This is a genomic window from Kitasatospora sp. NPDC036934, assembly GCF_055608425.1.
In genome coordinates, this window is sequence record NZ_JBVJQR010000004.1 from 170,633 (window position 1) to 227,504 (window position 56,872).

The 56,872-nt window shown below is 70.2% G+C and carries 49 protein-coding genes, 3 tRNA genes and 1 pseudogene (2 of these 53 cut by a window edge); 27 read left to right on the forward strand and 26 right to left on the reverse strand.

What is annotated here, in order from left to right:
- On the forward strand, positions 1-369 hold the 3' portion of the coding sequence (locus ACZ7BZ_RS08175; RefSeq protein ID WP_470357653.1) for a hypothetical protein. Its footprint begins 105 nt before the window's first position; the window shows 369 of its 474 coding nt (coding positions 106-474); the start codon falls outside the window, past its left edge; it ends in the stop codon at positions 367-369.
- Positions 369-680 (forward strand): transcriptional regulator, encoded by a 312-nt coding sequence (locus ACZ7BZ_RS08180; RefSeq protein WP_380455412.1) that lies wholly within the window; start codon positions 369-371, stop codon positions 678-680. Before ACZ7BZ_RS08175 ends, ACZ7BZ_RS08180 begins: the two co-directional genes overlap by 1 nt.
- Positions 681-693: 13 nt before the next feature.
- Here ACZ7BZ_RS08180 and ACZ7BZ_RS08185 read toward each other — a convergent pair whose 3' ends face one another.
- Positions 694-1,689 carry a hypothetical protein gene (locus tag ACZ7BZ_RS08185; protein WP_470357654.1) on the reverse strand — a complete coding sequence of 332 codons (996 nt, stop codon included), beginning with the start codon at positions 1,687-1,689 and terminating at the stop codon, positions 694-696.
- Positions 1,690-1,798: 109 nt separating this feature from the next.
- Between ACZ7BZ_RS08185 and ACZ7BZ_RS08190 the strand changes: the two genes are divergently transcribed.
- The gene (locus tag ACZ7BZ_RS08190; RefSeq protein ID WP_470357655.1) at positions 1,799-3,064 is read left to right on the forward strand and encodes an ADP-ribosylglycohydrolase family protein; all 1,266 of its coding nucleotides are present in this window, start codon (positions 1,799-1,801) and stop codon (positions 3,062-3,064) included.
- Here the strand turns inward: ACZ7BZ_RS08190 and ACZ7BZ_RS08195 are convergent.
- A complete protein-coding gene (locus tag ACZ7BZ_RS08195) occupies positions 3,054-3,785 on the reverse strand; it encodes a GNAT family N-acetyltransferase (RefSeq protein ID WP_470357656.1) in 732 nt (243 codons plus the stop codon). The two genes, ACZ7BZ_RS08190 and ACZ7BZ_RS08195, sit on opposite strands and share 11 nt — an antisense overlap.
- Positions 3,786-4,460: 675 nt before the next feature.
- Between ACZ7BZ_RS08195 and ACZ7BZ_RS08200 the strand changes: the two genes are divergently transcribed.
- The 5 genes from ACZ7BZ_RS08200 (at position 4,461) to ACZ7BZ_RS08220 (ending at position 11,506) form a co-directional block, all read left to right on the forward strand.
- Entirely contained in the window at positions 4,461-5,405 is a 945-nt protein-coding gene (locus tag ACZ7BZ_RS08200) for a PAC2 family protein (protein WP_470357657.1), read from the forward strand.
- A 181-nt stretch (positions 5,406-5,586) separates the two neighbouring features.
- Positions 5,587-6,612: an SGNH/GDSL hydrolase family protein gene (locus ACZ7BZ_RS08205; RefSeq protein ID WP_470357658.1), complete on the forward strand. Its 1,026-nt coding sequence runs from the start codon at positions 5,587-5,589 to the stop codon at positions 6,610-6,612.
- A 244-nt stretch (positions 6,613-6,856) separates the two neighbouring features.
- Positions 6,857-8,167, forward strand: coding sequence for a deoxyguanosinetriphosphate triphosphohydrolase (locus ACZ7BZ_RS08210; RefSeq protein ID WP_470357659.1), 1,311 nt, complete (start codon positions 6,857-6,859; stop codon positions 8,165-8,167).
- A 56-nt stretch (positions 8,168-8,223) separates the two neighbouring features.
- Positions 8,224-10,140 (forward strand): DNA primase, encoded by a 1,917-nt coding sequence (dnaG, locus tag ACZ7BZ_RS08215; RefSeq protein WP_470357660.1) that lies wholly within the window; start codon positions 8,224-8,226, stop codon positions 10,138-10,140.
- 163 nt (positions 10,141-10,303) lie between these two features.
- Positions 10,304-11,506, forward strand: coding sequence for an RNA polymerase sigma factor (locus ACZ7BZ_RS08220; RefSeq protein ID WP_470357661.1), 1,203 nt, complete (start codon positions 10,304-10,306; stop codon positions 11,504-11,506).
- Positions 11,507-11,559: 53 nt separating this feature from the next.
- Here ACZ7BZ_RS08220 and ACZ7BZ_RS08225 read toward each other — a convergent pair whose 3' ends face one another.
- From ACZ7BZ_RS08225 to ACZ7BZ_RS08240, 4 genes are all read right to left on the reverse strand, one after another.
- Positions 11,560-12,726, reverse strand: coding sequence for a helix-turn-helix domain-containing protein (locus tag ACZ7BZ_RS08225; RefSeq protein WP_470357662.1), 1,167 nt, complete (start codon positions 12,724-12,726; stop codon positions 11,560-11,562).
- A 436-nt stretch (positions 12,727-13,162) separates the two neighbouring features.
- Positions 13,163-14,566, reverse strand: a complete 1,404-nt coding sequence (locus tag ACZ7BZ_RS08230) for a glutamate decarboxylase (protein WP_470357663.1) — start codon at positions 14,564-14,566, stop codon at positions 13,163-13,165.
- 130 nt (positions 14,567-14,696) lie between these two features.
- A complete protein-coding gene (locus ACZ7BZ_RS08235) occupies positions 14,697-16,133 on the reverse strand; it encodes an FGGY family carbohydrate kinase (RefSeq protein ID WP_470357664.1) in 1,437 nt (478 codons plus the stop codon).
- Positions 16,134-16,264: 131 nt separating this feature from the next.
- Positions 16,265-16,558, reverse strand: coding sequence for a hypothetical protein (locus tag ACZ7BZ_RS08240; RefSeq protein ID WP_350511030.1), 294 nt, complete (start codon positions 16,556-16,558; stop codon positions 16,265-16,267).
- A gap of 245 nt (positions 16,559-16,803) precedes the next feature.
- On the opposite strand from ACZ7BZ_RS08240, the gene ACZ7BZ_RS08245 reads away from it, so the two are divergent.
- Both ACZ7BZ_RS08245 and ACZ7BZ_RS08250 read left to right on the forward strand, forming a co-directional pair.
- A tRNA-Asn gene (locus tag ACZ7BZ_RS08245) sits at positions 16,804-16,876 on the forward strand.
- A gap of 62 nt (positions 16,877-16,938) precedes the next feature.
- Positions 16,939-17,011 (forward strand) — tRNA-Asn (locus tag ACZ7BZ_RS08250).
- Between the two features lie 118 nt (positions 17,012-17,129).
- Here the strand turns inward: ACZ7BZ_RS08250 and ACZ7BZ_RS08255 are convergent.
- The gene (locus ACZ7BZ_RS08255; protein ID WP_470357665.1) at positions 17,130-17,879 is read right to left on the reverse strand and encodes a trypsin-like serine peptidase; all 750 of its coding nucleotides are present in this window, start codon (positions 17,877-17,879) and stop codon (positions 17,130-17,132) included.
- 131 nt (positions 17,880-18,010) lie between these two features.
- A complete protein-coding gene (locus tag ACZ7BZ_RS08260) occupies positions 18,011-18,859 on the reverse strand; it encodes a trypsin-like serine peptidase (RefSeq protein WP_470357666.1) in 849 nt (282 codons plus the stop codon).
- Between the two features lie 191 nt (positions 18,860-19,050).
- Here ACZ7BZ_RS08260 and ACZ7BZ_RS08265 point away from each other — a divergent pair.
- Positions 19,051-19,124: transfer RNA gene (locus ACZ7BZ_RS08265), tRNA-Ile, on the forward strand.
- A 489-nt stretch (positions 19,125-19,613) separates the two neighbouring features.
- Here ACZ7BZ_RS08265 and ACZ7BZ_RS08270 read toward each other — a convergent pair.
- On the reverse strand, positions 19,614-20,819 hold the full coding sequence (locus tag ACZ7BZ_RS08270) for a trypsin-like serine protease (RefSeq protein WP_470357667.1): 1,206 nt from the start codon (positions 20,817-20,819) through the stop codon (positions 19,614-19,616).
- 497 nt (positions 20,820-21,316) lie between these two features.
- Between ACZ7BZ_RS08270 and ACZ7BZ_RS08275 the strand changes: the two genes are divergently transcribed.
- A complete protein-coding gene (locus tag ACZ7BZ_RS08275) occupies positions 21,317-22,102 on the forward strand; it encodes a hypothetical protein (RefSeq protein WP_470357668.1) in 786 nt (261 codons plus the stop codon).
- 710 nt (positions 22,103-22,812) lie between these two features.
- Positions 22,813-23,154, forward strand: coding sequence for a hypothetical protein (locus ACZ7BZ_RS08280; protein WP_470357669.1), 342 nt, complete (start codon positions 22,813-22,815; stop codon positions 23,152-23,154).
- Positions 23,155-23,405: 251 nt separating this feature from the next.
- Here ACZ7BZ_RS08280 and ACZ7BZ_RS08285 read toward each other — a convergent pair whose 3' ends face one another.
- The 9 genes and pseudogenes from ACZ7BZ_RS08285 to ACZ7BZ_RS08325 form a co-directional block, all read right to left on the reverse strand.
- Positions 23,406-23,795 carry a hypothetical protein gene (locus ACZ7BZ_RS08285; RefSeq protein ID WP_470357670.1) on the reverse strand — a complete coding sequence of 130 codons (390 nt, stop codon included), beginning with the start codon at positions 23,793-23,795 and terminating at the stop codon, positions 23,406-23,408.
- A pseudogene (locus tag ACZ7BZ_RS08290) lies at positions 23,792-25,043 on the reverse strand (IS256 family transposase). Before ACZ7BZ_RS08290 ends, ACZ7BZ_RS08285 begins: the two are co-directional and overlap by 4 nt.
- Before the next feature lie 349 nt (positions 25,044-25,392).
- The gene (locus ACZ7BZ_RS08295) at positions 25,393-25,746 is read right to left on the reverse strand and encodes a hypothetical protein (protein WP_470357671.1); all 354 of its coding nucleotides are present in this window, start codon (positions 25,744-25,746) and stop codon (positions 25,393-25,395) included.
- Positions 25,743-26,060: a hypothetical protein gene (locus ACZ7BZ_RS08300; protein WP_470357672.1), complete on the reverse strand. Its 318-nt coding sequence runs from the start codon at positions 26,058-26,060 to the stop codon at positions 25,743-25,745. Before ACZ7BZ_RS08300 ends, ACZ7BZ_RS08295 begins: the two co-directional genes overlap by 4 nt.
- A gap of 168 nt (positions 26,061-26,228) precedes the next feature.
- Complete coding sequence (locus ACZ7BZ_RS08305; protein ID WP_470357673.1) at positions 26,229-26,480, reverse strand: DUF7848 domain-containing protein; 252 nt, start codon at positions 26,478-26,480, stop codon at positions 26,229-26,231.
- The gene (locus tag ACZ7BZ_RS08310) at positions 26,480-26,866 is read right to left on the reverse strand and encodes a hypothetical protein (protein ID WP_470357799.1); all 387 of its coding nucleotides are present in this window, start codon (positions 26,864-26,866) and stop codon (positions 26,480-26,482) included. The genes ACZ7BZ_RS08305 and ACZ7BZ_RS08310 overlap by 1 nt, the downstream gene beginning before the upstream one ends.
- 158 nt (positions 26,867-27,024) lie before the next feature.
- Positions 27,025-27,618: a hypothetical protein gene (locus tag ACZ7BZ_RS08315; RefSeq protein WP_470357674.1), complete on the reverse strand. Its 594-nt coding sequence runs from the start codon at positions 27,616-27,618 to the stop codon at positions 27,025-27,027.
- Positions 27,619-27,642: 24 nt separating this feature from the next.
- Positions 27,643-28,272, reverse strand: a complete 630-nt coding sequence (locus tag ACZ7BZ_RS08320; protein ID WP_470357675.1) for a helix-turn-helix domain-containing protein — start codon at positions 28,270-28,272, stop codon at positions 27,643-27,645.
- Positions 28,273-28,948: 676 nt separating this feature from the next.
- On the reverse strand, positions 28,949-29,587 hold the full coding sequence (locus ACZ7BZ_RS08325) for a GntR family transcriptional regulator (protein ID WP_470357676.1): 639 nt from the start codon (positions 29,585-29,587) through the stop codon (positions 28,949-28,951).
- Between the two features lie 176 nt (positions 29,588-29,763).
- Here ACZ7BZ_RS08325 and ACZ7BZ_RS08330 point away from each other — a divergent pair, with 176 nt between their 5' ends.
- The 7 genes from ACZ7BZ_RS08330 (at position 29,764) to ACZ7BZ_RS08360 (ending at position 35,567) form a co-directional block, all read left to right on the forward strand.
- Entirely contained in the window at positions 29,764-30,096 is a 333-nt protein-coding gene (locus ACZ7BZ_RS08330) for an SCO3933 family regulatory protein (protein WP_470357677.1), read from the forward strand.
- Entirely contained in the window at positions 30,093-30,284 is a 192-nt protein-coding gene (locus ACZ7BZ_RS08335) for a hypothetical protein (protein ID WP_470357678.1), read from the forward strand. The genes ACZ7BZ_RS08330 and ACZ7BZ_RS08335 overlap by 4 nt, the downstream gene beginning before the upstream one ends.
- A gap of 70 nt (positions 30,285-30,354) precedes the next feature.
- A complete protein-coding gene (locus ACZ7BZ_RS08340) occupies positions 30,355-31,695 on the forward strand; it encodes an FtsK/SpoIIIE domain-containing protein (RefSeq protein ID WP_470357679.1) in 1,341 nt (446 codons plus the stop codon).
- Between the two features lie 40 nt (positions 31,696-31,735).
- A complete protein-coding gene (locus ACZ7BZ_RS08345) occupies positions 31,736-32,479 on the forward strand; it encodes a DUF2637 domain-containing protein (protein ID WP_470357680.1) in 744 nt (247 codons plus the stop codon).
- A 141-nt stretch (positions 32,480-32,620) separates the two neighbouring features.
- Positions 32,621-34,078, forward strand: a complete 1,458-nt coding sequence (locus ACZ7BZ_RS08350; RefSeq protein ID WP_470357681.1) for a replication initiator — start codon at positions 32,621-32,623, stop codon at positions 34,076-34,078.
- Positions 34,075-34,269, forward strand: coding sequence for a helix-turn-helix domain-containing protein (locus tag ACZ7BZ_RS08355; protein WP_470357682.1), 195 nt, complete (start codon positions 34,075-34,077; stop codon positions 34,267-34,269). Before ACZ7BZ_RS08350 ends, ACZ7BZ_RS08355 begins: the two co-directional genes overlap by 4 nt.
- Positions 34,269-35,567, forward strand: a complete 1,299-nt coding sequence (locus ACZ7BZ_RS08360; protein ID WP_470357683.1) for a tyrosine-type recombinase/integrase — start codon at positions 34,269-34,271, stop codon at positions 35,565-35,567. Before ACZ7BZ_RS08355 ends, ACZ7BZ_RS08360 begins: the two co-directional genes overlap by 1 nt.
- A 137-nt stretch (positions 35,568-35,704) precedes the next feature.
- On the opposite strand, the gene ACZ7BZ_RS08365 is transcribed toward ACZ7BZ_RS08360, so the two are convergent.
- A complete protein-coding gene (locus ACZ7BZ_RS08365) occupies positions 35,705-36,094 on the reverse strand; it encodes a hypothetical protein (RefSeq protein WP_470357684.1) in 390 nt (129 codons plus the stop codon).
- Positions 36,095-36,155: 61 nt separating this feature from the next.
- Positions 36,156-43,202, reverse strand: coding sequence for an RHS repeat-associated core domain-containing protein (locus ACZ7BZ_RS08370; RefSeq protein WP_470357685.1), 7,047 nt, complete (start codon positions 43,200-43,202; stop codon positions 36,156-36,158).
- Positions 43,203-43,689: 487 nt separating this feature from the next.
- Here ACZ7BZ_RS08370 and ACZ7BZ_RS08375 point away from each other — a divergent pair, with 487 nt between their 5' ends.
- Positions 43,690-47,379, forward strand: a complete 3,690-nt coding sequence (locus ACZ7BZ_RS08375; protein ID WP_470357686.1) for a ricin-type beta-trefoil lectin domain protein — start codon at positions 43,690-43,692, stop codon at positions 47,377-47,379.
- A gap of 861 nt (positions 47,380-48,240) precedes the next feature.
- Here ACZ7BZ_RS08375 and ACZ7BZ_RS08380 read toward each other — a convergent pair.
- From ACZ7BZ_RS08380 to ACZ7BZ_RS08400, 5 genes are all read right to left on the reverse strand, one after another.
- A complete protein-coding gene (locus ACZ7BZ_RS08380) occupies positions 48,241-48,645 on the reverse strand; it encodes a hypothetical protein (protein WP_470357687.1) in 405 nt (134 codons plus the stop codon).
- Between the two features lie 66 nt (positions 48,646-48,711).
- Positions 48,712-48,876, reverse strand: coding sequence for a hypothetical protein (locus ACZ7BZ_RS08385; protein WP_470357688.1), 165 nt, complete (start codon positions 48,874-48,876; stop codon positions 48,712-48,714).
- Between the two features lie 17 nt (positions 48,877-48,893).
- Complete coding sequence (locus tag ACZ7BZ_RS08390) at positions 48,894-49,448, reverse strand: L-type lectin family protein (RefSeq protein WP_470357689.1); 555 nt, start codon at positions 49,446-49,448, stop codon at positions 48,894-48,896.
- Between the two features lie 54 nt (positions 49,449-49,502).
- Positions 49,503-50,033 carry an AidA/PixA family protein gene (locus ACZ7BZ_RS08395; RefSeq protein WP_470357690.1) on the reverse strand — a complete coding sequence of 177 codons (531 nt, stop codon included), beginning with the start codon at positions 50,031-50,033 and terminating at the stop codon, positions 49,503-49,505.
- Positions 50,034-50,106: 73 nt separating this feature from the next.
- Positions 50,107-50,616, reverse strand: a complete 510-nt coding sequence (locus ACZ7BZ_RS08400) for an AidA/PixA family protein (protein ID WP_470357691.1) — start codon at positions 50,614-50,616, stop codon at positions 50,107-50,109.
- A 106-nt stretch (positions 50,617-50,722) separates the two neighbouring features.
- Here ACZ7BZ_RS08400 and ACZ7BZ_RS08405 point away from each other — a divergent pair, with 106 nt between their 5' ends.
- The 6 genes from ACZ7BZ_RS08405 (at position 50,723) to ACZ7BZ_RS08430 (ending at position 55,795) form a co-directional block, all read left to right on the forward strand.
- A complete protein-coding gene (locus ACZ7BZ_RS08405; RefSeq protein WP_470357692.1) occupies positions 50,723-51,289 on the forward strand; it encodes a transposase in 567 nt (188 codons plus the stop codon).
- 141 nt (positions 51,290-51,430) lie between these two features.
- Positions 51,431-52,858, forward strand: coding sequence for a glycoside hydrolase family 18 protein (locus ACZ7BZ_RS08410; RefSeq protein WP_470357693.1), 1,428 nt, complete (start codon positions 51,431-51,433; stop codon positions 52,856-52,858).
- A 113-nt stretch (positions 52,859-52,971) separates the two neighbouring features.
- Positions 52,972-53,919 carry an SPFH domain-containing protein gene (locus ACZ7BZ_RS08415; protein WP_470357694.1) on the forward strand — a complete coding sequence of 316 codons (948 nt, stop codon included), beginning with the start codon at positions 52,972-52,974 and terminating at the stop codon, positions 53,917-53,919.
- A gap of 11 nt (positions 53,920-53,930) precedes the next feature.
- Entirely contained in the window at positions 53,931-54,158 is a 228-nt protein-coding gene (locus ACZ7BZ_RS08420; RefSeq protein ID WP_470357695.1) for a type II toxin-antitoxin system antitoxin, read from the forward strand.
- 51 nt (positions 54,159-54,209) lie between these two features.
- Complete coding sequence (locus ACZ7BZ_RS08425; protein ID WP_470357696.1) at positions 54,210-54,839, forward strand: GOLPH3/VPS74 family protein; 630 nt, start codon at positions 54,210-54,212, stop codon at positions 54,837-54,839.
- A gap of 47 nt (positions 54,840-54,886) precedes the next feature.
- Positions 54,887-55,795 (forward strand): 1-aminocyclopropane-1-carboxylate deaminase/D-cysteine desulfhydrase, encoded by a 909-nt coding sequence (locus tag ACZ7BZ_RS08430; protein WP_470357697.1) that lies wholly within the window; start codon positions 54,887-54,889, stop codon positions 55,793-55,795.
- 46 nt (positions 55,796-55,841) lie between these two features.
- On the opposite strand, the gene ACZ7BZ_RS08435 is transcribed toward ACZ7BZ_RS08430, so the two are convergent.
- Positions 55,842-56,872, reverse strand: partial view of an LCP family protein gene (locus ACZ7BZ_RS08435; protein WP_470357698.1) — the 3' portion only. It continues 481 nt past the right edge of the window; 1,031 of the gene's 1,512 nt are visible here — the last part of the coding sequence; the start codon falls outside the window, past its right edge; it ends in the stop codon at positions 55,842-55,844.

The following is a 56,872-nucleotide window of genomic DNA, read 5'->3' on the forward strand; positions in this document are numbered from 1 at the left end:
GGGCCGGCCTTCGCCTTCGCCTTCACCGCGTACGGCCTCGGGATCGGCCAGGCCGTCGCCACCGGGCAGTACGCCCTGATCGGCGCCTTCGCCGGTGGCTTCGCCGCCCTGACCGGTGGGCTCGCCCGGGTCGCCGTGCGCAGCGACGGCATCGTCCGCCGGGGAGTGCCGGACGGCATCCGCGGCCCGGTCGCGCTGGCGGTCCTCGCGGTCTGCGCCGTGTCGGCGGCCGGGATGCTGCTCGCCTGGCAGGCCGGCGGCGGCCCGCGCTGGATCGCCGGGGTCGCCGGGCTCGCCGCGGGCCTGACCTTCTGGGCGGGCATTCACTGGCTCAACCGCAGGGTCCGGCGCTCGCACGAGGCCGGCTGATGCCCGGCGCGCTCGACCCGCTGCTCCAGCACGCCACCCGGCTCACCGTGCTCGCCTTCCTCGGCGCCTGCCACGAGGCCGAGTTCGCCGCGGTCCGGGATCACTGCGAGGTCTCCGACTCCGTGCTCAGCAAGGCCGCCACCGCCCTGGAGGACGCCGGCTACCTGGTGGTCAAGAAGGGCTACGTCGGCAAGCGCCCGCGCACCTGGCTCGCCGCCACCCGCGAGGGCCGCGCCGCCCTCGCCGCTCACCTCGCCGAACTCCAGCGCCTGGTGGCCGCCGCCGAGGCCGCCGGCGCCCAACACGCCTGAGGGGCGGGTGGGTTCACCGGGCACGGCGCCAACTGACCCGGCTGTGCGGGCCGTGCGGGCCGGTGGTGACCAGGGCGGTCAGCTCGTGCAGGACCGGGGCGGGGTCGCGGCGCAGCTGGACGGGGGTGGTGCGGACCACCGGGAGGCCGGCGGCGGTGAGGCGGTTGGTGCGGGCCGGGCCGCGCTCGTGGTCGGCCGGCCGCAGGTGGTAGGCGCGGGAGTCGATCTCCAGGGCGACGCAGGCGTGCGGCCAGTAGGCGTCCGGCACCGCGAGGAAGCGGCCGTCCAGGAACAGCACCGGGTTCCAGAGCGGCTCCGGCAAGCCCGCGTGGGCGAGCACCTCGCGGGCCTCGCCCTCCACCACCGACCGCACCCCGGCGGTCAGGTCCTCCACCACCAGGGCCACCCGCGGCAGTGCCAGTGCCCCCGGCCCGGCGAGCAACTGGTCTAGCAGTTCGCCGAGTTCGCAGTGCCGCCGCTGGACGGCCTCGGCGCACAGCGCCCGGAACCGGCGCTGCCCGGTCTCCCGCGACGCGATGTCCGCCAGCGCCCGCGCAACGGAGGCGCTCCACAGCCCGTCGTCCCGTTCGAAGCCGCCCGGCATCGCCCCGGAGGCCCGGTGGATCCGGACGAACTCCCTGTCTCTGATGCGACGCTGATGTGGGATCAGGACATCGACCTCGGCCAGGTCTGCCGGGTGCCCGGCACTCGGCAGCCCGGCGTCCGCCAGCACCGCGAGCCCGGTCAGCAGCACCTCCCCGGGTCGTGGCGGCTGTCCCTTCGGACTCGCGTACGCCAGTGCTGCCCTTAGTTTCTGATGGTTCGTCAATCGCCCGTTCTGCAGGCAGATCACCCGCGGCAGCACCTGCTGCCAGGGCCCGCCCGGCCGCAGTCGGTGGGCGATCGTGCCGGAGGGCACGCCGAGCCGGCGCAGCTGCGCCCGGGTGGCGATGTGCTGCTGGTCGGCGCCGAGCAGGGCGACGGGGTCGAGCGGATGTGCGCGGGTCATACCCGGGTGCTGCCCGCCCGGATCGGAGGTATGCGAAACGTCCCTCGTCAGGGGCTTCCTCGCAACGGTGTTGACGAAACGCCGGTCGAGCCGCTGTGCTGGGAGGCCCATGATGATCGAACCAAACGGCCCCGCGCTCGACGCGCTCAACGGCCTCTCCGTCGGCGACGCCCTCGGCGCCCAGTTCTTCGTCCCGGAAACCGCCCGGGCCCACTTCGCCTCCCGCACCGAACCGCCCGGCCCCTGGCCCTGGACCGACGACACCGAGATGGCCTGCTCGGTGTACGCCGCCCAGCGCGAACGCGGCACGATCGACACCTTCGACCTCACCCACGCCTTCGCCCGCCGCCACGACTTCGACCGTGGCTACGGTCCGGCCGCCAACCGGATGCTCCGGCTGATCCGGGAGGGCGGCGACGCCGAGGCCCTGGCCGCCGAACTCTTCGACGGCCAGGGTTCGTACGGCAACGGCGCCGCGATGCGGGTCGCCCCGCTGGGGGCGGCGTACGCGGGCGACCTGTCCGCCGTCATCCAGCTGGCCGCGCGCACGGCCGTGATCACCCACACCCACCCGCAGGCCGTGGACGGCGCGATCGCCGTCGCCGTGGCGGCGGCCCTGGCGGTCCGGGCCCGGACCGGGGGCACGACGCCGGAGACCTTCCTGCGCGAGGTGGCCTTCCGCACCCCGCTGGGCGTCGTTCGCGACGGCCTGAATGAGGCCGTCGGCCTGCTCGCCGAGCAGGACCGCGTGCTCGCGGCGAGTGTGCTCGGCAACGGCAGCCGGACCTCGGCCGCCGACACCGTCCCGTACGCGCTCTGGTGCGCCGCCAGCCATCTGACCGACTACCCGGCCGCGGTCCGGGCGGCGATCGCGGCCGGCGGCGACATGGACACCGTCGCCGCGATCGCCGGGGGAGTGGTGGCCGCCCACACCGGTACCCACGGCATCCCGGCCGCCTGGCTGGCCGCCCGGGAACCGCTGCCCGGCTGGGCGTTCCCGGCGCCCGGGGCGGTCACCGGCGGCCGGGGCCGAGCGGAGATCCTGGTCCCGCGCCCGCACCCGGTCCCCGAGGTGGAGTGGACCGACGAGCAGTGGCAGCGCATCCGGGCCGGGAGGCACACGGAGGCCCTGGACGGCCGTTGGGCGGTCCACACCCACCAGGGCTCGCTCAGGATCTGTCGCCCGAACGACGGCCATCCGGTCTGGGAGGTGGCGGTCGCCCCGGTCCGCAACGGCTGGCGGCCGGTCTCCGCGATCGCCGAGACGAGCCACGACCGTTGGCCGGTGCGGCCGCAGGAGCCGCACGGTCTGGCGGTCCTCAGCTGGATCCTGGAGACCGCCGCTACCGGCGAACGGCTCCCCTTCAGGCCGTGATCATCAGCTGCCCGCTGCCGCCGCCCGGTCTAAGGCACTCCTGGTTGATCGCCGGATCAGGGGCGCTCGGCGAGGTGGCGGCGGCGATCCGCAGCTCGATGATGTCCCGGACCGCCGGCCATTCGGAGTCCAGGATCGAGTAGAACGCGGTCGAGCGCACCACCCCGTCCAGCCCGCGCGAGTGGGCCCGGCGGACGCCCTCGGAGGTCGCGCCGAGCCGTTCGATCGCGGCCCGCGAGCGCAGGTTGCGGGCGTCCGCGCGCAGCGAGATCCGCTGCACGCCCCAGGTCTCGAAGGCGTGCCGGAGCATCAGCAGCTTGGCCTCGGTGTTGATGCCGGTGCCCTGGGCGCGCGGGGAGAGCCAGGTGTTGCCGATCTCGGCGGCGTCCGGGACGGCCGTCGCCGGATCGCCGAACGGCACGCCGGGCGCCGGCGGCCACACCATGGGGCCCTGCCAGTAGTCGAGTTCCAGGAAACGGGTGGAGCCGACCACCCGGCCGTCGGCGACGTTCACCGTCGCGAACGGCACCGACCGGCCCGCGGCCTGGTCCGCGAGGGCGCGCGCGATGTAGTCGCGGGCCGCTTCCAGGCCGTGCGGGACGGGGGTGAAGGCGTAGGTCGTTCGGTCCTCGGCGCCGGCCGCGGCGATGGCCTCGGCGTGGTGGGCGGCGAGGGGCTCCAACCGAACGGTGCGGCCGGTGAGGAAGACAGGTGCTGGCACGGAACCTTGGTCCTTCATCGGTCGTAGGGCGCAGTCCGCGCCGGGGTGCGGCACGCGCTGCGGTGGACTGGGGTCGCCCCGGCCCGGTTTCCGCTTCCGGGTACCCGTGCGCGCCGGAGGATTCCGGTCGGGTGGGGCGGGAGCGGCGGCCCGGAACGGGCGGCGAGGTGTGCCGGAACGGACACGGATCCTCGGACCGGTCCGGCGGGAAGGGCGAGCGGACAGTGTGCGTCCGCGAAATGGCCGAAGAGGAGACGAGAGCGCGAAGGGAAGCAGGCGGCCAGGTGAAGGCAAGATGCGTCGTGGGTGTCTGCCCGAGCAGCGATCCGGGTCGTGATCGACGGCGTTACGGACGACGTGACGACGACGCGACGATGCGAGGCAGCGAGAGGACGATACCCGCCAGAACGCGGTGCGTCACTTCGCGGCACGCGAATGGCGGCGCGGACCGCCACCGCGCTCCCCGGAGCAGCCTGTTGAACACCCGTGACCAGGGCTTTTCCCCTCGGATGCGATCATGGTCCGGAGCGGTCGACGACGGTCTCCGGCCGCGTCCCCGGGCGGGTCGCCGGACGGGCGGTCGGCCGGAACGGGAATTCCGGCGCGGCCCGGCACGCTGGAGAGGACGAGAGGCCGGTCGGGTCGGGACGAGCAGAGAACGGGGTTGGGTGCGCGGTGCGAGACTTCCAGGCGCTGTACGAGCTGGATGAGCGGGGCGTGGCCGCGTTGGCCGCGGCCAACGCGGAGCTGCGTGACACCGGCGCCGGCCTGGTGCTGCTCCAGCACTTCGAGGGCTTCATGGACGCCGGCGAGGCCGGCGGCCAGGTGGTGGCCCACCTGCTGGAGACGGGCTCGCCCCAGGTGGTGGCCCGCTTCGACCACGACCGCCTGGTCGACTACCGGGCCCGCCGCCCCGCGATGGTCTTCGACCACGACCACTGGTCGTCCTACGACCCGCCGGAGATCCTGCTCCAGCTGGTCCGGGACGCGGCCGGCGCCCCGTTCCTGCTGCTCACCGGCCCGGAGCCGGACGTGGAGTGGGAGCGGTTCGCGCGCGCCGTCCGCGAGCTGGTCGAGCGCTTCGAGGTCCGGCTCAGCCTGGACTTCCACGGCATCCCGATGGGCGTGCCGCACACCCGCCCGGTCGGCCTGACGCCGCACGGCAACCGGCTGGACCTCGCGCCGGGCTACCCGCAGTGGTTCGAGCAGGCGCAGGTCCCGGGCAGCGCCCAGGCGCTGCTGGAGTACCGGCTGGCCGAGGCCGGGCACGACGTGCTGGGCTTCGCGGTGCACGTCCCCCACTACGTGGCCCGTTCGGCCTACCCCGCGGCAGCCGTGCTGATCCTGGAGGCGGTGCAGTCGGCCACCGGCCTGGTGCTGCCCGGCACCAGGCTGCGCGAGCGGATGGGCGAGGTGTACGCCGACATCGAGGAGCAGTTGGCCCAGGGGGACGGCGAGTTGCGCTCGGCGATCCGCGGCATGGAGGGCCAGTACGACGCGGTGGCGGGCGCCGATGGCCGGGAGAGCCTGCTGGCCGAGCCGGTCGACCTGCCGTCGGCGGACGAGCTGGGGCGGCGCTTCGAGCAGTTCCTGGCCGAGCACGAGCGCGACGCGGAGTAGCACGGCACGGAGCGGAATAGCACGGCACGGAGTAGCAGGCGTGGAGTAGCAGGGCGCGGAGCGGATGGAGTGGTTCGCGCCGGGAGTCATCGGCGCCGCCCGTACGTTGCAGTCTGCGGTGCCCGGGGGACGGGCCGCCGCGTACGGAGCTGCCCGTGATCCGGACCCCCGGGGGGATGCCATGCCGAGGACCACACGCCCGACGGCCGTTGCGACGGCCGGGCTCGCCGCCTTGCTGCTGGCGGGACTGACCGGATGCAGCGGCGGGGGCGGTTCGGACGGCCCGGTCGCCACGGACCGCGGCTTCGCGGGCGCGGTACCCGGCCGCGCCCCGGCCGCCGCGAGCCCGACCCTGCCCCCGGCGCCGACCCCGACCCCGCCGCCGAGCGGCCCGTACGTGGCGCTCGGCGACTCGTACACCGCCGGGCCCCGGATCGCCCCGCAGGTCGGCGAGCCGGGCGGCTGCGCCCGCTCCGGGGTCAACTACCCCTCCCTGCTGGCGAAGGCGCTCGCCCTGGAGCCCGGGCGGTTCCGGGACGTCAGCTGCAGCGGCGCCCGCACCGGCGACCTGAAGGCCGCGCAGAAGACCGACGACGGCGCCAACCCGGCCCAACTGGACGCCCTGACCCCGGCCACCCGGCTGGTCACCCTGGGTATCGGCGGCAACGACGCCGGCTTCATGCAGGTCGTCACCCAGTGCGCCAAGGACACCCTGGCGGACGCGGTGAAGGACCTGGTCGGCGAGGACGGCTCGGCCGCGCCCTGCCGGGACCACTACGCCTCCGGCGGCACCGACGAGGTGCGGGCCAAGGTGGACGCGGCCGGCGAGAAGGTCGCCGAGACCCTGCGGGAGATCGGCCGCCGCTCCCCGCAGGCCCGGGTGTACGTGATCGGCTACCCGTCGCTGCTCCCGGCCGACCCGGCCGGCTGCGTGCCGGTGCTGGGCACCACGATCGCGACGGCGGACCTGCGCTTCCTCGCCGAGAAGGAGCAGCAGCTCAACGGGATGCTCAAGCAGCGCGCGGAGGCCGCCGGGGCCGTGTTCGTGGACACCGCCGGGCCCTCGGCCGGGCACGACATGTGCGCGGGGGAGGACGCCCGCTGGATCGAGCCGCCGTTCCCGGCCCACGGGCTCACTCCGATCCACCCCAACGCGAAGGGGGAGGAGGGGGTGGCCGCCGCCGTGCTGAAGGCCGTCCGGGGCTGACCCGCCTCCGTGGCCTCCCGGCGGCACAGGCACCTCGCGGGCCCCCGGGCACCTCCGCCGGCTCACGGGTCACCTTCGTGGGCCCCGGGCACCTACACGGGCCGCCCGGGGGCTGGACCGTTCGGGTCCGGTCGAATCGTCGGGGCCGACACCGGCGCGCCTCCCACGGTTCACGCCCCGGTCCACACCACTTCGTGCGCGGCACACCCCGCGTGTCGGAGGCCCGGCGTACCGTGAGGGGCATATGGACGACACCACGCACCGCCTCGCCGCCCCGATCCCGTACGACCACGCCGCCGAGGCCCGCTGGGTCCCCGAACCGGACAAGCGCCCCGGCCGCACCGCCTTCCAGCGCGACCGCGCCCGGGTGCTGCACTCCGCGGCGTTGCGCCGCCTGGCCGGCACCACCCAGGTGGTCGCGCCCATGCGCAGCGACTTCCCGCGCACCCGGCTCACCCACTCGCTCGAATGCGCCCAGGTCGGGCGGGAGCTCGGCGCCGCCCTCGGCTGCGACCCGGACCTCGTGGAGGCCGGCTGCCTGGCCCACGACATCGGCCACCCGCCCTTCGGCCACACCGGCGAGGAGGCGCTCGACCAGGCCGCCGAGGACTGCGGCGGCTTCGAGGGCAACGCCCAGTCGCTGCGCATCCTCACCCGGCTCGAACCCAAGCGCTTCGCGCCCCCGGAGGACCAGCCCGCCGCCCGGCTCGCCCCCTGGCCCGGTCGCAGCGTCGGCCTCAACCTGACCCGGGCCGCCCTGGACGCCGCTACCAAGTACCCGTGGACCAGGGGCGCCCACCCCACCGACCCGGCCTCGCCCAAGTACGGCGTCTACGCCGACGACCTGCCGGTCTTCCGCTGGCTGCGGGCCGGCTCCCCGGCCGGGCGCAAGTGCTTCGAGGCCACCGTCATGGACTGGTCCGACGACGTCGCCTACTCCACCCACGACGTCGAGGACGGCCTCCAGGCCGGCCACATCGACCCGGCCGCCCTGCGCGCGCCCGGCGAGCGCGCCGACCTGTTCAAGGTCGCCGAGCGCTACGCCCGGGACGCCGAGCCGGAGGAGCTCGCCGCCGCGCTGGACCGGCTGCTCGCCCAGGACTTCTGGCCGCGGGGCTACGACGGCACCGCGCGCGCCCGGGCCGGGCTCAAGGACTTCACCAGCCAGCTGATCGGCCGCTTCTGCCTGGCCGCCGAGCAGGCCACCCGGGCCCGCTACGGGCCCGGCCGGCTCACCCGCTACACCGCCGAGCTGGTGGTGCCGCGGGACGTCCGGCTGGAGGTCGCGGTGCTCAAGGCGGTCGCCGTCCTCTACGTGATGATGCGCGACGAGCAGGCCCAGCTGCGGGCCCGGCAGCGGATCGTGATCGCCGAGCTGGCGTACGTACTGAACCAGCGTGCCCCCGAGGGGCTGGACCCGGTCTTCGCCGCGATGTACCACGAGGCCGAGGACGACCGCGCGGCCCTGCGCACCGTCATCGACCAGATCGCCACCCTCACGGACGCCTCGGCCCTGGCCCTGCACGCCAAACTCGTCGGCGCCTCCTGGACGTGACGCCCGCGGAGGGGAACCCCGGCTCGAAACCCCGGCCGCCCCAGTAGACTTCCGGGGTGGCCGGGCGGATCAGGGACGAAGACGTACAGGCGGTGCGCAGCGCACTGCCGATCGACGCGGTGGTCGGCGACTACGTACAGCTGACCAACGGTGGCGGCGGCGAGTACAAGGGCGTCTGCCCCTTCCACGACGAGAAGTCCGCCTCCTTCTACGTCAATCCCGCCAAGGGCGTCTTCCACTGCTTCGGCTGCCAGGAGAACGGCGACACCATCGCCTTCCTGATGAAGATCGAGCACTTCACCTTCGCCGAGGCCGTCGAGCGGATGGCCGCCCAGGCCGGCATCACCCTGCGCTACGAGGAGGGCGGCTACAGCCCCCGCCACCAGCAGGGCGAGCGCACCCGGCTGGTCGAGGCGCACAAGGTGGCCGCCGCCTGGTACCAGGAGCAGCTGGCCTCGCCGGAGGCGGAGATCGGCCGCCGCTTCCTGGCCGAGCGCGGCTTCGACGAGGAGGCGGCCAGGACCTTCGGCGTCGGCTACGCCCCCGCCGGGTGGGAGCACCTGGTCCGCTACCTGCGCGGCAAGGGCTTCACCGACAAGGAGATCCTCCAGGGCGGTCTGGCCTCGCAGGGCCAGCGCGGCGGGCTGATCGACCGTTTCCGGGGCCGGCTGGTGTGGCCGATCCGGGACATCGCGGGCGAGGTGATCGGCTTCGGCGCCCGTCGGCTGCGTGAGGACGACAACGGCCCGAAGTACCTGAACACCCCCGAGACGCCGATCTACAAGAAGTCCCACGTGCTGTACGGCATCGACCTGGCGAAGAAGGAGATCGCCAAGTCGGGCCGGGCGGTGGTGGTCGAGGGCTACACCGACGTGATGGCCTGCCACCTGGCCGGGGTCACCTCGGCGGTGGCGACCTGCGGCACCGCCTTCGCCGAGGACCACATCAAGATCATCCGCCGGCTGCTGATGGACACCTCGCAGTACCGCGGCGAGACGGTCTTCACCTTCGACGGCGACGCGGCCGGCCAGAAGGCCGCGCTGCGGGCCTTCGAGGACGACCAGAAGTTCGCCGCCAAGACCTCCATAGCGGTCAGCCCCGGCGGCATGGACCCCTGCGAGCTGCGCCTGGCCCAGGGTGACGACGCGGTCCGGCAGCTGATCGACAACCCCGTCCCGCTGTTCGAGTTCGCGCTGCACACGGCGGTGGCCAAGCACCGGGTCGAGACGCCCGAGGGGCAGGCCGCCGCGTTGGAGGAGGCGGCCCTGATCGTCGCCAAGATCAAGGACCCGTCGATCCGGCACGGCTACGCGATCCGCCTGGCCGGCATGGTCGGGGTGAACCCCGGCGACGAGCAGTTCGTGGTCCGCCGGATCTCCCAGCTGGCCCGCTGGGAGCGGGAGCGGCAGCAGAACCCCCGCGCCAACGGTCAGCAGCGGCGCACCGAGCAGCCGGTCGCGGCGCCGCGCCCCGCCCAGCCGGCCTTCCGGCTCAACCCGCGCGACCCGGCCCAGTTCGTCGAGCGCGAGCTGCTCAAGCTGGCGCTCCAGCACCCGGACCTGGTCAGCCCGGCCTTCGACCACTACGGCGAGGACGAGTTCCCGACCCCGCCGTACGCCGCCGTTCGACAGGCCATCGCCAAGGCCGGCGGCGCCGCGTTCGGGGCGACCGTGTCCGACTTCACCAGCGCGGTGCGCGAGGCGTCCCCGGACGACCAGGTGCGTTCGCTGGTGACCGAGCTGACCGTCGAACCGGTGCGCTCGCTGCGCAAGGCCGACGCGATCTACGCGGGCGAGTTCCTGGTCAAGCTGCGCCTGCTGGCCGTCGACCGCCGGATCGCCGAGGTCCGCGGCTACCTCCAGCGGCTGGGCCACCGGGCGGACGCCGAGCAGCTGCACGCGGTGCAGACCGAACTGTGGCAGCTCCAGCAGTACGGGCAGCAGCTCCGCAGTCAGGGCGCCGCGGCTCTGTAGGCCCCGCACGGGAGCCGGGCGAGGAGCCTGCCGGGAAGCCCGGCGAGTTCCGTGCAGAAAGTCGGCGCACGAGTCTCGGCCACGGAGCGTGGCGTACCCCACACTGGAGGGCGTCCCACCTCCGTACAGCGCGGGTCCGCCAGAGTCGCGCCCGCCCCGAGGGATGCCCGTGGACCGAGGCCTTGCCGCAGCGACCACCGCCACCAGACGAGCCCAGCCCGCCCGGACACCGGACGGGGAGCAGGAGACGGACCACGGCCGGGCCGGGGCCGCGTCCCCGGTCGGCGAGCTGACGCCCGCCCGGGAACTGCCGGAGGGCCACCCCGACAGCCCGGACCCGGACCCGGACCCGGACCCGGACCCGGACCCGGGTCCGGACCCGGACGGGCCGGACCCGGAGGCGCAGGCCGAGCCGGATCCCGAGGACGATCCGCCCGAGCGCGCCGAGGGGGCCGCCCCCGCCCCCGATCTGCTGCGCCAGTACCTGCGCGAAATCGGCCGGATCCGACTCCTCACCGCCGCCGAGGAGGTCGAACTGGCCCGCCGGATCGAGGTCGGCCTGTTCGCCGAGGAGCGGCTGGACGGCGACCCCCCGCCGCCGGACCCGCTGGCCCGCGAGCTGGACTCCCTGGTGGTCGCCGGCCGGATCGCCAAGCGCCGCCTGATCGAGGCCAACCTGCGCCTGGTGGTGTCCGTCGCCAAGCGCTACGTCGGCCGCGGACTGACCCTGCTGGACCTCGTCCAGGAGGGCAACCTCGGCCTGATCCGGGCCGTGGAGAAGTTCGACTACGCCCGCGGCTTCAAGTTCTCCACCTACGCGACCTGGTGGATCAGGCAGGCGATGAGCCGGGCCTTGGCCGACCAGGCCCGCACGATCCGGGTGCCGGTGCACGTGGTGGAGCTGATCAACCGGGTGGTCCGGGTGCAGCGCACCCTGCTCCAGCAGCGCGGAGTGGAGCCGACCGCGGCCGACATCGCCACCGCCCTGGAGCTCACCGAGGTGCGGGTGCGCGAACTCCTCCGGCTGGCCCAGGAGCCGATCTCGCTGCACACCCCGGTCGGCGAGCAGGACGACGTCGCGCTCGGCGACCTGATCGAGGACGCCGACGCGGCCTCACCCGCCGAGTCCGCGGCCTTCCTGCTGCTGCGCCAGCACCTGGACGCGGTGCTGTCGACCCTCGGCGAGCGGGAGCGCCAGGTGGTCCAGCTCCGCTACGGGCTGGACGACGGGCGTCCGCGCACGCTGGAGGAGATCGGCGCGGTGTTCGGCGTGACCCGGGAGCGGATCCGCCAGATCGAGTCCAAGACCCTGGTCAAGCTCCGCGACCACGCCTATGCCGAGCAACTGCGCGGCTACCTCGACTAGCCGGTCAGGACTCGGACCTCGAAGCTCAGACGTCAGGCCTCGGACCTCTGACCTCAGGGCGCGGACGGGCTCGGCGACGCCCGGCCGGTCGCCGGTGGCTGCGCCGGGCCGGCCGGGGCCGAGTCGCCCGGCGTCGGCGTCGCCGCAGCCCCGGTGCCCGGGGGCGGCGAGGCGGGGCCGATCGGGATCGGGGTGGAGTCCACCACCGAGGCCAGGGCGGCGACGGTCGTGGTGCAGTCGTGCCCGGCCGGTCGGAAGCCGCAGACCTGGAAGCCGATCGACGGGTCCGCCGCGTTCAGCATCTGCGAGTAGTTGTCGTAGCCCCAGTGGATCATCGCGGTCTCGCTGTCCCCGGTGCTGTCGGTGATCACCGCGTAGTCCTTGGGCTCGCCCTCGGTGATCGCCGCCCAGGCGGCCTGGCAGGTCCGGCTGTACCGGAGGTAGACGACGACCTTGCCGACCACCTGGGTCTGCAGGGTGCGGGCGTCCTTGCCGCAGCCGGTGGTCTTGGGGTCCTTGTGGGCGCAGCCGAGGGCCCGGCAGGCGGGGTCGGACGGGTCGGACGGGGCCGACGGGGTGGGCTTGGCGGTGGACGAGGCGGTCGGAGCCGGCCCGTCGGCGGCCGAGGCCTGGTCGTCGTGCCGGCTGACCCGCAGGCCGACCAGCACCAGCAGCAGCGCCAGCACGGCCGCGCCGGAGACCAGCGCCGCCGGGCGCCGCCACCAGGCGGCGGGTTCGGCGGCGGGCTGCCCGGCGGTCGGCGCCGGCTCCTGGTCCGCGGGCAGCTCGCTCGCCGGCCCGGCCACCAGCTGGTCCGGCTCCTCGGCCGCCGGCCGGTCGTCGGAGAGCTCTGGGGCAGAGGCCGGGACAGGGGCCTGAACGGGGGCGTGAGCCGGGGCCTGGACAGGCTCCTCAGCAGCCTCCTCGGCGGTTTCCTCGGCCGCGGCCTCCCCGGCAGCGGGCTCCGTCGCCCGCCGCCACAGTCGGCGCAGCGCGGCCGGGTCGCAGTCCACCGCCCCGATCAGCGCCTCCAGCGCCTGCGCGGTCACCACCCGCTTGCCGTTCAGCCAGCGCTCCCAGGAGGCCCGGCTGTAGTGGGTCCGGGTGGCCAGCTCGGACAGCGAGAGTCCGGCCGCGTCCTTGATCGTCCGGAGCTCCTCGGCCAGCAGCCGGGCGGGCTCGGACAGTTCCTCGGGCAGGTCCTTCCATGCGGAAGCCAATGCGGCCCTCCATGAGTCGCAGGACGGGACAGTCCCAGGGCGGGACAACGGTGGGCGGTGCGAGAGGCGCGCGCCTGGTCGTCCGGCGTCTCCTCTTCTCCAACCTCAGCGGCCTGGTGTCCCAAACTCCAGGTCATGGCGTTGAGACGGACGGAAGTGTCTCACAACACCTCGGAACCCTCGAACAGTCATGTGTTCGTCGTGCAGAGTTCTCCTCGCCGGTGCGTTTCCACCGCCCCGGCCGTTTCGTTCGGGCACCGGCCGGTCGGCCGGGTCAGGCTCGACACGGAGTCCCGGACCCCCACCGGTCGGGGCAGCCTCGCGGGGGGAGGCTGCCCCGACCGACCCGGGACCACCCGGCGGGAGGGCGCTTCCCAGTGCCCTCCCGCTGCGGCGTTTCCGGCCCGTGGCGCCCGCGTGGCGGGCGGGCCACGCCCTAGTGGTGGAAGCCCTCGCGGATCGGCATCCCCAGTTCCCGGAGCGGGACGGGCTGGCGCCGCAGCTCCGGCAGCAGCCGGTTGAGGTCGGCCAGCAGCAGGTCGGCCAGGTCCCGGGAGAAGCCGTTGCGGCAGACGATCCGGATCACGGACAGGTCCTCCCGGTCCGCGGGGAAGCTGTAGGCGGGCACCTGCCAGCCGCGCTCGCGCAGTCGCCGCGAGACGTCGAACACGTCGAAGTTCACGTCCTCGGTGGTGGTGAAGGCGAACACCGGGACTTGGTCCCCGCCGGTCAGCAGCCGGAAGCAGCCCAGTTTCCCGATCTCCCCGGCCAGGTAGGTGGCGACCTCCCGGCAGGCCCCCTGGACGGCCCGGAAGCCATCCCGGCCGAGTCGCAGGAAGACGTAGTACTGCGCCGCGACCTGCGCGCCGGGCCGGGAGAAGTTGAGCGCGAACGTCGGCATCTCGCCGCCCAGGTAGTTGACCCGGAAGACCAGTTCCTCGGGCAGCGCCTCCTTGTCCCGCCACAGCGCCCAGCCGACACCCGGGTAGACCAGGCCGTACTTGTGGCCGGAGGTGTTGATCGACTGCACCCGGGGGAGCCGGAAGTCCCAGACCAGCTCCGGGTCGAGGAACGGCGCCACCATGCCGCCGGAGGCGGCGTCCACGTGTACCGGGACGTCCAGGCCGGTGCGCTGCTGGAGTTCGTCCAGGGCCGCGCAGATCTCCGCGATCGGCTCGTACGACCCGTCGAAGGTCGAGCCGAGGATGCCGACCACGCCGATGGTGTTCTCGTCGCACAGGGCGACCGCCTGCTCGGGGCCGAGGTGGAAGCGCTCGCCCTCCATCGGCGCGGTGCGGGCCTCGATCTCCCAGAAGTTGCAGAACTTCTCCCAGCACACCTGAACGTTGATGCCCATCACCAGGTTGGGCCGGGCCCCGGACGCGTAGCGCTCGGGGTTGCGGCGCATCCAGCGGCGCTTGAGCGCCATGCCGGCCAGCATGCAGGCCTCGCTGGAGCCGGTGGTGGAGCAGCCGACCGTGCTGTCCGGGTCGGGGGCGTGCCAGAGGTCGGCGAGGATGGCCACGCAGCGCCGTTCCAGCTCGGCGGTCTGCGGGTACTCGTCCTTGTCGATCATGTTCTTGTCCAGGCACTCGGTCATCAGCCGGGTGGCCTGCACCTCCATCGAGGTGGTGACGAAGGTCGCCAGGTTGAGCTTGGCGCTGCCGTCCAGCATCAGCTCGTCGTGGACCAGCTGGTACGCGGTGTCGGCCGCCACCGGGCCCTCGCCGAGCCGGTGCACCGGAGGGGCCAGCTCCATCGCGCCCAGCGGATCGGTGATGCCGACGAACGGACTGACGCTCAGCCGGCGGTCGCCGCCGGTCCCCTTGTGCAGGGCCATGGGATCCTGCCGCCCTTTCGTCTCGGTGGCCGTGTCCCGACCCACGCTGCCATCGGGGGCGGGGCGACGCATCTTCGTCGGCGTACTCCGGCCAATCCCGTCCCGCCTCCCGCGGAGGGGCCCACGCCGCCTACGACGAGGCGACCTCCGGGTGGATCTGGTCCCGGGCGGCCCGGTACTGCTGGCGCACCGCCGAGCCGATCGCCAGGTCCTGCTCGTCCTCGGGCGCGATGGTCTCGGCGTCCGGCAGTGTCCACTCCGGCGGCTCGGGGGTGCCCGCCAGCGCCCAGGCGGCCTGCCGGGCGGCGCCACGGGCGGCGTGCGCGCCCGGCGGCGGCACCACGACCGGGACGCCGAACAGCATCGGGGCGACGTGCCGCACCACGGGCAGCCGGCCGGCCGCGCCGAGCAGGAACACCCGCTTGATCGCCACGCCCCGGGCACGCAGCACGTCCAGTGCGTCGGCGATGTTGCACAGCATGCCCTCGACGGCGGCCCGGGCCATGTGCTGCGGGGTCATCGCCTCGGCCCGCAGGCCGGTCAGGGTGCCGGCGGCGTGCGGCAGTGCGGGGGTGCGCTCGCCGTCCAGGTAGGGGAGCAGCACCAGGCCGTAGGCGCCGGGGGAGGAGTGCTGGGCGAGGTCGCTCAGCCCTTCCAGGTCCCGGCCCAGCATGGCGGCGGTGGCGCGCAGCACCTGGGCGGCGTTGAGGGTGGCGACCATCGGCAGGTGGCGGCCGCCGGCGTCGGCGAAGGAGGAGACCAGCCCGGTGGCGTCCACCACGGCCTCGTCGTGGACGGCGAAGATCGTCCCGGCGCTGCCGAGCGAGACCACCGCGTCACCCGGGCCGAGGCCCAGGCCCAGGGCCGCGGCCATGTTGTCGCCGGTGCCGGCCGAGATCAGCAGGCCCTCGGGGGTGTGTCCGGCGGGTTCGGCGGGGCCGAGCACGTCCGGCAGCCGCAGTTCGTGGCCGAGCGCCAGCTCGACCAGGTCCTGCCGGTACTCGCCGGTGATCGGGGACCAGTAGCCGGTGCCGGAGGCGTCGCCGCGGTCGGTGGTGCGGCGCTTGGGGTGGCCGAGCAGCTGCCAGACCAGCCAGTCGTGCGGCAGCAGCACCTCGGCGACCCGGCGGGCGTTGGCCGGTTCGAACTCGGCCAGCCAGCGCAGCTTGGCGATGGTGTACGTCGGGCCGGGCACCGAGCCGATCGCGGCGGTCCAGGCGGCCGGGCCGCCGAGGGCGTCCAGCAGCTTGGCGGCGGCGCCGCTGGCGCGCGGGTCGTGCCACAGGATCGCGGGCCGGACCAGTACCCCGCCGGCGTCCAGGCCGATCATGCCGTGCTGCTGCGCGCTGACGCCGATCGCCCGGACGCTCTCCAGCAGGCCGCCGGCCGCGGCGTCGCCGAGCGAGTGCAGCCAGACCTGCGGGTCGGCCTCGCCGGGGCGCAGGTCCTGGTCCTCGGGGACGGGATGCGGAGCCTTGCCGGAGCGGAGGACGGCGCCGGTGTCCGCGTCGCACGCGACGATCCGGGTGCGGTTGGTCGAGCTGTCTATCCCCGCGACGATGGCCATGTCGAGATCATGCCTCAGCCCGGCCCGGGACGCGTCCGGGCCGGGTGAGACGTTGCCGGTTCGGGACCGCGCGTTGGGACCCCCTTTGCCCGGGGCCCGCCCGCGGACGGGCCCCGGACGCTACCGTCCGGTCACGGCCGGACGGTGCCCCAGCCGTCGTCCTCCGCGCGGGAGCGGCTGAAGTACGGCACCCGGTCGGTGACCGCGTTCGGCAGCCGGTCGCCGACCCGGTCCGCGACGGCGCCGGCCGCCTTCCCGGCCACCGCGCCGGCCTGCTGCCGCGCCCGGTCCGTCGCCCCCTGCACGGTGGGGTTCTGGGCGATCTGCCGGGTGACCTTGGCGATCTGTTCGTAGCGCTGACGCCCGGCCCGCGAGCCGAGGACGTAGCCGGCCGCGAATCCCACGGCCAACGACAGCTTCCACATGATCGGACCCACCCTCTCCTGGCGGCCTTCTGCCGGATTGCCCTACCCGTTGCGCGGGACGGTGAACCGTCCCGCGCTCCCCAGCATCCCCGGGCGCCGCCGGGGGCGCGCGCGGGGCACGCCGGACCGGCGGTCCGGGGCGGCCGGGGGAAAGCGATTGGCGGACCACCCCCCCGAGTGCGCTAATGTATGTCCCGCAGCGAGCGCCGAGGAGCCCGGGGAACGGGAGCCGGAGCGGAAGCCGATCCCCCATAGCTCAATTGGCAGAGCAGCCGACTGTTAATCGGCAGGTTATTGGTTCGAGTCCAATTGGGGGAGCTCGGAAGGAGTGCTCCCAGGAGCCCGACTCCCGTGTCAGGTAAGGAAGTTCAGCACAGCGATCCCCCATAGCTCAATTGGCAGAGCAGCCGACTGTTAATCGGCAGGTTATTGGTTCGAGTCCAATTGGGGGAGCTGCACCGGGTCCGCCCGGTGACTGCTCAGAGCGAAGGCCCCTCGGACGACCGGGGGGCCTTCGTGTTGCCCGCGCCGGTGTCGGGTGCGTCACTCCGCTCCCCGGCCGGGGCCGCGGTCAGGTGGTCGCCCGCCGGTAGAGGTCGGCGACCCGCTGGTCGAAGGCGACGCTGTACGAGGTGCCCGGGGTGTCCCCGCCCTCCTGGTAGCCGCCGATCACGCCGACCACCGTGCCGTCGCCGGTCACCCACGGGCTGCCACTGGTGCCGTCGGTGTAGCCGCCGCAGTCGAAGCGCTCCTGGGTGGCGCTCTGCGCGCTGGTCCGGACCGAGCAGGTGATCGGCTCGTCGCTCTGGTTGGGGTAGCCGGTCACCGAGACCGCCAGCCCGACGCCCTTGCCGGTGCCGAGCGGGTTGCCGCCGACCGCGTCCTCGACCTGCCGGCCGTCGGCCGGGCGGAGAGTGACGAAGGCCACGTCGTAGTCCGGGTCGTCGTCGGAGGCCCAGCGCGGGTCGACGGTGATCGACTCCACCTGCCAAGTCCCGTACGGGGAGTACCCGTTGCGATAACCGGGGGTGAACACCAGGCCGTCCAGCAGCCCGACCCGCTGGTTCTGCACGCAGTGCGCTGCGGTGACCAGCAGGTTGCGCCCGGGGCTGCGCACCACGCTCGCGGTGCAGGAGCGGGGCCCCTGGGCGTTGTGGATGGACAGGGTGCCGATCCGGTCGCGGGCCGCGCTCTGCTGGGCGATCTCGGCGCTCGGCGGCTTGCCCGGCCCACCGCCGCACGCGGTGCCGGCGGCCAGCAGCAGGGCGGCCAGTGCGGTCGCTCCGGCCGTGCGCGCGGGCGGTACCGGGCCGGGGGCCATCGGGGCTCCGTCTCGTTTCCTCGGGGCGGGCATCAGGGCCGTGCGTTCCGCCGTTCGAGAGGAAGATCTACCAGGCCGTGCCCGATGGTGCCAATGCCGGGTGTTCGATTCCGGGCCCGCTCCCGGCCCGCTCAGCCGGTGGCCCGGTCGTAGAGCGCCTGGACCCGGTCGCCGAAGTAGCTGCTGTACGAGGTGTCCGGGCTGTTCCCGCCCTCCTGGTAGCCGCCGATCACGCCGACCACGGTGCCGGTGCGAGTGGCCGGGTCGAAGTCGGTGACCCAGGGGCTGCCGCTGGTGCCGCCGGTGTAGTCGGGGCAGTCGATCCGCAGCTGGGTGGCGCTCTGCTCGGAGGTGGTGTTGGAGCAGGTGATCGGCACGTCGCTGCTGCCCGGGTAGCCGGTGACCCGCACCGGGACCCGGTAGCCGCGGTTGACGCCCAGTTCGTTGGCGCCGAGCACCTGTTGGACCTGTTGCCCGTTCTGCGCCTGGACGACGGCGAAGGCGACGTCCATGTCAGGGTCGGCGTGGTCCTTCCAGTCGTCGTCCACGGTGACGGACAGCAGAGGCCAGACGCCGCTCGGGGTGTCGCCGTTGCGGTAGCCGGGGACGAAGACCAGGTCGCTGCGCTGGCCGATCTTCGGGTCCCAGACGCAGTGCGCGGCGGTGACGATCAGATTGAGGCCGGCGCTGTCCACCACGCTGGCGGTGCAGAAGTGGTCGCCGTCCGCGTTGCGCGTGAACACCGCGCCGACCAGGCCGTTCAGCACGGTGGGCTTGGCGGTGCGGGTCACCCCGGTGTGCCTGCCGATCGCCCCCTTGAGGCGCTGCCTGTTCCAGCCGTGGGCGTTCGCGGTGGTGTTGGTGGGCGGTGCGGAGGTGACCGTCGGGGCGACACTGCCGGGCCGTGCCGCGGTGGTGCACCCCGCCGCCGCGAGCGCCAGCACCAGTGCCCCCACCGCCGCCGTCCCACGCTTCGTCATCAGCCCAGGCTGCCCTGCCGGGGCCCGCCGCCGCCACCCGGGCTCCGCTGCCCGGGGCGGCGCACGCCCTCGCGCACCCGGCTGCGCCCCCGGCGCGCACCACGGGTGATCGACCGGCTATGCTGCCCGGGACGGCCTCGCGGGGCCGTCTGCTGCTGCCGTGGGTCGACGACCGGCGTGCGCGGCGAACCGGGGCGGTAGCTCAGCCGGTTAGAGCAGGGGACTCATAATCCCTTGGTCGTGGGTTCGAGTCCCACCCGCCCCACCGATGATCTGATGGACAGTCCGGCGATGCAGGTCACTGACCTGCGAAAATGCCGAAATCGTCTGCGAGAACTGTAGGCGAGAGGCCGCCGGATGACGGTGATTACGCGCCGAAGTTCACCCGCATGGGAACGTTATGGGAACGTGACACTGACGTTCGGCTGCGCTGAGCTGCGCGTTTGCGGGCCGATCGGCCTCGCCTCGCGGGCTGATCGACACAGTCCCCCCGGCCCCTGCCGATCGGCGGGACGACCCGGACGAGCAGTGCCCAGGGGCCGAACCGCTCTGGCAGGTCACGCCAGCCCACCCCGGTCCGGGCCCGGCGCGGGGTCACGAGCCTCAAAGCCGGGACGGACACGGGGACCCGCGCTCCAAGTCCCGCACCGCGGCATGGTGTGGCAGCCCAGGTCTCGCCGCCACACCATGCCGCTTCAGCCCGTCACCAAAGAGTTTGCGGTATCGGGAGTACCGCTCCAAGAGCGGCTTATCTTTACGGGTTGCTTGTCCTCAGGACCCACCCCATGTCGGCGAGCGTCTGGGAAATCGGGACGTACCACATCCCGTGAAAGCACCACGGCGCACGATATCCACCGTCAGCGGTCTGCCGGCCAGCGCAGTCCTGCTCCGACTCAAGAGAGGTGATGGTCCCGCGGGCCTGGATCTTGGTTCCGTTGTCACTTGTCACGAAGACAGGTCCACCGCTGTCTCCGTTGGCGGCGGCGATGTTGTTAGGGTCCGTCTGCACGGCCTCGTCAGCGAACTTACGCTGGACGCCGTTGGGCCCCGTGATCTGTCGATCCACTTGGGCGACGCGAATATTGCAGTGCGCCCCCGAGTTGGCGGCGGACTGGCAGACATAGTCGCCAACATTGTTGCCGCCGGATCCGGAGACCTGCAGGGCATAATCGCTGGGTTCGTTCCATGCGAGGGTATAGACGTACCCGCCCGAGTGCTGGTCGTTTTTCGGAACGATACCGATCGTGTCATCGGCCGCGTTTCCGTCGCCCTCATTGGCGTAGCCCATGTACTGGCGGCTGTACCAAGTGTTGTACGAGCCTGCCCCGCAATGCCAGGCAGTCGTGACGAAGTTCTTGTAATTAGCCGAGGGACTGTAGACCCCGAAGCCAGTGGAGCAGATCGTCCCACCGGGAGTCTGTACACCAGCACCGCCGTACCACGGCTCGGAGTCTGCGCCTCGCGACAGGTCCACAACCGTCTTTTGGTGGCGAGCGTGGACTTCCACACCGGCAACGGCCGACGCGATGGCCTCCACCTGCGGCGTCAGCTCTTCGGTAGAAGGTGGCGCAAGAAGCGCCCCAGGCACCCGCTCGTCGTCCGTCTCATAGCCGAGGTCAAGGCCACTTCCGTCAAGTGACGGCCCGATGCTGCTGATGTGGCTTGCCCTCTTCGCCGCAAGGGGGATTGGCTTGCCGTTCGACAGCAGCTTCTCACGGGCTGCGTGCAGCTCCGCCTTGGAGTACTTGGCAGGCAGGACCTGCACGCTCACGCCCTCCGGAAGGGTTTGGAGCACACCGCGAACCATGTCCGGTAGCTCCCCCTTCCAATGCAAGGTGATGCGGTTGGCCCCCGGGTCGACCTCTACCTCGGAAAATCCTGGGATCCGATCCCGGGCATGCTCCTCTAGCCCTCCGACGATCCGGTCGACGACCTTGTCCAGCACCTCCTGCTTCTTCATGAGTTTGAGGGTTTCCGGCTTGGCGACCTCTGCCAGTGCAGCTGCAGTGGTACCGCCAGCTGGCAGCTTCTTATTGGACGTAGAGCCCGGCCGAGTCGGCGCTGAAGTGGGGGCGTCATCCCCCGATACAGCGATAGCTGGCGCAATTGCAGCCACCGATGCCAGTAGCGCAGTGGCCAAAATTATCCACTTCCGGCCAGAGTTGCTTTTTTGAGTCACTCAATTCCCCCCCAGATGAGATGCAATCAGCCCTTTTGAGTGATCGCGCACCTCGCATGGTAGCTCCGAGCAGACACTTGCCGCACACGAATAAACGCCCCAGAAGCGCCTTTTCGCGTGTTTTCGCGCATAACGGTCAAGGGTTTACCATCTCCCGGCAAGGGAGTCGTCACAGATTTAGACGATTTGCCGGGGAGGTTGGTAGGCGCCGCGTCCCGTCTCGTTTGACTTCGCACGGGCCCTGCCGCAAGCATGGCCGTGAACGCCGTGGAGGGCCCGTGGAGCAAGGTGTTAAGCAAAGTGCCGCCCGTCAGATGTCCAAGCGCAGACGACGGAATCGCTTGACCGCCGTGGCTGCTGTGGCCGTTCTCGGTGGCGGCTTCGCGATCAACGCATGGATGAACCGAGCCCCAGAGACCAAAGTCCACGACGGCCCCATACCGAGCCAACTGCTGGTCAGTGCCGACGGTCAGACCCTGACGCTCAACCTCGGCTGGAGTTGCGAGAAGAAACCCGAGCTCGTGGCCCACGAGACTTCCGGCGCGGTGAGGGTCGCCCTGCGGCACACAGTCCCTCCGGGATTCTGCGACCCCGGAGGGATCGGGCGAATCACGACCCACCTGAACAAGCCGCTCGGAGCCCGCGCGCTGGACGACGCAGTCGCAAACAGGCATGTCGTCCACTTCGATGAGCGGAACCTTCGCCGGCCCACCTATCTACCGGAAAACTACTACCCCTATCCGGCAACCAAGATGGTCGAGTTGCCCGGTCTGGACCCGCTCCCGACTGACGTACCTGCCTGGGCCAGCGGGTACCAGCTGGGAACAGATCCTCAATCCGGATGGTCCCTGATTATCAGCCAGACCCTCCGGAGTAGCGCACTACCAGCCGGTCAGGCTACCAGCGTCAACAAGAACCCTGCATCCATCACACAACCGAGTCCTACGCTTGGGCCCCGTTCGCTGACATGGTCTGATGGGACCTACACTTTCAGTATCACCACTGGCGGCCCGGGGTTGCTCTCAGTTGAAGAACTCATTCACGTTGCGGAAAGCCTCAAGTAGCAGCCAGCACGGGCGGCCTCTGATGGGGGCTTGAACGGCCCTGCCAGAGAACTGAGACTGCACCCGGCTGGGCAGAATCGCCGACTGGTGTCACAGCCACTCCTGCCTTCGGAGTTGGAAGCGCGCCGCGCCGAGTACACGCGCATTGCTCCAGGAGGGCCTGCTGCCGCCGCGCTCAAGAGGTAGAGACCAGGGTGCTGTCCCGGACGGGGGCCCGAACCGGCGGATCGCCTGGCAACCGCCCCCGCATCTACGTCCTGGCAGTTGGCGGATCGCACAGCCGGTAACGGGTCGAAACGCCTGGCCCCGCCTGGATGTCCGATCCGCTCCGGATACCAGAGGCCTGGAGACGGCGCTCCATCGATGGATCTGGGCCCAGGACGCCTGCCTGCTTTACGCAAGCCGCTTCGCACCCGCGTACGATCACGAACCGTCGCCGATGAAGTGAGGCTGGATCGATGCCCCGAACCCCAACGCAGATACACCTGACCGCTGTCACCCTTGCCTTGACCGCTCTGCTGGCTTGCGCAGCCTGCGCTGGACAGACAAATGTCGTGCCATCCGCTCCCGTGCCGACGAGTGCTGCCGCGTCCCCCGTCGCCGCAAGCCCTCCGCCGAGCTCGGGCCGACCGGATCAGCAGCAGCTGGACACGGCCGCGGATGCGGTTTCACACCTCGGCGGCTCCTACCAGGATGTCTTCACGGGCCTGATGGTGGACGTTCCGGACGGTTGCGTCATCGTCTACCGGAAGCCGGGCGGTGGCGGCTTCGAAGCCGCCCTCGCCCACCTGGGTCTGGGCGTGCGCGTGGACCTGCGCGACGCGCCGCGCTCGATCAGCGAGCTGGCCGCCACCCGCAACCGGGTCACGGCACTGATAGGGCACACGAGCGACTACAGCATCGTCATGGTGGGCGACGGATCGGAGGCGAGCTTCACCCGCGGCGTGGTGGAGGTCGGCGTCAGCGGAAATCTGGCCAGCGCCCAGGCAGACCTGCGCGGCCGCTTCGGCGACCGGGTCACTGTCTCAGTCGCCCAGCCGCTCTACGGCTGACCGGACTCTCCGCCCCGCGTTCGGCTGCCAGAGGACGTTCTGTGAGCCGTTCCCGGCTCTATCCTCGATCTTGCATGAGAGGCCGTCAGCTTGCTGGCGGGCCCTTACTGCACTCCCGAGCGGGGTGTTTTCGTGTTCGAGCATGCCGGCAGCCCGACTGTCGCGTCTCGGTGGCCTGGCTGGCACCTGATCCGGATACGAGCAATCGTCAAGATCTGTGGATGGATGTTCGTGCCTTCTGTCTGGCGCGGTTATCTCGGGTCGTCGGTTTGCCATGGGTAGTGGAACTGGTCGGGACGCAGTTGCCATGCCTCGAGGGTGGCCGTCAGTTCCGGTTCGTCGGCGGCGGTTGCGTCGTTGATCAGGACGGCTCCGATGTCGTAGTCGAAACCGAGGATGCGGTCGGCGTCGTAGTCCCAGTGCCGTAGCCGGAATGCGCGAGCGCGATCGGCTCGCTTCCGACTCTGCTGGCGGGCTTGGGTGTCGGCTGGCGAGGCGATTGGTGTGACGTCGACGAACGCCCGGCGATCGGGGCGCAGGGCTGGGACCTCAGCTACCAGGCGCTGGCCGAGCTGCAACGCGTTCAGCTTATCGGTGGGCCACTGCTGCCCGCCGTCGGCCGAAGGGGTAGGTGTGCTCATGCAGCCTCATCTCCCGCCCGCTCACTGAGCTGCCCGTTCGTGAACACTGCACCGGCACGGACGAGGGCGACGAGGTGGGCGCCGGTGATCGCCCGCCATCGCGCCTGGGCGGACTCGACGAGCTTGAACACCATCGCGAGGGCCGCGGCCGGACTGCCGGCGCCGCGGGTCACCTTGGTGCGGAGCTTGACCGTGGAGAACGTCGACTCGATCGGGTTCGTGGTCCGCAGGTGAACCCAGTGCTCGGCCGGAAAGTCGTAGAACGCCAGCAGTTCCTCGGCGTCGTCGGTGATCCTCGCGACGGCCTTGGGCCACTTGGCGCCGTAGGTGCGGGCAAACCCCTCGATCGCCCTATCTGCGTGCGCGCGATCCTCGGCGTTGTAGATCTCCTGCATCGCCTTGACCGCGCCCGGCTGCGCTGACTTCGGCAGGCAGTTCGTGACATTCCGGGCTTTGTGCACCCAATAGCGTTGGTGCCGTGCAGCGGGGAACACCTCGCCGAGGGCCCTCCATAGACCCATCGCTCCGTCACCGACGACAAGCTCGGGGTCGCGCATGCCGCGGCGGCGGCAGTCGCGCAGCACATCGGCCCACGACTCGGTCGACTCCCGCAGCCTCCGCCAGGGCGATCAGCTCCTTGGTGCCGTCCAGGCGCACCCCGAGCAGGACCAGGACACACGAGCGCGCCTGGCCGAGCCGGACCTTGGGGTGGACCCCGTCGGCCCACACGTAGACGTAGTCGCGGTCGGACAGGTCCCGGTCCTGGAATGCCGCGTGGTCGTCCTGCCACTGCTTCGTCAGCCGGGTCACCGTCGCCGGCGACAGCCCGGCCGCGCTGCCGAGGAACTGCTCCAACGCGGGCACGAAGTCCCCGGACGACAGTCCGTGCAGGTAGAGCAGCGGCAGTACCTCCGAGACCTTCGGCGACTTGCGGCACCACGGCGCGAGGATCTTCGAGGAGAACCGCTTGCGCTCGCCGGTCTCGTCGTCGATGCGGCGGTCGTTCACGCGAGGCGCGGTGACCTCGACCAGGCCGGCTGCGGTGGCCACGGTCCTGGACCGGTGGTGGCCGTTGCGGACCACCAGTCGATGCCCCCGCTCGTCGGTTTCGGCCGCCAACTCGGATATGTACTGGTTGACTTCCGCTTCCAGCGCGGCGGCCAGCATGCGGCGGGCTCCCTCGCGGACGATCTCGTCGATCAGAGAGCCGGACTGGGTGGAGCCGTCGTCGGTGACTACGCTGAGCACGGGCGTGCCTTCCCGACCCGCGCTGCGAACGCGGGCCTACTCGGTGACCATCACAGGATCATTCGGGAAGGTACGCCCTCCGCGTCCCTCCCCGCACCGATCCACAAGTCCTGAGCATTGCTCTCCGGATACGAGCGGTCACAGGGCGTGCGCAAGGCCAGCAGCATTTGGTGTGCTGGAGTATTGCTTCCCGCCAGCAACTGCGGCGATGACGACGATCCGCCTGGAAGTGGGGCCTTGGTCCCCGCCAACTGACGTCAACAACTGACGTCAAACGATCAAGAAGCCCCGCCGGAATGTCCTTCCGGCGGGGCTCCTCAGTGTTCTTGGATCTCACGACCTGGGCAGGTTACGGGGTTATCACTCCCCACCCCGATTCCCCATCTCCATTGACCGAGAGCAAGGCACTCTCAATTGCATTGCGAAGATGTGGACGCGCGTTCCCGGCGTCAGCCTTTTCAAGCAGGATCGGAAGGAATTCTGTATCCGGGTAGCCACCCCCCTTGGCATCCTTCATAGCCCACACTTGCAACCAAATAGCGATCATCATCTCATTGCAAGCTCGGGCTTGTTGCAGCGCATCCGAACTTCCCTCCGAGAAAATGAAGCGGGCCGATATCCCCAGCCGATGCCCCAGGGCCAGCAGGAAAACTTCCTTGAACTCCGGCTCCAGGACCGCAAGCACTCGATCTCGAATATTCATTGATCCATGTTCCAGAAATCCTCGTCCGTCATTGGTCGACTGCCATAGGGCTCGCGAGGCAAGGAGTTGACATCGTATCCGCGATCCCGCAGGACCTTGATCCGCGTGTTTCCATTCGCGATCGTCCCGTCCGGCTTCACCCTCAGTGCCTCCTTCGCACCTGGCCTCAACGAAAAGACGATATCTTCCGTGTCTTGCTTGCCCCAGAAGTCCAGCGAACTCTTATCGAGCGAACTGTCAGGGTGCAGCGACTTCAGAGGAGGATCGCACGGCCTGGAATTGTGAACGAGGACCGGCGTGGTGCCTGCCAGCACATAGTACGTGTGCTACGCGACCCCTCTCCACCTGCTTTTCCGCAGGTCAAAGGTGATTTGACGGTCCGTCGGTGTCCGTGGATGTGCGCCGAAGTCCGTGGCTGTTGCCGTCTCTACTGCCGTCAGGGGTGTAGACCAGTCGTGCTGTTGTCGGCCGCGCGCGTGATCCTACTGCCAGGCTCCGGGCTCGGCGCGGACGATGGTGCGTGTGGTTTGCTCGTACGACTGGTGACCGGTCTGGGCGCAGTGTCCGGCGATCCAGCGCGTCAGGTCCTCGGGGGTGTGCAGCTCGCCGGACGCGGCAGCGCAGTCCTGTTCGTCGCCGGTGACGCAGACCGCCTCGAAGGCCGGCAGTGCCATGGGGTCGGTCACGGTGGTCACGTGGTACTCGCGGAAGCGGTAGCGGGTGGTCTTGCCCATCAGTCTTCCCCCTGCCCGGCAAGAGGGCTGGCGTTCGCAGGTTCACCCTCCTCGGCCACTTCCTCCTGCGGCGGTGCCGGGATGCGCTCTCCGCGCGACTCGGCGACCCTGAGCGCGTCCGACAGGGCCTCGGCCAGCCGACAGGCGAGCCAGCGGTACTCGACGGCCGACTGTGCCTTGGCTCCGGGGGTCAGGATGCCCCGGGCGTACTCCAGCAGCTCCTGGCCCATGCCGAGCTGCACGGTTTCGATGCCGTCGGCGAGCGTCGAGATGTAGCCCTCGCCGTCGGTGCTCAGATAGCAGGGGCGCCCGTCCTCGGTGGTCCATGGCAGCAGGCGGGGTCCCGCCATGCCCGACGCCGCTTCGTGCAACCCCCTGCGACGCAGACGGTCCACGTTGCTCCTCGGCATGCCCACAGTGGATCCCCGGCCTCAGTCGCTGGAACAGGACACAGCGACCGTAACGAGCTGACTTGCCGTCAATCCACGGACCCAGCAGGGCAGATCGCAACGCAAGGTCCGCGAACTGCCACGCTACGTAGCAGCTATCCGACCACGCCCAGGTAGCCGGCCATCTCGCGCATGTCGCTGGTCAGCGTGCGCTTGCGCTTGCTCAGGATCTCCTGCATCGTCTCGGCCGCCGAGTTCTGGTGCCTCAGCCACTCGGGGGCGGCTTCCCGAGCGCGGGTCAGCTCGTCCATGGCCGCCGACAGGTCTCCGGTTCGCGTGTGGGCGCGCGCCATGTCCAGGGTGAAGCGGTTCCCGTCGTTCGTGCTGGGCCTGCCCAGTCGCTTCCACGCCTTCGGCGACAGCTCGACCTCCTCGCCCGCCTTGCGTACCACCGTGCGGGCGTCCCCGACGACCATGGAGTCTTCGAGTGCCTTGATGGCAGCGGTCACCGGTCCGAAGACGGACCAGTGCCGGGAGACGTTACGGTGCGCGGTGCCGACGGCGGTTGCCGCCACCCGCGCCGCCCTGCGGTACGCCTTGGCCTCGTCCGGGCGGTTGTTGCGTGCCGCCGCGGCTGCGGCCTCCATGGCCAGACCGCCCCACACCGCGTAGTGGTTGGGCTCGGCACCGGTGATCTTCGGCTCCACCACATCCATGCTCTGGGCGGCGATCCGCTCCGCCTCCTCCAACCGGCCCTGCCGCACCAGCAGCCATCACATGCAACCGACTCCGGAACCGGCCGCGAGTAGGTCCCCGCCCTCCCGCGCGTCCGTGATGGCGCCTCGCAGGGCCGTGTAGGCGATGTCGTACTGCCTCACCTGCGTGAGATACGTGCCGGCCAGGCGCAACGCCTCCGCGCGGGCGAGCAGGGCCTGCCGGTGCTCTTCTCCGCTGTCGTAGTGGGCAACGGCCCGCGCGGCGTCCCGCAACAGGCCGGGCAGTTGGGCGGCGACGCTCTTGTAGCTGTCGGCGAAGTACAGCACCCGCGCGTCTCGAACCGTCCGAGCATAGGCACGCAGGTTCGGTTCCTCACCCACGGCCTCGGCGTCCTGGTCCACGAGCCCCACTGCCGGGGTGAGCGCGGCGCGAAGCTGGATGAGGTTGAGCCGGTTCGGCTCCTCCGCCCGTCCCACGGGCTCCGGCACGTCGGACGCGACGAGTGCCGCCGTGGGGATGCCAAGAGCGCGGGCCAGAGCGTGAAGCGTCTCCATGCGGACCGTTCCACCTTGCTCAACCTTCCGGACGGTCGCCGGGGACAGGCCCGCCGCGTGGGCAAGCTCCTCCTGGCTCATCCCGGCGCGGCGCCAGTACTTCCGTACGTTGTCCGCGAGTTCCATCGTCATCTGCTCACCACCTCCAGCGCCACGGTACGCCTGGTGGGCGAACTGACCGGGCTCTCTGGGCAGATACCCACCCGGGACGGTGACCCACCGCCACACGCGGTGCCGGAGCCTCCGGCAGGCTGCGGGCCTGAGCGGGACGGGTCCCTCGTCGGTCGGGCAGCTCCGCCGGACCAGGAACCCCCGGGGGCCGCCAAGGCTCACCAGGTGACGCTTGCGCTCGGCCTTGGCGGCCCCCGGGGGTTCCTGGTACGCCTCCGGGGACCGGCCGGCGAGGGGCACGACCCGCGACCCGCAACCATTCACCACGACGGCGCCGCACTGGCGCTCGGCCCCCTGGTCCCTCGGAGGGAGGGCAAGGGTTGAAGCAGAGACTTGTTGCCCACGGCCGCTCTCGCTGGTGTTGCGCACCCGGACAGGCGGGGCCGTCGCTGAGCGGGGCGGAGACAGGAGCGGGCGGCGGCCCCGGCGGGCCGGAGCGCGCGGCCCGCGACAGCGGGCCGCCTTGATCCAGTAAAGAAACTTGTAACAGCTCCGGCTCTGCACCGCTCTGCCGATCTTCGTCACCACCGCGAACACGCCTGGAGCTGCTGCGGGCGGCTGGCGACTTCTCGGGACGGGGTGCTCTCCCACTCGTCCGGCGAGCGCATGGCGGAGGTTCTGGCGGTGGCGGGGGCCCTCATTGAGGTGCGTGCGGTTCTTGGGCCTGACGTTCCCGAGCCTCCCGCCGGTGCAGCAATTCCTCTGTGAGCTGGCGGGCCGTGTCCTGGGCCTTCTGGTAGATCTCCTCAAGGCGTCGGAGTTCGCCGATCAGGGCAACCGCCTGCTGGGTCAGCTCGTCCTCGGTCAGTTCCTTGATCCGCTCGGCCGGCGGCTGCTCGGAGGCCGACTTGTCCTCAGCGGCCTCCACGGGGCTCTCCGGCCTCAGGCGCGGCTGCCCCTGGACGAGGTAGGCGGGCTCCGGGCGCCCAGCGTGGATGAACTCCTGGCTGAATCCCAAGTTGTGCATGATCTCATCCATGACTTCCGTCATGAACGGCGTCTTCTTGACAACTTCCTTAGCGGGCTTGGCTTTTGCACCAGCACGCTGACGTACGTAACTTCCCCGGCTCTGGACCGAGTAGATCAGCCCTTCGTTCTTGAGCACGCGCAGGGCGCTCTGGATGGTCGAGCTGGCCAGTCCGTACTTCTCTTGCAGCTCGCGCGCCGTCGGGAGCTTGTCCCCAGGGGCCAACCGGCCTTCAAGGATCTCCTGGCGCAGGGCAGCGGCAGCCTGCATATACGGGGGCCGGGAGTCCTCTTCAAACGGCAACGTCATGCCTCCGAGGGTAGCGGGGCCTTAGCACAGATGACACATGACCGAGGGGCCTGTCTCGGCTGTAGCGACACCAGCGCTTGTGTCATGTGTATCGCTTGTTGCGCTTGTTCTGCTTGTGCGGCTAGGGTTCTGGCGGGTCGAACAAGCGACCCCCGAGCAAGGGAACTGCCATGGCTATGACCAGGATTCGCGTCGGAATGCTGCCCTCTGCCGTCTGCATGACGGGCACCGACGCGACACCGAAGATCAAGGACCCGCAGACCGGGGAAATCGCCACCGACCGCGAGACGGGCGAGCACCTGTTCACGGTCACGGTGATGCTCATGGAGGAGGGGCGCGCGGAGGTCATGAAGCTCACCGTCCCCCAGTCCGGCCTTCCCGACGGGCTCAAGCCGGGCGTCATGGTGCGCCCGGTGGACCTGTTCGCCACGCCGTGGGCGCGGATCTTCAACGGCCAGCTCTCGGAGGGCATCGCCTACCGGGCGGGCCGCTTGGAGAAGGTCAAGTGACCTCCGCTGTAGGGCAGTCGGCGTACTCCCTGCCTGCTCCGGTCGGCGCCGACGGCCGGTTCTCCCCGGCCTTGATCGATGAGGTCGCCGCCGTCCTGGTGACGCTGGAGTACCCGGCAATCGGCCGCATGGACCGCTTCGACCCGGAGGCAGCGCTCCTCGGGTTCATCTACGACGTGAAGGCATGAAGTGAAGGACATGAACGAGATCGCCCCGGTCCTGATCTGGGCGGTCCTCGCCCTGGCGGCCCTGTGGGCCGTGGTGGCCATCGTCCGCTACCTGCGGGTCGACCGTGAGACCCGGGCGAGCATTCGTCAGGGGATGCGCATCCGGTTCGGGTGGGAGCGCCTCGCCAAGATGGCGGGCCTGTCGGTGACGGACAAGACGCCGACGTTCCTCGCCGGGCTGGTCAGTCGTGAGGGCGAGGTGCCCAAGCCCCGGGTCCTGGTGCCTCGGATCAAGGTCAAGCCGGACCGGTTCGGGGTGGTGGTGCGGGCCAAGTGCCTGCCGAAGGTCGGACTGGAGGAGTTCCAGCGCTCGGCGCGCTTCCTCGCTGACGCCTGGCGGTGCACGCGGGTATCCGTGCTGCCGGACGGACCCGGGCGGGTGGTGATCCGGGCCGTGCGCCTGGACCCGCTCACAACGCCGACCGAGCACGTCCCCACGGGCACGGTGCCAAAGAGCCTGGACACGTGGGGGCTCGGGCTGGACGAGTACGCCGAAGACGTTAGCCTGCCGATGGCGAACGTTCCCGGGGTGACCGTGGCCGGCCTGCCCGGCTTCGGCAAGACGTCGCTGATCAACAAGCTCATCTGCGACCTCGCCCCCTCCGACGCGGTCCAGTTCGCCGTGGCGGACGGCAAGGTCTCCACAGCCCACGAAGGGGACTACGCCGATCTGACGTCCCGCCTGTTCGCCTTCGCCGGAGACGACCTGGCCGAAGCCAACGACCTGTTCAAGCGCATGGTGAAGCTGCGGCGAGGCCGCTCCTCGTCCATCCGGGCCGTGCTGGGCGTGAAGAACATGTGGCACGTCGGGCCGTCCCGCATCTGGCCGCTGACAATCCTGATCATCGACGAAGCACACACCTACTTCCGCGAGTACAAGGGCAACGACGCCGAGACGAAGAAGCTGGCTGCCCTGTCGGCGGAGAACGCCCGGCTCGTCGAGGACCTGGTGAAGAAGGGCCGCAGCGTCGGGATCATGGTCATTCTCGCCACGCAGAAGGCGACCGGCGACGCGATCCCGACGTTCATCCGGGACGTGTGCCCGCTGGGGCTGTCCTTCGCGCAGAAAACGGCGGAAGCCTCCGTTGCCGCGCTGGGCGACGACATTCGCAACTGGCCGGACGCCAACCCGGTCAACCTCCAGGACCCGGCCTACGTCGGGGTGGCGTCCATGGGAGTGCAGGGCCGTCCGGGCTTCAGCCGCGTGCGCACCCCGTACGTGTCCGATGCCGACGCGGCCCGGATCGCCGACTACACCGCCCACCTGACCGAGGACCCGGCCGCATACCTCAACGTACGTCAGGGCCCGGTCGACTGGAAGCCCGCCTTCATGGACGACGACGCCGACGCCCTCATGACCGACGCGGCCTGACCTTCCTGTAACTCCCCATCAAGAAAGGAGAGTTGGCCTGATGGCTGAAGACCGCCTCACACAGCGCACCGTGACCGTGGTCATGGCGGTCATCGCCCTGCTGGCGTTCGTTTTCTCCTTCGGCAACGTCTGGGCACTGGCCCTGCGCCTGGGAGTGCCCCGCTCGGTCGCGCCGCTGATCGCCCCCATGGTTGACCTGTCCGTGGTCGGGCTCCTCGTCGGCCTGCGCTTCCTGTCCCTGCGCGGCGTCCCGGCAGAGGAGTTGAGGGCGGCAACCCGCCTGATGCACCTGTGCGGCCTGCTGACCCTGGCCCTGAACGTCGCCGAGCCCCTGACGGCCGGACACTACGGCCGTGCCGCTGTCGATGCGGTCGCGCCGCTGCTACTGCTCGGCTGGGGCCAGGTAGGCCCTCAGTTCCTCCGCCACTTCCACACCCTGACCGCCCCGATCCCGGCAGAAGCCACCGCCCCCGCCCCGGCCTGGAAGCCCCTGCCGGAAGCCCCGCCGCTCGACGCCGAGCCGGAACCCGTCTCCGCGCCGGCCCCGGCTGTGATCACCGCTTCCGAGCCCGCGTCTGCTCTCGTGCCCCCTCCTCTGCCGGTCAAGGCGACGGTGACCGCCTCGCTCCCGACCGTCCCTGAGGCCCTGCTGAACGCCGCCCGGCGCATCGCCGAGACACACCACGCCGAACAGGGCGAGCACATCACGCCCGGTCAGCTGAAGGCCCGCTTGGGCGTCACGCTGCCGCTGGCCACCGCCGCACACGCTCAGCTCTCCGCCTGAGCCCCGCCGGCCCCTTTCTCCACCTGACCGCCCCCGCCCGACCGGGCTCGGTTCGCCATGCCCCGAGCAGCACCAACACGCCTACATCCCGGCCATGTTGCCGCTCGGGGCGCTCACCCCCGCACGAAAGGACCCGCCCCCATGACTCCGCTTCTGGACCTGCGCCACATCGTCAGCCCCACCGTGCGGGACCTGGTCGAACTGGTCAACCTCGACAACTTCGACCGCCTCCGCGAACAGATCGAACGGCTCGGCGGCTGCACCGAACCCGTACGCCTCATCGGCCACACCGCCACCGTGGACACCGCCACCGGCGAAGTCCTGCGCTCCTACAGCACCACCAACGAACCCACCGGACGCCTGCTGACCGCCTGCGGCAACCGCCGTGCCTCGCGCTGCCCCTCGTGCTCCCGCATCTACGCCGCCGACACCTTCCACCTGATCCGCGCGGGCCTGACCGGCGGCAAGACCGTCCCCGAGAGCGTGCGCACGCACCCCCGCGTCTTCGCCACCCTGACCGCCCCGTCCTTCGGCCCGGTCCACAACCGCGCCACCACCGCCAACGGCAGCGTCCGCCCCTGCCGATGCGGCAAGCTCCACGACGCCGCTGACGCGCTGCTCGGCACCCCGCTGGACCCGAAAACCTACGACTACTGCGGCGCGGTGCTATTCAACGCGCACGCCTCGGACCTGTGGCGACGCTTCACGATCTACCTGCGTCGCGAGATCGCCGCTGCCCTCGACATGACGCAAAAGGCCCTGCGCGAAGAGCTTCGAGTGTCCTTCGCCAAGGTCGCCGAGTACCAGAAGCGCGGCCTGGTCCACTACCACGCCGTGATTCGCTTCGATGGCCCGGAAGGCAGCAGCGAGCCCCCGCCCGGACACGCGACCGCCGAAGTCCTCACCGGTGCCATCAAGGCCGCTGTCGAGCGCGTCACCCTGACCATCACCTCCGACGCCGTGGGGGAGCGCGAACTCACCTGGGGCGAGCAGATCGACATCCGCGAGATCGCCGCCTTCGGCACCAACGCCGAACTCACCGATCAGGCCGTCGCCGCCTACGTGGCCAAGTACGCCACCAAGTCCGCCGACGCCTCCGTCACCCTGGACCGCGCCCTGTTCTGCCGCCCCTGCCAGGGACGCGGGATGGCCCCGTCCGCACAGACCGGCGTGCCCGTCGAATGCCGGACCTGCGCGGGTACCGGCCAGTCCCGCCCCCTGCCCCACCTCGCCGTCGAACAGCACGTGCGGCAGATGATCCGCACCTGCTGGGACCTGGGCCAGCGCCCGGAGTTCGCCGGCCTCAAGCTCTGGAAGTGGGCGCACATGCTCGGCTTCCGGGGCCACTTCTCTACCAAGTCCCGCTGCTACTCGGTCACCCTCGGCGCCCTGCGCGACGCCCGCCGCGCCTGGCGCACCGAACAGGCCCGCGCACGCGCCGACCTGCCCGACCTGGACCCGAGCACGACCCTCGTCATCGGCCACTGGACCTACCACGGCTCGGGCTACAGCCCCGGCGAAGAACTCCTCGCCGCAGCCGTCCGGCACAACCGCGCCCACGAACGGCAGTTCAGGCACGAAGGCGAGGACCGCCCATGACCCCGCCCACGTCGGCGGACCTGCTGACGGTCCCCCAGGTCATGGCCCGCCTCCAACTCGGCCGCTCAGCCGTCTACGACCTCATCCGCACCCGGCAACTCGGCTCGATCACCCTCGGCCGCTCCCGCCGCATCCCGACTCACGCCCTCACCGACTTCATCCGCACCCGCCTCGAACAGGAAGCCGCCTGATGACCACACCCTGCGACACCCCCGCCTCCCGCCGAATCCGCGCCAACGGAGACGGCACCGTCTACCAGCGCAAGGACGGACGCTGGGAAGCCGCCGGCTACGTCCTGGCCGTCGGCGACACCCGCAAACGCGTCCGCGTCTACGGCACCACCCGCAAAGAGGCCTTGGCCAAGCTCACCGAGAAGATCGCCACCAGCAACCGCGGCGTCCCCGCCCCCTCCGCGCAGGGCAGCGTCGCAGCGTTCCTCACCTACTGGCTGGAGACCGTCGCCGTCCACCGGCTCCGCGAGAACACCCACACCCGCTACACCGCCTGCACCCGCCTCTACCTCATCCCCGGCCTCGGCAAGAAGAGGCTCGCCAAGCTCACCGCCAAGGACGTCCGCACCTGGCTCGACCAACTCCGCACCACCTGCCAGTGCTGCGTACGCGGCCTCGACGCCACCCGCGAGCAGCCCCAGTGCTGCGCGATCGGGAAGTGCTGCTCCAAGCGCCTCTCCCCGCTCACGCTCGCCTACGTCCACTCCGTACTCAAGTCCGCCCTGGAGCACGCCGTCCGCGAAGAGGAGATCCCCCGCAACGTCGCCCGCAACGTCCGCATGGGCACACCCCGACCCCGCCGCTTCGAACCCCTCACCACCGACGAGGCCCGCGCGTTCCTCGCTGCCACCAACGGCCACCGGCTGCACGCGCTGTTCGAACTGGCCCTGCGCACCGGGCTCCGCAAGGGCGAACTCCTCGGCCTGCGCTGGGAAGACCTCGACCTGGCTGGCGGAACCGCCAGCATCCGCCGCACCCTCCAGCGCACCAACTCCAGCGGCCTGACCGCCCTGCCCACCAAGACCCAGAGCTCCGAGCGGCGCATCGCCCTGCCCACGCCCTGCCTGCGCTCCCTCGAACAGCACCGCGACCAGCAGCGCCAGGAACGCGAAGCGGCAGGCACCGGCTGGAAGGACAGCGGCTACGTCTTCACCCGGCCCAACGGAGCCCCCATCGAAGGAGCCACCCTCACCCGGCACTTCACCGCCCTGCTCCGCCGAGCCAGGCTCCGACGCATCCGGTTCCACGACCTCCGGCACTCGGCGGCCACCCTGCTCCTGGAGCAGGGCGTCGAACTCGTCGTCATCAAGGAGCTGTTGGGTCATGCCCACATCGGGGTGACCGCGACGGTGTACGCCCACGTCCGTCTCCGCCTCCAGCGCGACGCCATCGATCTCCTCGGCAAGGCCCTCCGCGACCCTGCCACCCGGCCCGACGACGGCGACGACCCACCACTTTGTGCAGCACCCGTCCGCTGACGTTGCCGTCAACTACTGCCGTCAAAGCACTGAAGACGCCCTCCTGGAGCCATTTCCAGGAGGGCGTCTTCATACGCCAGATCGGCAATCAGAGAAACCTTAGTCCCACTCGGATCTGGGGTCGCGAGTTCCCGGCTCTACTGAATGGATAGTGCAAGCTCGCCGCCAACCGACCTCACTGATACGAGATGCTCATCCACTGCGATATCGGCACCCATGAGAGCCCCGACCTCGTCGACCGTTGAAGTCACAGAGAGAATCTCCAGGCCATCTTCGGGGATATCAAACCCGACTGATCGCTGGGAATATTCATCCCCCGGCCACAGGTAGTCCGGAATGCTCTGGTCCGACCTCTGATCGACTAGAAGTGACCAGTCCGTCCAGACCGTGAATACTGCGGACGAGCCATCCTGGAACGCGATCTGAAGGGCTTCAACTACTCCCTCAGCGTCGACAACCTCGAAGACCTCACGAGCCCTGAGGCCACTGATGACCAGGGGGTCTACCCCCTCGGGTCGAGGGCTCACGCTGCTACTCCTTTGTCTGTTTCATGCTCTATGTCGACTATCTCAGCCTGACGCGCTCTCGCTAGCAATTGCATTGGCGCGGAGTCGCCCCATTGAACCATCCGTTCCCGCGCTCACCTAGCGGGAACATTGTGACGAACGACCCGTCTCCCTTAGTGATCAACAGATCATCGTCCTTGCGGTAGAACCAGTAATCATTGGCGCCACCATTGTCGGGATTCCATGGGCCCTGTCGAACCTCGTCGTGCGATCCACGTACCTCATGAATCCGATTCTCGAACCACTGGCGCGCCGCAGGATCACCAGGATTAAGCCCGTAGTCCTTCGAGTGCTTGGCCCACTTCTTGCCGAACTGCTTGTCTCCCACACCCGACAGTGGCGGCCCACAGTCGCTGTTGTGGACCAGGACCGGCGTGGTACCAGCGAGTACATAGTACGTGTGGAGGTCGGCGACGGTGAGGTCGTAGGCGGCCTGCGGGGCGTCGTCGTAGTTCCTTACCGTCAGGACGGTGAGGGTCCGACCGTCTGCAGCGCGGACGTTGTCGCCGGGGTGCAGGTCCGAGGCACTAGTCCAGCGATGGGTGGTTTCGTCCCAGAAGGGGTGATGCTGGGTACTGGTGAGGTGCTCCGCCTTCTCAGATCCGAAGCGGCTATCAGTGTCCCGAAGGGTCAGGTCAGTGAAGTGCTCATCGTCTGGCGTACGAATGGTGAGTGTGACGGGCTTGGAATCGGTGCTCCCGGCTATCGGGTCCGTTGCCTCGACCTGATCACCGATCTGAAGGGTCTCAATGGCCTTGGTCGTACCGTCTGCCAGAAGAACTTTGGTGCCCGGGGGGAAACTGTGGGTCGCACCAACCAGCGCGTCGGAAAGGGGGCATGCCGCGTCCTCAGCCGCCTCCTCGGCCCTCGCCTTTCCCGCCACGCGTGCGGCGTCGTCCCCGGTCCGGGCCGCACCAACGGCGACCTCGGTGCCTTCCTCAGCGAGCTTGAAGCCCTTGCCGAGCTTGCCGATCGGCGTGAAGCCCACGACAGCCCAGGCGCAGCTGGCCTTGTCCCCGTCCGCGCAGCGCCGGACGTCGTTCACGCCGCTGAGTTCGGCCACGAGGTGGGCGAAGGAGTGCCAGGTGGCGTTGCCACCGGGCTTGACGTCGTCGACCGACCAGGAGGAAGCAGGCTTGCGCCTGCCGCTGCTGGCGTTGAAGTTGACCGTGTTGTGAACGACGAACGGCTTGTCCTGACCCATGTCGCCGTAGACGACGTCCTCGTGCCAGTCCCAGCCGCCGTTTCCGTCGGGGCTCCAGGTCTCGGTGAGTCCGTGGGAGACCTGGCTGCCGAAGCCGCCGACCTCACCGTCGGGGCGGAGTCCGCTCGGGTCGCTGAGGTTGACAGGGTTGTTGTTGCTGTAGGCGTAGGCGTTCCACTGCTGGGGGGACGTGAGGTCGATGATCGGGTCGGGGTTGAGGAAGCGCCCGGTGGTGGGCTGGTATTCGCGGGCGCCGAGGTTGGTGAGGCCGGTGGCGTCGTCTTTGGTGCCGCCGACGAAGCCGTGGTCGCCGGCCCAGGCGGCAGGCTGGGTGCCGCGGGGGTTGCCGAACGGGTCGGCCGGGCGCCGCGACTCGGCGAGGGTGTTGCCGTCGAGGGCGAGGATCCCGGTGCCGTGGTGGTCGGCTATCTGATAGGTCCATTTGCCACCCTGGCGGACCAGGGTGACGCCGCCGGGGATCTGGTAGGAGCGGACGCCGGTGACGGTGTTGGCGTTGCTGTCGTAGACGAGTTCGTCGCCACCGAGGTTGATGGTGGTCTTGCCGGGATCGCGGCGGATGAGCTGGTTGCCGTTGGCGTCGTAGAGGTAGGTGGTCGGTCCGGCGGTGCCGGTCTTGGTGTAGGAGGCGAGCTTGTTCTCGCTGTTCCAGGCCAGGGTGGCGGTGCCGGAGGTGTCGGTGACGGCGGTGGTGTTGCCCGCCGCGTCGTACTGGGCGCTGGTTCCGGTGGTGCCGGTCGGCGCTGTGGTGGTGGAGCCGGTCAGGGCGTGCGGGCCGCCGGTGCCGCCGCCGGTGTTGGCAGCGGTGGTCGGGGCGTTGATCGTCCCGGGGGCCGGGAAGGTCTGGTTGGTGGTGGTGTCCTTGGTGGTGTCACCGGAGGAGTCGTGCTGGACGAGCTGGGTGCGGTTGCCGGTGAGGTCGTAGCCGTAGCTCTGCCAGTACGCGGCGGGCCCGCCGACCGTCGTCCGAAGGGGTGCCTGGGCACCGCTGGTCGGGGTGGAGTTGGCGCAGGCGCCGATTCCGCCGACAGTGGGCTGTGCGGCCTGGGTGAGGGTGCTGGTGTCGGTCCAGGCGTTGGTCAGTCGGCCGAGATAGTCGTAGCCGAAGCACTGGAGGTCGGTGGACGACGGGGTGTTGTCCGGGATGTTGCGGATCGCTGTGAGCTGTCCGGCCGGGTTGTAGGCGTAGGCGAGCTGCTGTACAGCGCCGGTGGCTGCGGTCTGCTTGTCGACGAACTGCTGCAGCGGGCGGCCGGTGGACTCGTCGTAGGTGTTGGTGACGACGATCTGGGTGCCCCACGGGTTCACCGTGGCGCGGATGCTGTGCCCGTAGGCGTCCCAGTCCGAGCTCATGTCGTAGGTGGCCCCGCCCAATGCGCCGTAGCTGCGCAGCGGTCCGTTGACGTCGTAGGTGTAGGTGATCACCTCGGCGGCGATGTCGCCGACGGCCGAGCGTCGGTCGGAGATCGGCGCACCGGAGTTGGGGTCGTAGGTTGCCTGGTAGGTGTAGGTGAAGGGGGTGGTGCCCTGGCCGATTTCGGTGCCGGGGATGGTGGTGGTGGTCTTGGTCGGGTGGTAGGCGGTGTCGTAGGCCAGCACGGAGCTGGTGTAGGTGATGCCGGAGGCGCCGTTGACGTAGCGGGTCGAGGTGGCGGGTTTGCCCTTGAGGATTGTGTCGTAGGTGAAGCCGGTCAGCTGGTTGGCCGGCGCTGCCGTACCGGAGTAGGTGCCTGTCACGCGGCCGAGCAGGTCGTAGGCGTAGGCGATGGTCTGTCCGCGCGCGTCCGTGGTGGTCGCGAGACGGCCGTCGGTGTCGTAGGTCTTGGTGCTGGTCCCGGTGTCCGGGTCAGTACCCATGACCTCCCGGCCGCGCTGGTCGTAACCGTGGGTCCAGGTGTTGCCCGCCGCGTCCTTCTGCGTGGCCAGGCGGCCGTCCGGGTTGTAGGAGTAGGACGTGATGTCCGCGTCGGCCTGATTGCCGGTGGCGGTGGCGGTCTTGTACTGCCACAGCTGGGTCTTGTGACCGCGTGCGTCGGTGACCGTCGTGGTCGGGGTGGCGCCCGTGGGCGGTGTGACGTCGGTCCGGTCGGCGCCGGGGTAGGCGGTGGTCGTCGTGGTCTGGGTGACCCCGTAGGCGACGAACTGCTGGGTCACCGGGCGGCCGAGGCCGTCGTAGACGGTGGCAGTCTGCGCCGGGACCTTCTTGGTGTCGGTCTCGAACGGTGTGGTACTTGGTGCGGCCAGATCGTTGTACCAGGGGCTGTTGGCCCGGGTGACGCGGCCCTGGGAGTCGTACACCGTGTCGGTGATCAGCCGGCCCTTGTAGGCGGACAGTGCCGGTGTCGACTGGGACTGAACGGCCCGTCCCTCACCGTCCAGGATGTCGATCTTGACGGTGTAGATGTCGTTCGCCTGCTGGTTGGGGTTCCCCTGCAGGTCGGAGGTGGTCACGGTCGGAGGCACGGCAGCGCCGTTGACCACGCCCGGGAGTGTGTAGGCGAAGGCCTTGTTGGCGCCGGCCTTGGTGTCCCGGCCCGGCAGCCACACACCGGTCGTGCGGCCGAGCTGGTCGTAGGCCTCGGTGGTCGTGCGGCCGTTGGGATCGGTCACCGTCAGCGGCAGCGCGCGGGCGGCGTCGTACTTGGTGGTGGTGGTGCGGCCGGTGGCTGCGTCGCTTGCGCCGGCCGGGGCCGGGCTGGTGACTGTGATGCTGTTGGGCAGTTCACCCGCGTTGGCCGCGGCGTAGGCGGTGGTGACGGTTGCGCCGTTGGGGTGCGCGCTGTCGGTGGCGTCGGGGTCGGTCGTGCTGGTGATGCGTCCGTAGCCGTCGTACGTCGAGTTGGCCGCACTGAACTGCGGGGCCCCCGCAGAGTCGAAGTGATCGAGGGTGAGTAGGGCCGTCACGTCGTGTGCGGTGCCGAACTGCCCTGTGGGCTGACCGTCGTAGGCCGTCCTGGTCCAGGCGGTGGTGTTGGCGGCGGTGGGCGTGGCGGTGCATGCGTTGGCGCCCGAGACCCCGATGACCTCGGAGGGGAGAGCCAAGATCTGCGGGTTCGCGTTGTTGGACGCGTAGGTGGTGCGGGTGCAGATGTCCGGTAGGCCGTCGGCGGTGTCGGTCGAGGTGGAGATCCGGTTGCCGTGGGCCGGGTCGGTCGTCGTGGTCTTCGTCGTGGTGCGCCAGGTGCCGTCGGCCTTCAGCGAGCGGTTGGTGGTGGTCGCGGTGGTGGTCGCGTAGCGGGCGAGGAGGGCAGGCATGCTGCCCTGGTTATGTGTCGCCGTGGTGACCGGCCCGCTGGAGGTGTTCACCGTGTAGCCGGCGATGGTGCCGCCGGCCTGGGTATAGGTGTCGGACTCCAGAGCACGGCCGGAGAGCCAGTCGGAGTCGGTGACGTTGCCACTCATCGGGCCGCTGGCCTGGACGCTGCGGGCGGTGCCGTTGGCGAGCAGGTCGCCGTCCATGCCCTGGTAGAAGGTGGTCGATTTCTTCGACTGTGGGCCGTCGTTGCCGCTTCCGGATACTTCGGTGACGGAGGCGTAGCCGCGGAACTGGTCCCAGGTGCGGTTCTTGTCCTGGGGCGACGGCGAGTCGTTGCGGTGCCAGGCGGCCTTCCCGTAGGTGTAGTTGGTCACCATGGGAATCGAGCCCGGGGTGCCCGGGTTCAGCGTGATGCTGGTGACCGGGTACTTCAGGAACCAGTCGTCCACCGGTGCCGCGCCGGCGATGGAGCCCGGCGGGTTCCATTTGACGTTGTAGCAGGAGAGCGTGTCGCTGTCGGCGGAGGCCGGCATGACGTTGTTCGTCCGCGAGCAGTCGGCGGGGGCGTAGTTGACGCCGATGGTGCTGCCGGTCTCGGTGGTGATCAGCTGGATGCGGGGCCGGTTGTAGGCCGGCGGTGCGGGGACCAGGTTGGTGCCGTCCACGCGGTTGGGTAGCAGCTGGGAGGTGAAGGACACCGGGGGCAGGGTGATGGAGCTGCCGGTGGCCTGCGTGTCCTGGCCGGTGCGCTGGATGGAGGCGAGCCAGGGGACCTGGGTGTTCTCAGTGGCGTTCTGCACGTTGATGAACGTGTGGTTGAGCGCGTAGGAGTCCACTGTCTGGTAGGTGCCGTTGACCTTCACCTGGGTGGTGATGGAGGACAGCCACTTGGTGGTCCAGAACGTCGGACCGTAGACGGTGCACGGGTTGGTGGCGTCGCACTGCTGGTCCAGCGGGACATCAGGCCAGTTCGCCGCGTTGGCCGCGGTGCGCTGGGACGGATCGCAGGCCGCGGTGGAGGTGACGCACCGCTCGGAGGTGTTGAAGACGATCTTCGCGGCGGGGTTGTAGGCGCCGTTGTTGTTCAACTGGTCCGAGAGGAGCTGGCCGTAGCCGATGGTGGCGGGCACTCCGGCGCGGGTGTAGGCGGTGCTGGTGCCGTTGCCGTTGTTCTGGGCACCGCCGCGGGAGTAGTAGTTCGTCTCCGGGGCGTAGGTGTAGGTGGTCAGGTTGCCGTGCGGGTCCACGACGAAGTCGAGGTTCCAGCGCCACGCGGTCTGGCACCACGAGCCCTGGCCCTTGGCCGGGTCGTAGCACGGGTCGCCGCTGTTGGGGGAGTAGACCGGGACGGTCCACGCTGAGCCGCTGTCTGCGCCGAGTGTGGTCGGGTTGCCGTTCGCGTCCGGCACGTGGTTCAGGCCGAAGTAGGACACCGTGCCATCGGTGCCGGTGACCTTGATGTAGGAGCCGTTCCAGGTGCCGTTGGTGGCTCCGGTCAGGAACTGGATCTTGGTGCCGTCGTCGTCCTTGAGTCGCCAGGTGCAGGCCGACTGTTCCATCGCCGCTGGTGCATTGGACTGGCAGGAGGAGTCGTCGGGCACCAGCTGGCCGGAGTGGCCACCCAGGGACATGGTGAGGTTCGCGCCGCCCCAGCACTGGTCACCGGAGCCGGTGATCCCGTCCAGCGAGCACGGCTTGAAGGAACGCTCGACGAAGCCGGCGCCGAGGTCCCAGCCGTCGCCGATCCAGGAGGCCTGGGCGTTCGTCGAGGAGGTCCGCCCGTCCACCGACGCGGAGTCGTAGGCCAGCGACACCTTCGGGGCCGAGCCGACGAGCGCCGGCGGCACCTGCACGGGGTAGCCGTAGGTGAACGCGCCGGACGAACTGCCGGCGGCCCAGGACTGGGAGGGGCTGAGCGGAGTCGCCGCGTAGGTGCCGGCCCCGCTCGATGCCCCCGACACCACGCCGACCGTGGTCGAGGTGGTGGTGGACCCCGCGTACACCGCCCGGGCCGTGCCGGAGACGTCAGTGGCGGTCTTGGTGGCCGGAGCGGTCGAGGACTTCGCGATGCCCGTTCCGGTCAGCGGGACGTCGGCGACGAGCTTCTTTGCCGACGGGTCGTAGTGCGACTCCAGCGGCGTCTGCTTCCGACAATCGGCGGCCTGCGGCGTCGTCGTCGCGCAGCCGGGCAGGACCACCAGATGGGCGCGGGCGGCCCAGTTCGCGCCGAACGCGGCGTCCAGGCTCGTGGCGTCGACGCCTAGGCGTACGGGTGCGTCATCTCCCGAGCCGGGGCGGGTCAGGGTCACCGCCACGCCGGGGATCCCGGCGGTGGCCGAGGACTTCGCGTCGGCCATCTCGACCTGGATTGTCTGGCCCGCAGCGGATGAACCGGCCAGCGGCGCGACGCTGACCGGCAGCCCCGAGGCCTTGGTCTCGGCACCGGCCCGGGGCTTCTCGCCCTCACCCAGAGGGTGCGCCTCGGGTGCGGAGCCGAGCGTCACCGAGGCGTGGCCGCCGGAGAGCGGCTGCGGGTTCTTCGGCGGGGTCCAGGCCGGCGGCACCGGGTGCTCCGGCTTCGCGATCGGCACAGGTGCTACGTTCTGGCCCGCGACCGAAGGCGTCTTCGGCAGCGCGGTGTTCGGTGGCGACCATTTGCGCGAGTAGTCCGGCCCGTCCGCGGCAGCCGCGATCGGCAGCGGCGCCAGCAGGGATCCGAGTACGGCGACCGTCGTGGCGGCCGCCAGCCGTCCGCGTAGTCTCCCCCTCCCACCCTTTGCCTTCTCAAGGCCTGACCGTTGTATAAATGTCACGCTTTCACATCCCCCAGCAATGGGCCCCCGAATACGGGAGCCACGTCCTGTATCCGAACTGGCGGATGCTAGCTGACCTTGACAACGGACAGTCAAGCCTTAGTCGCCCGTGAGGATTCTCACGGCGATCAACGAAACACCCATTTCACTGCAAGTCATGACTTCGCTATCGAATTGAATTGGCCGATGTCAGCGCCTCCCCCTACGGTGCCTCTGGCCTGTGTCTATGCAGGTCTTCCGTGTTCTTTGGGGGGAGTTTCCCGTTTTGAACAGAAAGCGCCGCTACAACGGTGTGCCGCTCAGGGCGTTGACCGCGACAGCCGTTCTCACGCTCACCACCGGCCTCTCAGGTCTCAGCGCCCACGCCGCCGACGCACCGAACGTACCGTCGCAGGCCGCGATCGACGCCGCCACCGCGAGGCAGTTGCAGGAACGATCGCCAGCCAACGCAACTGAGACGGCCATCGCCCAGGCCAAGGCCACACAGAAGAACGTTCCGATCGGCTCGCTCACGACCGAGTACAGCGAGACCGTCGCCACCCCTGAAGGCCACCTCTCGCTTACCAGTCACCTGGAGCAGCAGCGCGTGCGCCGTAATGGTGTCTGGCAGGGGCTGGACGCCACCCTGGTGGCCAATCCGGACGGCACGTTCTCGCCCAAGTCCGCGGCGGGTCAGGTGGCGTTGTCCAAGGGCGGGGACGGGCCGCTGGCGACCATGACCAGCTCGGATGGGAAGAAGCTCGCGCTCTCCGCCCCGTTCGCGCTGCCGTCGCCGACCGTCAGCGGTGACAGCCTGGTCTACCCGTCCGTCGCCCCCGACATCGACCTGAAGGTCACCGCCACCAAGCTCGGCGGTCTGACCACTGTCCTGGTGGTCAAGACCCAGGCCGCGGCCGCCAACCCCGCGCTGAAGAACCTGCATTTCGGGACGACTCTCGACGGCGTCACGGTCAAGACCGACGAGCACGGCAACGTCACCGTCGTCGGCGCCGACAGCCAACCTCGCTGGGTTTCCCGCACCCCTCAGATGTGGGACAGCACCACCGCACCCGCTGCAAGTGCCCCCGCGACCGTGACGAAGACCGCCCTGACCTTCAGAGCAGCCGCGGCAGACACGCCCGCACCCGCACCGACGGATGCGGGCCAGGCCTCTGTCGGCAGTTCCGACGCCGGCCCCGGGACGGCCTCCAAGGTCTCCACCATGCCGGTCAAGGCCACCGACGCTGGCATCGACCTCATCCCCGACCAGGACCTCCTGGCCCACGGCACAGCCCCGTACTACATCGACCCCGACTATCTGCCCTGGACTCTGACAGGCAACTCCTGGACCTGGGTCCAGTCCTCCCACACCTCCAACAACTGGATGCACCAGGGCGGCACGGATGCCGATCACCCGGGCGTCGGCAAGTGCGGCATCTACCCCAACGGCGGCAGCTGCTCACCCGCTGACATCGAGCGCAGCTTCTACCAGTTCGACATCAGCGCGCTCGGCGGGGCGGTCATCGACTCCGCGACGATGAGCATGCAGGAGTACGTCTCCGCTGATTTCTCCTGCACCAACAAGTACCCGCTCAACCTCTACATCACCAACGGGCCGATCGGAAACGGCACGACCTGGTCCAACCAGCCCGGACAGCAGGGGGGGCCGCTCGGCGATACGGCCTGGGTGGGCGGCTCCGGACACGACCAAGCTTGCTACGGCAACGTGCCGTTCAGTTTCGACATCACCGGCGCGATGAAGCAGTACGTCAACTACGGGCAGCTGACCTTCGGCCTCTACGGCGACGAGAGTAACCAGTACGCCTTCAAGCGGTTCACCTACCAGCCCGCACTGTCCGTGATGTACGACCGGGTGCCCAACGTTCCCACCAACCCGTCGGTGTGGCCCGCCCCGACGACGGCCAGCCCCGCGGCGACCAATCAGGCCTGCGGTGACAGCAACGGCAACGACTGGGCCTGGCTCGGCGCCGGCTCCGCCCAGAACAACGCCGTCTGGCTCAACGCCACCGTCTCCAGCCCCGTCCAGTCCCAGGTCGCGACCTGGGACCACATCTGGGACTACAACGTCCCCGGTGTCCCCGACGTCGCGTCGGGCATGACTGCTCCTGTCAGCAACGGCGGCGTCACGAGCTTCCAGGTCCCCGCCAACGTCATCCAGGACGGCCACGCCTACGGCTACGGCATGGTAGCCAACGACACTGTGCGGAACATGCCGTCATCCGGGTCCACCCCGGCCTGCTACTTCAAGGTTGACCTCACCCCGCCGACCGTCACATTTCCCAGCACCGTCGCCGACACCAGCAAGCAGTTCCCGCCCAGCGGCAACGGCCAGACCCCCCAGCTCTACGCCGGCCAGAGCGGCGGCATCCCCTTCACCGCCACCGACCCCAACCCCAGCGGCGGCTACACCTCCGGAGTGGTCTGCCTGCGCTGGAGCTTCGACCCGCAACTCGTCGACTCCTCCTGGCAGTGCGGCAGCTCCATGCCCACCGGCCAGCTCCAGGTGACCGCCGGACGCTGGGGCACCAACGTCCTCTACATCCAGGCCGAGGACAACGCCGGCAACCTCTCCCCGGTCGCCCAGTACGCCTTCTACGCACCGTGGAACCCCAACAGCCCCGCTCCGACCTTCGGCGACGTCACCGGCGACGCCCTGCCCGACATCGTCACCGCCGACCCCAACGGCGACCTTCGCGCCTACAGCATCCCCGCCACCGCCGCGAAGGCACCGCTCGCCGCCCCGAAGGCCAACTCTCCCGGCCACGACTCCTGGGCCAACTACCACACCACCCACCGCGGCAGCCTGCGCGGCGGCAACAACGTCGACGACCTCATCGTCCACAAGGACGGAGACCAGAGCCTCTGGTACTACCAAAACCCCGGAAATGCAGGCGTCACCGGCTTCTTCGACGCCAAAAACCTCCTGGCCAAGCCCGCCTGTGACCCCAAGCTGACCGACTGCACCGGCTACAACGCCACCGACTGGTCCACCACCCTGCAGATCGCCGCCAGCGGCGACCCCAGCACCACCAAACTCGACACCAACAAGAAATTCATCAACCGCACCGGCCTGTTCACCATCGAGACCAGCCCCGACGGCACCGGCGCCCTCTGGTTCTACCCCACCTTCGGCGACGCCGTCTTCGGCTCGCCCACCAAGCTCGCCGCCACCGGCTGGAAGGGCTGGGACCTCATCTCCCCCGGCGACTGGACAAACCAAGGCCACCCCGGCCTGTGGGCCCGCAACCAGAGCAACGGAGACCTGCGCGGCTACACCTTTACCACCGGCACCATCGCCATCAGCGACGGTTACGGCGGCAGCATCGACTACCCCACCCTCACCGGCATCGCCACCGACACTAAGATCGGCTACGGCGTCACCACCGCCAACTGGCCCGTCATCGGCTCCGACGGCGACCTCACCGGCATCGGCTCACCCACCCTCTGGGCCCTGACCCCGGGCGGTGTCATCCAGACCTTCACGGGCCACTCCACCACCACCGACCCCTACTACACCTGGACCAACGGCTGGACCAACGTCCTGAGCGTCTACGCCGAGAACAGCCCCGTCACCTACGCCGCCCCGACCGGCAAGTGCGTGGACATCGCCGGCGCCGTCAACGCCAACGGCACCGCCGTCCAGTTGTACGACTGCAACGGCAGCAACGCCCAGAAGTGGACCTTCGAGCCCGACGGTAGCCTCCGGGCCCTCGGCCGCTGCCTCGACGCCACCGGCCGCGGTACCGCCAACGGCACCCCGCTGCAGATCTGGGACTGCGGCAACGCCGCGCCGCAGCAGACCTTCGTCCCCCGACCCGACGGCAGCCTCTACAACCCGGCGTCCGGTCGCTGCGCCGATCTCCCCGGCGGCACGGCGACCAACGCCACCCGACTCCAACTGTGGGACTGCAACAGCAGCCCTGCCCAGAAGTGGAATGCCCTGGTGCGCAGCTGAACACCAGAGCATCCAGCTGACCCGGACAAAGAGGTCCTGCTGATGCACTGACTGCCGTCCGGCGGTAGGCAGGGTCTTCGCCGGAGTGGGATTCTCGACTGCGAGTTCAGGCAGGGCTGGACCAGACACGAGAAAGCGGCTCTGGCTCCCAAGCGTTGGGAGCCAGAGCCGCTTTCCTTCGGAATGGCTCTCCCTTGGACTGCGAGTCGGAAGCCCACCGTGGCACTGGTCGCGGCCTCGACGGCCAGCTGTGGTTGTCTCACGCGCCCCAGATGGGAACGACATGGCGATGCAACCCCACGCAAGGCAGTGCAGCATGAAACTGCTAGCGCCATCCTGAACTGGGGAAACGCCCAGGATGGCGCAAGGCAGTGCAGGGCGGCGCGGGTGGCCTGACGACTCATAATCCCTTGGTCGTGGGTTCGAGTCCCACCCGCCCCACTTCTCCCACCCCCGTGCGGCCGTCGGCCGGGGGCTCAAGGCGCGGTGAGAACAGACTGTACGCGCGCCAATGCCCTCTGTGGCGATTACACGCTGAGGTTCACCCTCCCTGGGGATCCGGGTGCCGGTCGACCCGTGGCCTTCCGGGGGTCGCGAGGGGCCTGGCGGCCCCGCGGCGACAGCATCTCGCACAACTGGCCTGCCGGCATGCCGCGCGGGCATGTCGGCGGGCGCAACTCCCGCTTTCGGCACGGTCGCTGTGCCGCCGGGCCGAGGGTGGTCGAGGGTTGAGCCCGACTCCCTGGCCCGAAGGGAGAGTTGGCGCGTTCCGGCGGGTGGGGCTCCAGTGGGACCAGGTGCGGCGGTCGGGTTGATCGGCTGGGCCGATCGAGTGGCGGGTGCGAGTTCGGCCCTTTTCGGTCAGGCCGCCACGGTGATTTCGTAGGTGATGACGTACACATGGCCGTCCTGCCAGCCCTGGATCTGCTGGTAGGCGGGGGTGATGGTGGTCTCGACGACTTCCGTCCGGACCGACGCGGACGTCCGTTCGGCCGTGTTGGTGCAGGAGGCGGTGCTGACGGAGGCGGTGCAGAGCACGTCGTCGCCCTGGTAGTCGTCGTCGATCGTGCAGCGCAGGGCGATGGTCGCCCGTCGCCGGGGGCCGGGAGGGATACCGGTTGGGTGAAGTCCAGGCCCGACCACCTTCCCCTTGCAGTTCGTGGCGTGCCCGGAGCAGGCACAGACCAGGTGGGGGCCGTGGACGTGGGAGGGGAACCGGCCCTTCACGATCACGTCGGGGCAGTCGTTGGGGCACCGGTTGACCACCGTGGCCGTGTAATGGACCGCGTCGCCCCAGGCGGCCTGTTCCGGGCCGGACAGGAGCAGCGGTACCTAGACCGGCAGGGAGACGCGGAGGTTACGGATGCGGTGGACGGCGTGCGCCGTCCCGGTGCCGGCCGAGAAGCCGAGCTTGAAGGAGGTCGGGGCCTCCGTTGGCAGACCGAGGCAGTCGATCACCACGACGCCCTTCGGGTGCGCGTTGCCGAGCAGGGTCACCGTGAGCTACCCGGCGATCAGGGCGATCCGGGCGCGCAGCCCGTCCTGCCAGCCACCGTGGAAGCCCTCGGGAACCTGAGCCGATCAGCCAGGGGAACCCCCGTGTGCTGGCCCCCGGGGCCGCGGACGCCGGCCAGGCCGGGCTGTGGGTCCTGCCCGGCTCCCTCGCCGGCCGCCTCGGTGGCGAAGCCGCCGGGGTTGTCGAAGCCGATCCCGACGTGGCCCTTGCGCACACCGGGCTCCTTGGTCGAGCCCTGGTGGAGGAAGGAGTACCCCAGGCCGGCGCCGCGGGCCCCGGGGCTCGTCGTAGCCGAGGCGTCGAAGAGGTAGCAGCAGAAGCCGTTGCCCGCCGTACCGGTCGCGGGCGGGGTTCCGGGCATGAGGTCGAAGTCGATCACGATGTCGGCGGAGGACCGGAAGGACTCCTCCAGGACGGCGGCGCCCACCCGCTGCCCCTCGTCCGAGGTCAGCTCCAGACCGTCGGTGATCCGCGCCGTTCCCAGGAGAGTCCACTGGTGGTGCGGGGTGGGTCGGTCGAGCGCTTCGACGATGGGGAAGGCGGCGGTGGACATCGGTCCCCTGGGGGCGTGGTTGCCGTACGGGCTGCGGTGGCGCGGGTCTGGGCCCTACGGGGAGGGCACCGGGACGATGAGCCCCAGGTTCCAGCTGAAGTAGCCGACCACGTCCTCGCCCTTGATGATCTCGAAGTCGAGCCGGACGAACGGGTTGCCGGTCAGCGCGAGCTGGAAGGCCGTGACCTGGTCGGTCACGAGTTCCGCCGCGAACTCCGCTTCCTCGTGCGGGTCGTCCTTCACCCGGGGCAGCAGCGCGAGGTTCAGCAGCTGCTCGAACTCCGACACCGCGCCGGACTCGTCGAAACAGCGGTAGATCAGGACGCTGTGCTCCTCGTCGAACGGCAGCGCGGTCGCGCGCCACCGCAGGAAGTCGCCCGGCGCGGCCTCCAGCGAGAGTTCGCCGAACTCGCTGACCGCGTCCCCCCGGGGATTGAAGGCGTGGATGTCACCCGAATCGACCGGGGTCGGGTCGTGGCTGTTCCGGGACGGGTTCTCGTGCTTGTCGAGAATGGCGGCGACATCGAATACCGCGAGGATGTCGACGACCTTCGGAAGGGTGGGGGTTTCGCTCGTGATCGACACCTGGTGCTCCGTGCTCGTCGGGTCGTGCCGCTGCCTGGCCCGCGGGCGCCGGCCAGGCAGCGGGGGCGGTTCGCTACTTGACGGTGAGCTTCGGGTCCCAGCTGTAGTAGCCCAGGGCCTCGCCCTCCCGGCTGATGATCTCGAAGGAGAAGTGGTAGAACTCCTCGCCCTTCCTGAGCACCTCGGCGCTCCAGTAGTGGCCCGTCACGGTCTGGGACTTGAAGGACGGGTCGCCCGCCTGGCCGGTCAGGTACGGCAGGTTGGAGTCGGGTGTCAGGTGGTTGGGAGGGCTGATCAGCTTCTCGTCGCTGCCCACGTACTTGTAGAGCAGGGCGCTGTAGTTGGCGTCGAACGAGAACGTCGTCTCGCGCCAGCGGATCACATCGCCGACCTCCGCCTGGAGGTTCAGATTGGCTCCGGAGCTACCGATGATGTTGGCCTGCTTGACCATCATGTAGATGTACTTGTCGTCCGCCGGGACCGTTTTCGGGTTTTCCGGGGTGGAGCCGCTCGGCGGGTAATCCTTGAGGATGTCGTCCGCGTTGAAAGCGATGAGGACGTTGATGACTTCCGGACCTGACATCTGCACCGTTCCTGGTCGTGTGTGCGCGTAGTAGGCTGTCGCCAGCCTGCTGGCGGCCGCTGTTCGAGCCGTCAAAAACGACGCTACTGGCCGGGCTCGTGAAGCCATGGCGCCGGCCGTGTTTCTTATGGTGGCCGATCAGTTTGGGGGCGATCTGATGACTCTTGCCGCGCGCCTTGTCCCTGACATGCTGTGGGAGGCGTTCGGGAAGGTGGTGCGGCCCGCCGAGGTGGTCAGGCCGCAGGGCGGCGGCCGACGGCGGGCCGGGGACCGGGAGGTGCTGGCCGGGATCGTGTTCGTCGCCACGGTTGGTTGTACCTGGCGGGAGCTCCCGCCGGTGTTCGGGCCGAGCTGGCAGACGGTCTACCGGCGGTTCGCCCAGTGGAGCCGGGCCGGAGTGTGGGAGCGGCTGTACCTGGTCGCGGCGGAGGAGCCGGGGGAGCCGGGGGAGGCGGGGGAGGCGGAGTGGGTGCGCCACGTCGCGGCCGCGATCGATGGCCGGTCGGGACGGGGGCGGCCAAAAGAAACGGGATTCGACTCGAACGGTCAACCTGAACGGGTGAGTTGCCCCGGCCACCGGGTGATCGGTAGCAGTCGTGCTACGCGACGACACGGTGCATCGGCCGAAGTGGGGTCCGGTGCCGAGGCGTTGCTCTTTTCGGCGGAGTTGTGAGGACACGCCGGGCGCGTTGCGCACTGCGGGGAAGGATGCCTCGGCGGCTCCGAAATCGATTCGCCACCAGGCGACTTCGGTCCGCAGCCATGTCCGGTCGGCTCGGGGGCCCGTCGGCGTGCCCATTCCGCGGAGGAAGAGATGGAATTCATCGGCTATTTCACGCAGTGGTCGATCTACGGGCGTCAGGTCTTTCCCAGGACCATCGACGACAACGGGATCGCGGAACGCCTGACGATCCTCAACTACGCCTACCAGAACATCACTTCTGGTGATCTGCCGGCGAGTGAGGTGAATCCCGAGGGATACGACGGCTACCGGTTCTTCGAGGAGGTCCGGGCCTTCGACCGGACGAGGGCGGAGGAGGCGGACGGGTACGTCAACGCCGCCGATGCCGGGGCGGACTACCTGACCCCGTTCAACGCCGGACAGAAGAAGCCGTCGATCGGCGCGGACGATCCCGGTTGGGGAGCGCAGGCCCTGATGGGGAACTTCCACCAACTCGGACTGCTCAAGGCGAAACGACCGCACCTGAAGGTGCTGGTGTCGATCGGCGGCTGGACGTACTGCCGCAACTGGTCGGCCGCCGTCGCGACCAGGGAGCGCAGGGAGGAACTCGTCCGTTCCTGCATCGACCTCTTCATCAGGGGGAACCTGCCCAGTCCGATCTGGTCGACGGACCAGAAGTCCGGGAAGCTCGTCCGGACGGATCAGTTCCACGGAACCGGGGTCGCGGCGGGAATCTTCGACGGTGTCGACATCGACTGGGAATGGCCGGGAAGTGACCGGGGGTTGCCCGGGAGCAAGGTCGACAAGGAGCACGACAAGGCCAATTTCCTGGCGTTCCTCAAGGAGCTCCGCAAGCAGCTGGACGATCCGCAACTGCTGAAGGACTTCCCGCCGCGCGGCGGTAGGTACCTGATGACGGCGTTCCTGCCGGCCGATCCCGGGATCATGGCGGTCGGCTGGGACGCGGCGGAGGTCATGAAGCTCCTCGACTTCGGCAACATCCAGGGCTACGACTTCCACGGGGCGTGGGAGAAGGTCACGAACCAGCAGTCCGCGCTCCGCTCCTCGGCCACCGACCACCTCTTCGTGGATGCCGCGGTCGAGATGTGGATCAAAGCCGCGGGCGAGAGCGCCCGTTCGAAGCTCACCATCGGAGTCCCGTACTACGGCCGGGGCTGGTCGAACGTGGGGCAGGAGCACGAGGACGGACGGCTCAACTCGGCCGGTGGTGCGGCGGCCGGGAAGTACCAGGACGGCGTCAACGACTACCGCGAGCTCGCCGGGCTCGATGCCGCGCGGTACCCCGTCCGCTACCAGAAGGACTCCGCGGGCAATCCCGAGTATGCCTGGCGGTACAGCAAGGAGGACAAGGTCTTCTGGACCTACGACGACCCGAGCGTCGTCTACCGCAAGGCCGTGTACGCCAGGGAGCGCGAGCTCGGCGGCGTCATGGCCTTCTCGCTGGACGGCGACGACGAGCACACCGGGATCCTCACCCAGCACATCCGGGCCGGGCTGGACGGACAGAAGCCCCCGTCGAACGGCCCGAAGGGCGCCTGACGACGTCGGACCGCGTTCCCCCCTGGTGCGGTGCCGCGAAAAAGTGATATCACTTTGACAGCTGCAGCGGGCATCCGCGCGGCGCACATCGCACAGGGGGGGGAACCGGTCCCATGACCGCACCGCACGTCTCCGTCGAGGACGGCCCCGTCCTCGACCTTCCGGCTCCGAAGATCACCGAGCGGGTCATCACCGGAGCCGCCGGGCTGCCGGTGCTCGGCGCCGCGCTGCTCGGCGTGCTCGCCGGGTTGGGGGTGCTGATCACCGGAGGGGTCCAGATCAGCGGCGGCAGCAAGGGGGTGGGCATTCCGCTGGTGATCGTCGGGCCGCTGCTGGTGTTCGGCTCGCTGCTGACGCTGTGCGGCCTGACGGTCGTCTCGCCCGGTGAGGCCCGGGTGGTGCAGCTGCTCGGCCGCTACCGCGGCAGCATCCGGTCGGCAGGTCTGACCTGGCTGAACCCGTTCACCAGCCGCCGCCGGATCTCCACCCGGATCCGCAACCACGAGACCGAGACCACCAAGGTCAACGACGCGGACGGCAACCCGATCGAGATGGCCGCCGTGGTGGTCTGGCAGGTCGAGGACACCGCGATGGCAGTCTTCGAGGTGGACGACTACGTCGACTTCGTCGCCATCCAGACCGAGACGGCCGTCCGGCACATCGCCACCAGCTACCCGTACGACGCCCACCACGAGGGGCAGTTGTCGCTGCGCGACGGCGCGGAGGAGATCGCCCGCAAGCTGTCCGCCGAGATCTCCGCCCGGGTCGCCTCGGCCGGTGTGCGGGTCATCGAGTCCCGGATCACCCGGCTCGCCTACGCGCCCGAGGTCGCCCAGGTGATGCTCCAGCGCCAGCAGGCCGGGGCCGTGGTGGCCGCCCGGCGGCTGATCGTCGAGGGCGCCGTCGGTATGGTCGAGGAGGCGCTGGACCGGCTCGCCGAGCGCGACGTGGTGGAGTTGGACGAGGAGCGCAAGGCTGCCATGGTGAGCAACCTCCTGGTGGTGCTCTGCGGCGACCGGGGCACCCAGCCCGTCGTGAACACGGGCTCCCTCTACCAGTAAAGGGCGCGGCGTTGGCGACGGAACGGAAGAAGCTCCTGCTGCGACTGGATCCTTCGGTTCACGACGCGCTGGCCAGGTGGGCCGCGGACGAACTGCGCAGCACCAACGCACAGATCGAGTTCGTCCTCCGCCGTGCCCTCACCGAGGCCGGCCGGATGCCCAGCGGTGCGGCCCGGCTTCCCCGGCGCGGCCGACCGCCCAAGGAGAGCCCGGAGGGCGGCTGTCCCCCCGAGGACTGACCGCAGCGGCCGGGCGACCCGCAGATCTTTCCAGATCCTTCGGAGGCCGAGATGGACCTGCCCGACAATCTGCCCGAGAAGCTCTACCTGCTCGCCTACGACCCCGAGCGCGGGCGGCTCCGTACGACCAACCTGGACCTGGCCCTGCGGGCGGCGGCGCTCACCGAGCTCCTCCGCCGCGGGCTGATCCGTGACGACGGTCGGCACCCGGCCGCCGTCGACGGCGCGACCGGCGGGCTCGACCCGCTCTCCGCCGCGCTGCTGGAGCAGATCCGACAGGGGCGGCGGCGCACCTGGAAGAGCTGGATCGGGCGCCAGCGGAGGTCGGCGCGGGTGGTCCGCGACGGGCTCGTGGCCTCCGGCCGGATCCGGGTCGAGGTGCGACGGGTGCTCGGGTTCTTCCCGGTCGCCCGGGTCATCCTTCCGCAGCCCAGGGTGCGCAAGGCGCTGACAGCGAGCATCGCGTCGGCGCTGAACGGCCCGCTCAGCCGGGTCGATCCGGCGGACGCGGCGCTGGTCGCCCTGGTCGACGCGGCCCGGCTGGGTTCGGCCCTGACCTGGCGCCAGCGGCGCGAGTTCCGGACCCGGATCGACAAGCTGGCACCTGCCGCCGGCCCCGTCCCGCGTGCCCTGCGCCGGGCCATCAGCGCCCAGCACGCGGACGGCGGGGCGGGCGGCTGAACCGGCCGCACGGTTCCCGGCCGTGCGCGGCCCCGTAGGGTGGTCGGATGCTCGAACCCGCCCTGCTGCCGACCCCGCTGGTGGACTGCACCGACGAGGTGTTCGCCCGGGCCGGGGTGGAGCTGCGGCTGAAGCGGGACGACCTGCTGCACCCGGGCGTCCCCGGCAACAAGTGGCGCAAGCTCGCGCCCAATCTGGCCGCCGCCGTCGAGCAGGGCCACACCCGGCTGCTGACCTTCGGCGGGGCCTACTCGACCCATCTGCGGGCGGTCGCGGTCGCCGCCGGGGCGCTCGGGCTGGAGAGCGTCGGACTGGTGCGCGGCGAGGAGCTGGCCGGCCGACCGCGCAACTGGTCGCTGCGGGCCGCCGAACGGGCCGGGATGCGACTGGAGTTCCTCACCCGGTCCGCCTACCGGGAGGCCACCGGCCGGGCCGGTGCCGAGGACGCCGCGGAACTCCAGCGCCGCTGGGGCCCCGGCCTGGTGCTCCCGGAGGGCGGCTCCAACGCCCTGGCCGCGATCGGCGCGGCCGCGATCCCGGCCGAACTGCCCGGTCTGGACGGGCGCGACGTGGTCTGCTGCCCGGTCGGCACCGGCGGCACCCTGGCCGGCATCGCGGCGGGGCTGCCGGCCGGCGCCCGGGCGCTCGGGGTGGCCGTGCTGCGCGGGGGCGAGGGCTACCTGGAGGCGGAGGTGGCCCGGCTGCACCGGGCGGGCTTCGGCCGCGAGTTCGACAACTGGCGGATCGACCACGCCCACCACGGCGGCGGCTACGGCAAGGTCCCGGCCGAACTGGCCTCCTTCGCCGGGGAGTTCGAGCGCCGCCACGGCATCCCGGTGGAGCGCCGGTACGTCGCCAAGCTGCTCGCCGCGCTAGCCGACCTGGCCGCGGCGGGTGCCTTCGAACGCGGCACCCGCCTGACGGCCGTGGTCACCGGTCTGCCGGACCCGGAGTAGTCCGTCAGGAGCCGGAGGCCAGGATCCGGCGGCCGGAACCCGGAGTTCAGGACCCGAAGGTCAGATCGGCGCAGGGATCGGTGTCGGCGCCGCGGGTGTTCTCCGCTATGCCGGTGGGGATCCCGCTGGGCGCGGTGCTGCCGGGGGTGGGCGTGGCCGGGGGCGCGGTGACCGAGTCGAGCCGGGTGCCGGGCGCCTGGTAGTCCGCGCCGAGGGTGACGGTGATCGTGCCCGAGCCAGCCTCCTCGACCGCCCGGGCTCCGGGGAACAGGGCGGTGACCTGGTCGGCGGCGGCCTTCAGCCCGGGGTCGTAGGAGACCTCGGTGCGCTGCTTGCCGGGGTTGTTGGCGCCGAGGGTGACGTTGTGGAAGCCGCGGGCCTTGAGCGCCTCGGCGCCGGAGCCGGCCAGCCCGGGGGTGCCGACGCCGTTGACGACGGTGATCGGGGCGGCGGCCTGGTCGGCGGCGAGCGGGGCGTTCGGGGTGGGGCTCGTGCTCGCGCCGGCGGAGGGAGAGGCGGACGCGACGGCGGCGCCGGTGCCGGCGGTGATCTGCCCGTCCAGGGTGCGGTCCTCCTTCAGCAGCTTCCACAGGGTGTCGGCGTCCGGCTGGACCAGTCGCACCCGGTCCCCGGCGAAGCGCCAGGGAGCGGTGACGAAGGTGATGTCGGAGAGCTTGATGTCCTCCATCGAGCGGGCGAAGTCCACCAGCTTCATCGCGGTGCCGAGGCCCTCGTCCACGGTGAGCGACTTGGTGGCGGCGTCGGCCAGCGGCAGCAGGGTGGGCAGTGAGAAGCCCTCGCCCTGGACCTTCTTGATCATCGAGGAGAGGAAGGCCTGCTGGCGCCGCATCCGGCCGATGTCGGAGTTGTCGCCGATGCCGTGGCGGGCTCGCAGGTAGTCGACCGCGGTCTTGCCGGAGAGCTTCTGCAGCCCCTTCTTGAGGTGGATGCCGTACTGGTCGACGTCATTGGGCACGCAGGCGTCCACGCCGCCGAGCGCGTCGGTCATCGCGGCGGCGCCCTTGAAGTCGACCACGATGGTGTGGTCGATCCGCAGCCCGGTGAGCGCCTCCACGG

Bases quoted from the DNA above. Each gene is read 5' to 3' on its own strand.
- ACZ7BZ_RS08305 (WP_470357673.1), bottom strand. From the start codon at position 26,480: ATGGGCAAGACCACCCGCTACCGCTTCCGCGAGTACCACGTGACCACC.
- ACZ7BZ_RS08325 (WP_470357676.1), bottom strand. From the start codon at position 29,587: ATGACGTTGCCGTTTGAAGAGGACTCCCGGCCCCCGTATATGCAGGCT.
- ACZ7BZ_RS08185 (WP_470357654.1), bottom strand. From the start codon at position 1,689: ATGACCCGCGCACATCCGCTCGACCCCGTCGCCCTGCTCGGCGCCGAC.
- ACZ7BZ_RS08295 (WP_470357671.1), bottom strand. From the start codon at position 25,746: ATGAATATTCGAGATCGAGTGCTTGCGGTCCTGGAGCCGGAGTTCAAG.
- ACZ7BZ_RS08230 (WP_470357663.1), bottom strand. From the start codon at position 14,566: ATGGCCCTGCACAAGGGGACCGGCGGCGACCGCCGGCTGAGCGTCAGT.
- ACZ7BZ_RS08235 (WP_470357664.1), bottom strand. From the start codon at position 16,133: ATGGCCATCGTCGCGGGGATAGACAGCTCGACCAACCGCACCCGGATC.
- ACZ7BZ_RS08360 (WP_470357683.1), top strand. From the start codon at position 34,269: ATGACCACACCCTGCGACACCCCCGCCTCCCGCCGAATCCGCGCCAAC.
- ACZ7BZ_RS08345 (WP_470357680.1), top strand. From the start codon at position 31,736: ATGGCTGAAGACCGCCTCACACAGCGCACCGTGACCGTGGTCATGGCG.
- ACZ7BZ_RS08220 (WP_470357661.1), top strand. From the start codon at position 10,304: ATGCCCGTGGACCGAGGCCTTGCCGCAGCGACCACCGCCACCAGACGA.
- ACZ7BZ_RS08430 (WP_470357697.1), top strand. From the start codon at position 54,887: ATGCTCGAACCCGCCCTGCTGCCGACCCCGCTGGTGGACTGCACCGAC.
- ACZ7BZ_RS08280 (WP_470357669.1), top strand. From the start codon at position 22,813: ATGGTGGACGTTCCGGACGGTTGCGTCATCGTCTACCGGAAGCCGGGC.
- ACZ7BZ_RS08390 (WP_470357689.1), bottom strand. From the start codon at position 49,448: ATGTCCACCGCCGCCTTCCCCATCGTCGAAGCGCTCGACCGACCCACC.
- ACZ7BZ_RS08240 (WP_350511030.1), bottom strand. From the start codon at position 16,558: ATGTGGAAGCTGTCGTTGGCCGTGGGATTCGCGGCCGGCTACGTCCTC.
- ACZ7BZ_RS08415 (WP_470357694.1), top strand. From the start codon at position 52,972: ATGACCGCACCGCACGTCTCCGTCGAGGACGGCCCCGTCCTCGACCTT.
- ACZ7BZ_RS08180 (WP_380455412.1), top strand. From the start codon at position 369: ATGCCCGGCGCGCTCGACCCGCTGCTCCAGCACGCCACCCGGCTCACC.
- ACZ7BZ_RS08190 (WP_470357655.1), top strand. From the start codon at position 1,799: ATGATGATCGAACCAAACGGCCCCGCGCTCGACGCGCTCAACGGCCTC.
- ACZ7BZ_RS08350 (WP_470357681.1), top strand. From the start codon at position 32,621: ATGACTCCGCTTCTGGACCTGCGCCACATCGTCAGCCCCACCGTGCGG.
- ACZ7BZ_RS08320 (WP_470357675.1), bottom strand. From the start codon at position 28,272: ATGACGATGGAACTCGCGGACAACGTACGGAAGTACTGGCGCCGCGCC.
- ACZ7BZ_RS08270 (WP_470357667.1), bottom strand. From the start codon at position 20,819: ATGAAGAAGCAGGAGGTGCTGGACAAGGTCGTCGACCGGATCGTCGGA.
- ACZ7BZ_RS08285 (WP_470357670.1), bottom strand. From the start codon at position 23,795: ATGAGCACACCTACCCCTTCGGCCGACGGCGGGCAGCAGTGGCCCACC.
- ACZ7BZ_RS08260 (WP_470357666.1), bottom strand. From the start codon at position 18,859: ATGACGAAGCGTGGGACGGCGGCGGTGGGGGCACTGGTGCTGGCGCTC.
- ACZ7BZ_RS08210 (WP_470357659.1), top strand. From the start codon at position 6,857: ATGGACGACACCACGCACCGCCTCGCCGCCCCGATCCCGTACGACCAC.
- ACZ7BZ_RS08330 (WP_470357677.1), top strand. From the start codon at position 29,764: ATGACCAGGATTCGCGTCGGAATGCTGCCCTCTGCCGTCTGCATGACG.
- ACZ7BZ_RS08425 (WP_470357696.1), top strand. From the start codon at position 54,210: ATGGACCTGCCCGACAATCTGCCCGAGAAGCTCTACCTGCTCGCCTAC.
- ACZ7BZ_RS08255 (WP_470357665.1), bottom strand. From the start codon at position 17,879: ATGGCCCCCGGCCCGGTACCGCCCGCGCGCACGGCCGGAGCGACCGCA.
- ACZ7BZ_RS08405 (WP_470357692.1), top strand. From the start codon at position 50,723: ATGGCGCCGGCCGTGTTTCTTATGGTGGCCGATCAGTTTGGGGGCGAT.
- ACZ7BZ_RS08205 (WP_470357658.1), top strand. From the start codon at position 5,587: ATGCCGAGGACCACACGCCCGACGGCCGTTGCGACGGCCGGGCTCGCC.
- ACZ7BZ_RS08355 (WP_470357682.1), top strand. From the start codon at position 34,075: ATGACCCCGCCCACGTCGGCGGACCTGCTGACGGTCCCCCAGGTCATG.
- ACZ7BZ_RS08410 (WP_470357693.1), top strand. From the start codon at position 51,431: ATGGAATTCATCGGCTATTTCACGCAGTGGTCGATCTACGGGCGTCAG.
- ACZ7BZ_RS08400 (WP_470357691.1), bottom strand. From the start codon at position 50,616: ATGTCAGGTCCGGAAGTCATCAACGTCCTCATCGCTTTCAACGCGGAC.